Origin of the sequence: Xenorhabdus santafensis, assembly GCF_033949405.1 — a bacterium.
GTDB lineage: Bacteria > Pseudomonadota > Gammaproteobacteria > Enterobacterales > Enterobacteriaceae > Xenorhabdus > Xenorhabdus santafensis.
The window spans coordinates 1-56100 of sequence record NZ_VCDN01000018.1; the positions used below are offsets into that span (position 1 = coordinate 1).

General features: G+C 44.2%; 59 protein-coding genes and 1 pseudogene. 31 read left to right on the plus strand and 29 right to left on the minus strand.

The window, feature by feature from the left end:
• Positions 1-135: 135 nt before the first annotated feature.
• The 3 genes from mltC to mutY form a co-directional block, all read right to left on the minus strand.
• Positions 136-1209, minus strand: coding sequence for a membrane-bound lytic murein transglycosylase MltC (gene mltC / locus FE392_RS05080; protein WP_319929153.1), 1074 nt, complete (start codon positions 1207-1209; stop codon positions 136-138).
• Between the two features lie 257 nt (positions 1210-1466).
• Positions 1467-1739: an oxidative damage protection protein gene (locus FE392_RS05085; RefSeq protein WP_319929154.1), complete on the minus strand. Its 273-nt coding sequence runs from the start codon at positions 1737-1739 to the stop codon at positions 1467-1469.
• A 28-nt stretch (positions 1740-1767) separates the two neighbouring features.
• The gene (mutY, locus tag FE392_RS05090; RefSeq protein ID WP_319929155.1) at positions 1768-2808 is read right to left on the minus strand and encodes an A/G-specific adenine glycosylase; all 1041 of its coding nucleotides are present in this window, start codon (positions 2806-2808) and stop codon (positions 1768-1770) included.
• Positions 2809-3051: 243 nt separating this feature from the next.
• On the opposite strand from mutY, the gene trmB reads away from it, so the two are divergent.
• The 11 genes from trmB (at position 3052) to FE392_RS05145 (ending at position 14491) form a co-directional block, all read left to right on the plus strand.
• Complete coding sequence (gene trmB / locus FE392_RS05095; protein WP_319929156.1) at positions 3052-3771, plus strand: tRNA (guanosine(46)-N7)-methyltransferase TrmB; 720 nt, start codon at positions 3052-3054, stop codon at positions 3769-3771.
• The gene (locus FE392_RS05100; RefSeq protein WP_319929157.1) at positions 3771-4097 is read left to right on the plus strand and encodes a YggL family protein; all 327 of its coding nucleotides are present in this window, start codon (positions 3771-3773) and stop codon (positions 4095-4097) included. Before trmB ends, FE392_RS05100 begins: the two co-directional genes overlap by 1 nt.
• 139 nt (positions 4098-4236) lie before the next feature.
• Entirely contained in the window at positions 4237-5163 is a 927-nt protein-coding gene (glsB, locus tag FE392_RS05105) for a glutaminase B (RefSeq protein ID WP_319929228.1), read from the plus strand.
• Between the two features lie 51 nt (positions 5164-5214).
• Complete coding sequence (locus FE392_RS05110; protein ID WP_319929158.1) at positions 5215-5952, plus strand: DUF2884 family protein; 738 nt, start codon at positions 5215-5217, stop codon at positions 5950-5952.
• Between the two features lie 833 nt (positions 5953-6785).
• Positions 6786-8540 carry an ABC transporter ATP-binding protein gene (locus FE392_RS05115; RefSeq protein WP_319929159.1) on the plus strand — a complete coding sequence of 585 codons (1755 nt, stop codon included), beginning with the start codon at positions 6786-6788 and terminating at the stop codon, positions 8538-8540.
• The gene (locus tag FE392_RS05120) at positions 8537-10201 is read left to right on the plus strand and encodes an ATP-binding cassette domain-containing protein (RefSeq protein WP_319929160.1); all 1665 of its coding nucleotides are present in this window, start codon (positions 8537-8539) and stop codon (positions 10199-10201) included. The genes FE392_RS05115 and FE392_RS05120 overlap by 4 nt, the downstream gene beginning before the upstream one ends.
• Positions 10179-10376 (plus strand): hypothetical protein, encoded by a 198-nt coding sequence (locus FE392_RS05125; protein ID WP_319929161.1) that lies wholly within the window; start codon positions 10179-10181, stop codon positions 10374-10376. Before FE392_RS05120 ends, FE392_RS05125 begins: the two co-directional genes overlap by 23 nt.
• A 127-nt stretch (positions 10377-10503) precedes the next feature.
• Entirely contained in the window at positions 10504-11739 is a 1236-nt protein-coding gene (locus FE392_RS05130) for a cytochrome P450 (RefSeq protein ID WP_319929162.1), read from the plus strand.
• 231 nt (positions 11740-11970) lie between these two features.
• The gene (locus FE392_RS05135; protein WP_319929163.1) at positions 11971-12918 is read left to right on the plus strand and encodes a siderophore ABC transporter substrate-binding protein; all 948 of its coding nucleotides are present in this window, start codon (positions 11971-11973) and stop codon (positions 12916-12918) included.
• Positions 12919-13186: 268 nt separating this feature from the next.
• Entirely contained in the window at positions 13187-13672 is a 486-nt protein-coding gene (locus tag FE392_RS05140; RefSeq protein WP_319929164.1) for a YbhB/YbcL family Raf kinase inhibitor-like protein, read from the plus strand.
• Positions 13673-13711: 39 nt separating this feature from the next.
• The gene (locus tag FE392_RS05145) at positions 13712-14491 is read left to right on the plus strand and encodes an L-threonylcarbamoyladenylate synthase (RefSeq protein ID WP_319929165.1); all 780 of its coding nucleotides are present in this window, start codon (positions 13712-13714) and stop codon (positions 14489-14491) included.
• Positions 14492-14530: 39 nt separating this feature from the next.
• Here FE392_RS05145 and FE392_RS05150 read toward each other — a convergent pair whose 3' ends face one another.
• The gene (locus tag FE392_RS05150) at positions 14531-15451 is read right to left on the minus strand and encodes a LysR family transcriptional regulator (RefSeq protein ID WP_319929166.1); all 921 of its coding nucleotides are present in this window, start codon (positions 15449-15451) and stop codon (positions 14531-14533) included.
• Positions 15452-15771: 320 nt separating this feature from the next.
• On the opposite strand from FE392_RS05150, the gene FE392_RS05155 reads away from it, so the two are divergent.
• A complete protein-coding gene (locus tag FE392_RS05155) occupies positions 15772-17070 on the plus strand; it encodes a 3-isopropylmalate dehydratase large subunit (protein WP_319929167.1) in 1299 nt (432 codons plus the stop codon).
• Complete coding sequence (locus FE392_RS05160; RefSeq protein WP_319929168.1) at positions 17067-17618, plus strand: LeuD/DmdB family oxidoreductase small subunit; 552 nt, start codon at positions 17067-17069, stop codon at positions 17616-17618. Before FE392_RS05155 ends, FE392_RS05160 begins: the two co-directional genes overlap by 4 nt.
• Before the next feature lie 83 nt (positions 17619-17701).
• Here FE392_RS05160 and hemW read toward each other — a convergent pair whose 3' ends face one another.
• The 5 genes from hemW to FE392_RS05185 form a co-directional block, all read right to left on the minus strand.
• On the minus strand, positions 17702-18832 hold the full coding sequence (gene hemW / locus FE392_RS05165; RefSeq protein WP_319929169.1) for a radical SAM family heme chaperone HemW: 1131 nt from the start codon (positions 18830-18832) through the stop codon (positions 17702-17704).
• Positions 18825-19418, minus strand: coding sequence for an XTP/dITP diphosphatase (locus FE392_RS05170; RefSeq protein WP_319929170.1), 594 nt, complete (start codon positions 19416-19418; stop codon positions 18825-18827). The genes hemW and FE392_RS05170 overlap by 8 nt, the downstream gene beginning before the upstream one ends.
• A 63-nt stretch (positions 19419-19481) precedes the next feature.
• A complete protein-coding gene (locus FE392_RS05175; RefSeq protein WP_319929171.1) occupies positions 19482-20045 on the minus strand; it encodes a YggT family protein in 564 nt (187 codons plus the stop codon).
• Between the two features lie 22 nt (positions 20046-20067).
• Positions 20068-20889 (minus strand): pyrroline-5-carboxylate reductase, encoded by an 822-nt coding sequence (gene proC / locus FE392_RS05180; protein ID WP_319929172.1) that lies wholly within the window; start codon positions 20887-20889, stop codon positions 20068-20070.
• Between the two features lie 58 nt (positions 20890-20947).
• Positions 20948-21655: a YggS family pyridoxal phosphate-dependent enzyme gene (locus FE392_RS05185; protein WP_319929173.1), complete on the minus strand. Its 708-nt coding sequence runs from the start codon at positions 21653-21655 to the stop codon at positions 20948-20950.
• A 22-nt stretch (positions 21656-21677) separates the two neighbouring features.
• Here FE392_RS05185 and FE392_RS05190 point away from each other — a divergent pair, with 22 nt between their 5' ends.
• Positions 21678-22703, plus strand: coding sequence for a type IV pilus twitching motility protein PilT (locus tag FE392_RS05190; RefSeq protein WP_319929174.1), 1026 nt, complete (start codon positions 21678-21680; stop codon positions 22701-22703).
• A 48-nt stretch (positions 22704-22751) separates the two neighbouring features.
• On the opposite strand, the gene ruvX is transcribed toward FE392_RS05190, so the two are convergent.
• The 3 genes and pseudogenes from ruvX to FE392_RS22120 form a co-directional block, all read right to left on the minus strand.
• Positions 22752-23174, minus strand: a complete 423-nt coding sequence (ruvX, locus tag FE392_RS05195; RefSeq protein ID WP_319929175.1) for a Holliday junction resolvase RuvX — start codon at positions 23172-23174, stop codon at positions 22752-22754.
• Positions 23174-23737 (minus strand): YqgE/AlgH family protein, encoded by a 564-nt coding sequence (locus FE392_RS05200; protein ID WP_319929176.1) that lies wholly within the window; start codon positions 23735-23737, stop codon positions 23174-23176. Before FE392_RS05200 ends, ruvX begins: the two co-directional genes overlap by 1 nt.
• A 123-nt stretch (positions 23738-23860) precedes the next feature.
• Positions 23861-24034, minus strand: a pseudogene (locus FE392_RS22120) (phage integrase); the annotation flags it as partial.
• Here FE392_RS22120 and FE392_RS05205 point away from each other — a divergent pair.
• Positions 24000-24197 carry a hypothetical protein gene (locus FE392_RS05205; RefSeq protein ID WP_319929232.1) on the plus strand — a complete coding sequence of 66 codons (198 nt, stop codon included), beginning with the start codon at positions 24000-24002 and terminating at the stop codon, positions 24195-24197. The pseudogene FE392_RS22120 and the gene FE392_RS05205 sit on opposite strands and share 35 nt — an antisense overlap.
• 139 nt (positions 24198-24336) lie before the next feature.
• Here the strand turns inward: FE392_RS05205 and FE392_RS05210 are convergent, their stop codons facing one another.
• The 7 genes from FE392_RS05210 to rsmE form a co-directional block, all read right to left on the minus strand.
• Entirely contained in the window at positions 24337-24669 is a 333-nt protein-coding gene (locus FE392_RS05210; protein WP_319929177.1) for a hypothetical protein, read from the minus strand.
• A 41-nt stretch (positions 24670-24710) separates the two neighbouring features.
• Positions 24711-25076, minus strand: a complete 366-nt coding sequence (locus FE392_RS05215) for a hypothetical protein (protein WP_319929178.1) — start codon at positions 25074-25076, stop codon at positions 24711-24713.
• Positions 25077-25673: 597 nt separating this feature from the next.
• Positions 25674-26021 (minus strand): hypothetical protein, encoded by a 348-nt coding sequence (locus FE392_RS05220; protein WP_319929179.1) that lies wholly within the window; start codon positions 26019-26021, stop codon positions 25674-25676.
• Between the two features lie 10 nt (positions 26022-26031).
• The gene (locus tag FE392_RS05225; protein WP_319929180.1) at positions 26032-26220 is read right to left on the minus strand and encodes a hypothetical protein; all 189 of its coding nucleotides are present in this window, start codon (positions 26218-26220) and stop codon (positions 26032-26034) included.
• 134 nt (positions 26221-26354) lie between these two features.
• Complete coding sequence (locus tag FE392_RS05230; protein ID WP_319929181.1) at positions 26355-27047, minus strand: hypothetical protein; 693 nt, start codon at positions 27045-27047, stop codon at positions 26355-26357.
• A gap of 327 nt (positions 27048-27374) precedes the next feature.
• A complete protein-coding gene (gene gshB / locus FE392_RS05235) occupies positions 27375-28334 on the minus strand; it encodes a glutathione synthase (RefSeq protein WP_319929182.1) in 960 nt (319 codons plus the stop codon).
• Positions 28335-28343: 9 nt separating this feature from the next.
• Positions 28344-29075, minus strand: coding sequence for a 16S rRNA (uracil(1498)-N(3))-methyltransferase (gene rsmE, locus FE392_RS05240; protein WP_319929183.1), 732 nt, complete (start codon positions 29073-29075; stop codon positions 28344-28346).
• Positions 29076-29150: 75 nt separating this feature from the next.
• On the opposite strand from rsmE, the gene FE392_RS05245 reads away from it, so the two are divergent.
• The gene (locus FE392_RS05245) at positions 29151-29405 is read left to right on the plus strand and encodes a hypothetical protein (RefSeq protein WP_319929184.1); all 255 of its coding nucleotides are present in this window, start codon (positions 29151-29153) and stop codon (positions 29403-29405) included.
• A gap of 157 nt (positions 29406-29562) precedes the next feature.
• Positions 29563-30021: a prepilin peptidase gene (locus tag FE392_RS05250; protein WP_319929185.1), complete on the plus strand. Its 459-nt coding sequence runs from the start codon at positions 29563-29565 to the stop codon at positions 30019-30021.
• Between the two features lie 250 nt (positions 30022-30271).
• Here FE392_RS05250 and FE392_RS05255 read toward each other — a convergent pair whose 3' ends face one another.
• Entirely contained in the window at positions 30272-31813 is a 1542-nt protein-coding gene (locus FE392_RS05255) for an MFS transporter (protein ID WP_319929186.1), read from the minus strand.
• A gap of 17 nt (positions 31814-31830) precedes the next feature.
• Positions 31831-32571, minus strand: a complete 741-nt coding sequence (locus FE392_RS05260) for an SDR family NAD(P)-dependent oxidoreductase (protein WP_319929187.1) — start codon at positions 32569-32571, stop codon at positions 31831-31833.
• A 276-nt stretch (positions 32572-32847) separates the two neighbouring features.
• On the opposite strand from FE392_RS05260, the gene FE392_RS05265 reads away from it, so the two are divergent.
• Positions 32848-33468 (plus strand): TetR/AcrR family transcriptional regulator, encoded by a 621-nt coding sequence (locus FE392_RS05265; RefSeq protein WP_319929229.1) that lies wholly within the window; start codon positions 32848-32850, stop codon positions 33466-33468.
• 104 nt (positions 33469-33572) lie between these two features.
• Here the strand turns inward: FE392_RS05265 and FE392_RS05270 are convergent, their stop codons facing one another.
• Positions 33573-34457, minus strand: a complete 885-nt coding sequence (locus FE392_RS05270) for an MBL fold metallo-hydrolase (RefSeq protein WP_319929230.1) — start codon at positions 34455-34457, stop codon at positions 33573-33575.
• Positions 34458-34583: 126 nt separating this feature from the next.
• Between FE392_RS05270 and FE392_RS05275 the strand changes: the two genes are divergently transcribed.
• Positions 34584-35498, plus strand: coding sequence for a LysR family transcriptional regulator (locus tag FE392_RS05275; RefSeq protein WP_319929188.1), 915 nt, complete (start codon positions 34584-34586; stop codon positions 35496-35498).
• Here the strand turns inward: FE392_RS05275 and FE392_RS05280 are convergent.
• On the minus strand, positions 35481-36410 hold the full coding sequence (locus FE392_RS05280) for a LysR family transcriptional regulator (RefSeq protein WP_319929189.1): 930 nt from the start codon (positions 36408-36410) through the stop codon (positions 35481-35483). The genes FE392_RS05275 and FE392_RS05280 overlap by 18 nt on opposite strands.
• Positions 36411-36623: 213 nt before the next feature.
• On the opposite strand from FE392_RS05280, the gene lysA reads away from it, so the two are divergent.
• Complete coding sequence (lysA, locus tag FE392_RS05285; RefSeq protein ID WP_319929190.1) at positions 36624-37904, plus strand: diaminopimelate decarboxylase; 1281 nt, start codon at positions 36624-36626, stop codon at positions 37902-37904.
• Positions 37905-37965: 61 nt separating this feature from the next.
• Here lysA and fadE read toward each other — a convergent pair whose 3' ends face one another.
• Complete coding sequence (gene fadE / locus FE392_RS05290; protein ID WP_319929191.1) at positions 37966-40413, minus strand: acyl-CoA dehydrogenase FadE; 2448 nt, start codon at positions 40411-40413, stop codon at positions 37966-37968.
• 253 nt (positions 40414-40666) lie between these two features.
• On the opposite strand from fadE, the gene lpcA reads away from it, so the two are divergent.
• Both lpcA and FE392_RS05300 read left to right on the plus strand, forming a co-directional pair.
• On the plus strand, positions 40667-41248 hold the full coding sequence (gene lpcA / locus FE392_RS05295; protein WP_092511555.1) for a D-sedoheptulose 7-phosphate isomerase: 582 nt from the start codon (positions 40667-40669) through the stop codon (positions 41246-41248).
• A gap of 48 nt (positions 41249-41296) precedes the next feature.
• Positions 41297-42064 (plus strand): class II glutamine amidotransferase, encoded by a 768-nt coding sequence (locus FE392_RS05300; RefSeq protein ID WP_319929192.1) that lies wholly within the window; start codon positions 41297-41299, stop codon positions 42062-42064.
• On the opposite strand, the gene FE392_RS05305 is transcribed toward FE392_RS05300, so the two are convergent.
• Positions 42035-42799, minus strand: coding sequence for a L,D-transpeptidase family protein (locus FE392_RS05305; RefSeq protein ID WP_319929193.1), 765 nt, complete (start codon positions 42797-42799; stop codon positions 42035-42037). The two genes, FE392_RS05300 and FE392_RS05305, sit on opposite strands and share 30 nt — an antisense overlap.
• Before the next feature lie 421 nt (positions 42800-43220).
• On the opposite strand from FE392_RS05305, the gene FE392_RS05310 reads away from it, so the two are divergent.
• From FE392_RS05310 to FE392_RS05350, 9 genes are all read left to right on the plus strand, one after another.
• Positions 43221-44564: a Na(+)-translocating NADH-quinone reductase subunit A gene (locus tag FE392_RS05310; protein ID WP_319929194.1), complete on the plus strand. Its 1344-nt coding sequence runs from the start codon at positions 43221-43223 to the stop codon at positions 44562-44564.
• Positions 44565-44567: 3 nt separating this feature from the next.
• Entirely contained in the window at positions 44568-45806 is a 1239-nt protein-coding gene (locus tag FE392_RS05315; protein WP_319929195.1) for an NADH:ubiquinone reductase (Na(+)-transporting) subunit B, read from the plus strand.
• The gene (locus FE392_RS05320) at positions 45799-46593 is read left to right on the plus strand and encodes a Na(+)-translocating NADH-quinone reductase subunit C (protein WP_319929196.1); all 795 of its coding nucleotides are present in this window, start codon (positions 45799-45801) and stop codon (positions 46591-46593) included. The genes FE392_RS05315 and FE392_RS05320 overlap by 8 nt, the downstream gene beginning before the upstream one ends.
• A complete protein-coding gene (locus FE392_RS05325) occupies positions 46586-47215 on the plus strand; it encodes an NADH:ubiquinone reductase (Na(+)-transporting) subunit D (protein WP_319929197.1) in 630 nt (209 codons plus the stop codon). Before FE392_RS05320 ends, FE392_RS05325 begins: the two co-directional genes overlap by 8 nt.
• 8 nt (positions 47216-47223) lie before the next feature.
• Positions 47224-47820, plus strand: coding sequence for an NADH:ubiquinone reductase (Na(+)-transporting) subunit E (nqrE, locus tag FE392_RS05330; RefSeq protein ID WP_038235359.1), 597 nt, complete (start codon positions 47224-47226; stop codon positions 47818-47820).
• 15 nt (positions 47821-47835) lie between these two features.
• Positions 47836-49062, plus strand: coding sequence for an NADH:ubiquinone reductase (Na(+)-transporting) subunit F (gene nqrF, locus FE392_RS05335; protein WP_319929198.1), 1227 nt, complete (start codon positions 47836-47838; stop codon positions 49060-49062).
• A gap of 170 nt (positions 49063-49232) precedes the next feature.
• Positions 49233-50261, plus strand: coding sequence for an FAD:protein FMN transferase (locus FE392_RS05340; protein WP_319929199.1), 1029 nt, complete (start codon positions 49233-49235; stop codon positions 50259-50261).
• Positions 50262-50276: 15 nt separating this feature from the next.
• Positions 50277-50501, plus strand: coding sequence for a (Na+)-NQR maturation NqrM (nqrM, locus tag FE392_RS05345; protein WP_086953944.1), 225 nt, complete (start codon positions 50277-50279; stop codon positions 50499-50501).
• Between the two features lie 276 nt (positions 50502-50777).
• Positions 50778-51254, plus strand: coding sequence for a DUF6882 domain-containing protein (locus FE392_RS05350; RefSeq protein ID WP_319929200.1), 477 nt, complete (start codon positions 50778-50780; stop codon positions 51252-51254).
• Positions 51255-51397: 143 nt separating this feature from the next.
• Here FE392_RS05350 and cbrC read toward each other — a convergent pair whose 3' ends face one another.
• The 4 genes from cbrC to FE392_RS05370 all read right to left on the minus strand — a co-directional run bounded on the left by cbrC (position 51398) and on the right by FE392_RS05370 (position 55940).
• Positions 51398-51985, minus strand: coding sequence for a PF03691 family colicin E2 tolerance protein CbrC (cbrC, locus tag FE392_RS05355; RefSeq protein WP_319929201.1), 588 nt, complete (start codon positions 51983-51985; stop codon positions 51398-51400).
• A 101-nt stretch (positions 51986-52086) separates the two neighbouring features.
• A complete protein-coding gene (locus tag FE392_RS05360; protein WP_439153465.1) occupies positions 52087-52899 on the minus strand; it encodes a DUF817 domain-containing protein in 813 nt (270 codons plus the stop codon).
• A 77-nt stretch (positions 52900-52976) separates the two neighbouring features.
• Positions 52977-53492: a sigma-70 family RNA polymerase sigma factor gene (locus tag FE392_RS05365; protein ID WP_319929203.1), complete on the minus strand. Its 516-nt coding sequence runs from the start codon at positions 53490-53492 to the stop codon at positions 52977-52979.
• Positions 53493-53630: 138 nt separating this feature from the next.
• On the minus strand, positions 53631-55940 hold the full coding sequence (locus FE392_RS05370; RefSeq protein ID WP_319929204.1) for a TonB-dependent hemoglobin/transferrin/lactoferrin family receptor: 2310 nt from the start codon (positions 55938-55940) through the stop codon (positions 53631-53633).
• Positions 55941-56100 lie beyond the last annotated feature (160 nt).

Genomic DNA, 56100 nt, shown 5'->3' on the forward strand with positions numbered 1-56100 from the left:
GGGGCGCATTAAACCGTATTCCCCCGAATCCGTCAAACTATTTCTGCATAATTTTATCTATGTGCTTTTAAATTGCCCAATAAGCTATAATTACAAGCAAAGTGGAGAGATAATGACCTCTCCACTTCTCCTAAATTATCTGCGATAACCTTTCTGTGCATTGTTTACTTTCAACAAGTAACGACGCGATTCAGCGGAAGGGTGCTTGTTTGTCAATGTTTCATAAACATCACCCGGCTCCATTGAGTTGATAATTTGAGCTGCTTTCTTTTTATCGCTTGAAAATACGCGCAATACACTGCCGGCACCGCCATTGTAGGCTGTGATAACTGCGTAGCGACGCGAAGTCGCATTCTTGATTTCACCTAAATAGATATTTTGCAATATCGATAGATAGGCTGTTCCTGCATCAATGTTGTTTTCAGGATCAAAAAGATAATTGCGGCTAGGCTGGCCTGATTTTCCTTGCATCTTGAATACGTCTTTTCCGGCAGTATGTTGCATGACTTGCATCAACCCTAACGCATCAGAACGGCTGACAGCATAAGGGTTAAAGCTGGATTCAGTCTGCATGATGGCAAGGATGAGTGATTCATCAATGCCATATTTCACTGCGGCTTTGCGAACGATCGGGAGATATTTGTGAGCACGTTTGTCTAAGTGGTTAGGAACTAATTGGATGGTGACCGACCAAATGACTCGTAGCCCTGATTGTCGTTTTTGTAATTTATTTTGAATCAGGTAATCCGCAAAATGGCGGGCGCGCCATTCCCAACGAATGGGTTCTCCACTGTTATCCAAAACCTGCCCGTAAAGGAACGGCTCTTTGCTTATCTGAATATCATTCGAATCGGAATAAAGATCAATTGAACCCGGATCATCACCCATTAATAATGTGGTGACGATGGCTTTGTGCAACCGCTCAGTCGGTTCGATCGGGGAGATCGTTTCAATCGTAATATTCCCTGCATCAAAATTGATATGGCTGCGGGTTTGGTATTGATCCGTGTATTTCACATAATCTTTTGGGCCTGCAATTAATACTTCCTGTAATCCCCAAATATTTTCAATGTTGTGGGCGAATTGCCCCATCAAAATATCGAAACCATTCGTGTCTTTTACGTATTTTTCGTTGAATTCAACATCTTTTTTGCTGGAACAGGAAATCAGGAGTGGCGTGAGAAGAATAAGGGGCAGCAATTTTTTCATTTTTCAGAGCCGTTGGATATATAAGATGTCATCAGTGGTTAGAGCCATAAAAAATGGCTCTCATTATACCTGTCGTTTTTCAAGTTGCAGTCTTGGAGGCGTACTCACTTATCCCGGCCACATAGCGATTAATGCCTTATCTGTGTAACCAAGGAAAACTGGAAGGCTCCAGCCTTTGGCTGAGTACATACCACTCCCTTGCCATCGTGCTGAATCTTGAAATCCGATGGGTATATGTAATTAATTGAGCAGTAATATTATTGTTCTGGCGGTGTATAACCGTCGATTTGAATGTCATGCCCTTCAAATAAGAATTTCACCATTTCTTGTTCAAGCAACTTGCGATCATCCGGATTCATCGTGTTTAATTTTTTTTCATTAATTAGCATGGTTTGCTTGCTCATCCATTGTTGCCATGCTGCTTTGGAAATTTCATTGAAAATACGCTTGCCCAATTCTCCCGGATAGAGTTGAAAATCCAAGCCCTCGGCGTCTTGCTGCAAAAAAGTACAGAAAATCGTTCTGCTCATAATTAATCCTCAAAATAAAATGGGCGAATTAACCCAATTGTTGCAAAAGGTATTCAACGGGAGCTGCTAACCCAATTGTTGCTGGTTGGCGTAAGTTATACCAAAGTCCCTTATTTTCATCCATGCAGGAATCAAAAGATAAGATGTCTATCCTGATGGGAACGATATCTAAATGAAAATGACTGAATGTGTGGCGAAATGCAGTCAATTGTTCAAGTTTACTATGGGAAATACCCGAATCTTTCAGCCATTCCTCCAATGATGCCTGATCAGCAAATTGCGGGAAAGCAAATAATCCCCCCCAAATGCCTGAAAGTGGCCGCTGTTCGAGCCAAACGGTATCGCCATGTTGCATTAATAAAAAGTAGGCGGTTCTTTCCGGAATGCTCTGTTTTGGTTTTTTACCCGGATAGTCGGCCCAATTAAGATTGGCATAAGCAATACAACCCGTATTAAGCGGGCAAATTTCACATTTAGGCTTGCTGCGGGTGCAGACCATCGCACCTAAATCCATCATTGCCTGATTAAAATATTCAACGCCTTGTGCAGGCGTGACTCGCGTGCTGATATCCCATAGTTGGTTTTCAACTTCTTTTTTTCCCGGCCAGCCTTCAATAGCGTAGCAGCGGGCCAGCACACGTTTTACGTTTCCATCCAGAATGGGAAAGTGCTTGCCTTGTGATAAAGAGAGAATGGCACCCGCAGTCGAACGCCCCACGCCGGGAAGGGCAACCACATCGTCGAATGTCGTTGGAAACACGCCGTTATGTAAGGTCACAATCTGTTGTGCCGCTTTATGCAGATTACGGGCACGTGCGTAATATCCCAGACCTGTCCATAAATGCAGAACTTCATCCAATGGTGCGGCTGCCAAAGAAGCAACATCAGGAAAACGTGAAATAAATTTTTGGAAATAAGGAATGACTGTCGCAACCTGCGTTTGTTGCAGCATCACTTCTGAAAGCCAGACGTGATAAGATGTTTTTTCCAATTGCCATGGCAAACTTTTTCGACCATAGCGGTGATACCATTCAAGTACCAGTTGTGAAAATTGCTCGGCTTCCATCATTAGAATAATTGTCTTTATATCGGATAATAGTTTCGTGGACAGAATTGCAACATAGTGTAACCTCGGTGTAAACCCGAACTTTGTTTCGAAGTACTCCGCAAATTGGCATTAAAGTTGTGCTTATGGACACTGAACTTGATAAACTCAGCCATCTTTGCATAATTGCGCTCTCTTTGGGCAATCCTGCGGTGCATAAAGTCCCGTACGCCTGAGCAAATGGCTTTAATATTGACAGAAAGTACCATGATAAATAACGTAATTTCACCGGAATATAATGAAGATGGCAGGGCGCTACGCCGTGTCCGCAGTTTTGTACGTCGGCAGGGGCGGTTGACAAGTCGTCAGCAGCAAGCACTTGATAATGTGTGGCCAGAAATGGGTGTGGATTATCAGCCAGAGCAAATTAACCTGGAAGAACTTTTCGGGCGTGAAGCGCCGGTCGTATTGGAAATTGGCTTCGGTATGGGAGCATCGCTGGTGGCGATGGCGAGCCAGAATCCAGAGAAAAACTTTTTTGGAATTGAAGTTCATGCTCCGGGAGTAGGGGCGTGTCTGGCTTCGGCAGACGAAGAAAAGATCAGTAACTTGCGTGTCATGTGCCATGACGCCATTGAAGTACTGAATAATATGATCCCTGCCCAGAGTTTGGAAATGGTTCAGCTTTTCTTCCCTGATCCGTGGCACAAAGCCCGTCATAACAAGCGTCGGATTGTCCAGCCTGAATTCGCTCAGCTCATTAAAAGCAAACTGAAAATGGGCGGAGTTTTCCATATGGCGACTGATTGGCAGCCATATGCAGAACATATGCTGGAGGTAATGAGCGAAGCTGAAGGGTATCGAAATTTATCGGAAAGCGATGATTATGCACCACGCCCTGATTCACGTCCGGTCACTAAATTCGAAATGCGTGGTCATCGATTAGGGCATGGTGTGTGGGATCTTATGTTTGAGAGGGTTAAATAATGGCTAAAAACCGTAGTCGCCGTCTGCGTAAAAAAATGCGTATTGATGAGTTTCAGGAATTAGGTTTTTCAGTAAAGTGGAACTTTCCGGCCAATACAGCCGTTGATGTTATTGACAACACTGTTGATACTTTGATTGAAGAAGTGATTGAGCCGAACGGCTTGGCTTTGGATGCCAGCGGTTATATGCAGTGGGAAGGCATTATTTGCCTGCAACAAATTGGTAAATGTACTGAAGATCATCGCCAATTGGTTGAGAAGTGGTTGAAAGATCGCGGAATGGAAGAAGTTATCACATCAGATCTGTTCGATGTGTGGTGGGATTGATTCACTGTTGTGTGAGAAATAGTGCCTTAAGTAATACTTTTATTACGCAATAATCGCGCTGTATGTACATGCTGTATGTAATCGTAGCGCTGTATGCAGGGGCTCCTTTGGAGTCCCTGTTTTGTCTGGAGAGAAAGTGGTGAAGGTAAGGTTCTCTAATTCGTTATTGGCAGATATCTTAGATGAAGTACGCCCTTTGATTGGCCAAGGAAAAGTAGCCGATTATATTCCTGCTCTGGCGGGAGTCCCGGCCCATAATCTGGCAATGGCTATTTGTACGGTAGATGGTCAGGTTTTTAAAGCGGGGGATGCAGATAAACGTTTTTCGATTCAATCCATCTCTAAAGTTTTGAGTCTGACGCTGGCGATGACACGTTATAAGGAAGAGGATATCTGGCAACGAGTGGGTACTGAACCATCAGGGCAGCCATTTAATTCATTGGTTCAGTTAGAGCTGGAAAAGGGAATACCCCGGAATCCTTTTATTAATGCAGGGGCGTTGGTGATTTGTGACATGTTGCAATCACGCTTGAGTGCGCCTAAGCATAGAATGCTGGAGTTTGTCCGCAGCCTCACGGGGCAAAAAGATATTTGCTATGATGATGTTGTTGCCCGCTCTGAGATGGAGCATTCCAGCCGTAATGCTGCAATCGCTTACTTGATGAAATCATTTGGTAATTTCGAAAACGATGTCATTACGGTTTTGCAAACTTATTTTCAATATTGTGCTTTGAGAATGAATTGTGTTGAACTGGCCCAGTGCTTTATTTACTTAGCTAACAAAGGGCGCATGATTGGCTCAGGTCAGCAAATTTTGAGTCTTCGGCAAACAAGGCAGATCAATGCATTGATGCTGACTTGTGGAATGTATGATGGTTCGGGGGAGTTTGCTTTTAGAATTGGCATGCCAGGCAAATCCGGCGTAGGCGGCGGGATTGTGTGTGTGGTTCCGGGAGAATTTACTGCTGCGGTATGGTCTCCTGAATTGGATAAATCAGGCAACTCTCTGGCGGGTTGTGCAGCATTGGAAAAATTATCTGGGCGTATAGGACGCTCTATTTTTTAATCTGGTCTGTGCTGATGCGGAGTCACCAGACAAAAGATATCAGGAGAGTGTATGTTACGCAAAATCACGATTGCTGCATCATTTTTATTTGCATCTCAGTTCATTGCAGCCCAAGCACAGGCTGATTCTGGCTGTCAGGTGACATTAAATGATGACATTATTGTCACACCAAAATCAGTTCAAATTGTTGGCGCCAACGGAAACCTGGTAATAATGTCAGATGGTTCCATAACCCGTGATGGTAATTTGTTGTCTTTGAATGGAGCTCAACGTAGTAAAGCACAGCAATATCAACAAACTATTCGCCAAGATTTGCCGTGGGTGAAAAAAGAGGCTTTGAGCCACTTGGCAAATGCGCGCTTATCTCTGGATAAAGTGATTACTGATACGATGGGTAAAGAAAGCAATATTCGTAATCGCTTATCTCAATTGGAATCTGGCCTTAACCAGCAAATTGACAAAGTCATTGAAACTCGCGTGAATGGTTTTACATTTCATGCTCAGGCCGTCAAGCAGATGGAGTCAGCAGGGCAAAAACTTATCGAACAAAGCCTTGGCGGTATCTTGCAGGATAGTATCAATGAAATGAGCCGTAAAACAAGCGAGCAGAATGACGGCGGCAAACAATTGTTGATGTCTATTCTTGGTGGATTGGGCGGCATGCAAAATGGTTTTGATACTGAATGGAAAAAACAGGAACAAGAGTTGAATCGTTTGAAAGACGAAGTTTGTAGTAAAGCGAGTCGATTAGAACAACAACGTATTAGTTTGATGAATTCGATTAAGTAAATAATAATATATGTCCAGTATAAACTATTGGGCATAATTTAATTCCTTACCTACAGAAAATAATTTCCTCATTTTAAGGTAACTAACACTGGCTCGTACATTATTTGGCAATTTTGGTGGTTTGGTTAAATTTAACCATATGATTTTAGAGCCAGTATCACTAAATTTGCTTATGGTATGGACATAAATGAGTTAATCATCAGTCAAATCAATAGCTGCTTTTAGCCTAAGCAACCCATCAGGTTAAATATATAAATCCAAGGAAAATAATTAATTAGATAATTATTTTTGAGGCTATATTCTGCTGGATTTATTTTTGCTTTATTTATACATTAATTCCTAGGTCGTTTTTATTATAATTATCTTAGCCAAGATTATATTGATTGAATCAATCGAGAAAGGGCTATTGCTCCTTTTGTGTTACCAATCAACAGCGCAGTTACTGTACTCGAAGTTACGACGGTAATGACAGAAGCTAGCCCTTATATCAAAACCCATTTACAACAATCCTATGTTATGCCAGAAAGCTCCAAAGTTGGATTCAATTATTTAGGGCGTTTCCACAATTAAGGTTGGATTTTGAAGGCGAACTTTTATTTCTGAATACTCATGATGAAAGTGTAACCAATCCGCTTTTTATTGATATCACTACAGATGGAACCGGCGACTGGAAGCCTCTATCAACGCCTACGGATTATTTTCTCTCTTTTAACATTAGTGTGAATGATGGGGTGATGGAGAGTCGTGTTCAATTTGCGCTGACGTTGTGCCGACAGCGCAAATAAAAACTGTTTTAGCTGAATTCAATGAACAGATAATCCATAACAATCAATATGAAAATACAAACGAATATGCAAGAGATGAATTCGCCTAACCTATTAGCAGGCTTTAAATTGCTTTGGCAGAGTGCCCGGCCGATGAAAAAAGCCATTATCGGTGCTTTCTTGGCGTTATCAATCACACTTGCTTGTGATTTAGCGGGGCCATTTGTTATCCGTCATTATATTGATAAAGCGACGGCAGGTACTTTCGTTTATGAACTTATCTTTTTGGCTTTGGGATATGCAATTATCTCTTGCTTTGGGGTCATAGCTGGATTGGTTACCAGTTATTGGAGCACCAATGCGGGTTGGGGCATTGCGGATACGCTTAGACGTCAGTTATTTCATCATGTTGTACACAACCGGTCGATCCTGCAAATTGAAAGTGAAGCTCAGGGCAAACTGCTTGAAAAGATTGAGGGTAATGCGGATATCATTGGGAAAACTATTGCAGAATCCGGGTTCAAGATTATAGGAAATATCGCATTAGTATTAGGCACCTTAATAATTTTGTTTTCTATCATACCGGAAGTAGGCGTTGCGATTACTGTGCTGGTTCTTGTTGTCGCTTATATTCTGGTGAAGCTGACCCAGCTTGCAGTAGTACGGTGGCAAAAAGCGCGTGAAGAGAAAGCCCACATATTTGGTTTTATCGGTGATGTTTTTGTCGCAAAGGACGATCTTCATTTATTAGGAAGGAGCCGCTGGCCTGCTTTGCAACTACAGAAAATGCTTTCTGTCCTCTTAAAAATGGAGCGCAAAGCCTATGTTAGCGGGCGCATATTCTGGCCGATTACCCAGTTATTCTTTGCGTTGAGTTTTGGTCTGGGTTTTGGATTTGGACTGCAATTACTCGGCCATAACAGTATCAGTATTGGCACGTTAACCATGATTTACCTTTATGTTGATCGACTTAGAGAGCCGATGGAAGACATGTCTTCGGAGGTGGATCAGGTTCAACGATTGATGGCGACTTTATCCCTTGTCGTGAAGATGTTACGAGATGAGGAAAAAGTGAGTCACAACAGTGTGGAAGTTCAACTACCTGAAGACCCCCTACCAATTAAATTTGAGCAAGTTTATTTTCGTTATGAAAGTCAGGGTAGACAAGTTTTACATAACGTCAGCTTTAGTGTGGATGCTGGAAGCAAAGTGGGCATTGTTGGCCGAACGGGAGCAGGAAAAAGCACACTACTCAATCTTATGTGTGGATTGGCTCAGCCTGATAGCGGACGAGTTACCATTGCCGATGTTGAGGTCACATCTATCCATCCTGATGAATTTGCCAAGCGTGTGGCCGTGTTAAGCCAAAAGGCCCATTTATTCTCATCAACGCTACGTGAAAATTTAACCTTATTTGATAGCAACATTTCAGACAACGCAATCTGGTGTGTACTCGAAGAATTAAATATTCACAGATGGGTGAAGGCTTTACCTGAAGGGCTGGATACTTTGATGGGGAACGGGGGGCGCTCATTATCGGAAGGTGAAGTCCAAATGATTGCTGGAGCAAGAACCATGCTTCAAGACGCACAATTGATCATTATTGATGAAGGCACTTCGTTATTAGATCCCAATACGGAGAAAAGCTGGCTGGGGTTACTGGAAAAAATTAGTGCTAATCGCACGGTAATCATCGTTGCCCATCGCTTGCATACATTATCCACTGCTGATCAAGTCATCATCATGAGTGAAGGCTGCGTTAAGGAGATCGTTCATGGCGAAGGGATCAAAACGTTAACAGAAAATATGGAATTTATATCATGACGGTATTAACCCATTTTTTCCCATCAAAAATGTTGTCTGCTTTACGGGGCTTAGTGTGCAAGTTTTTCTTTCTTTACCTTATTAGCATGGTTGTATGGACGCTGATCCACGGCTTGCCTCTGGTTGTTGGTTTTGCCATTAGCCGGCTTCTTGATAGTGCTGTTATAGACCCTGTAGGTTCAGAATCTTGGTGGCTATTGGGGTTGGCTGTCAGCACGATGGTATTACGCTCTGCAATATTGATTTTGGGTTTACATATTGATTTCACATTGATTTTTAAAGTCAGTGCATATCTTAAAAAACGTATTTTGGAAGGGATAAACGGTAACTTCTCTGCTAACGGCTTGCATCTTCCTCAGGGAGATATGCTCAATCGCATTCGTAATGACAGCGATGAAGTGGCCTCTTTCCTCGGTTGGACAGCGGATTTCTTCTACCGAGCCGTATTATTGTTGATTGCACTCGTCGTGCTGTTAAGTACTGATGTTGTTACGACGCTGGCACTTTTGCCAATGGTTGGGGGGTTATGGCTGGGCGTAATTCTCAAAAACAAGGTCGGGACATTGCAGGAAGAGAAGCGTCAATATCAAGGCCAAATTGCCAGTCGTATTACCGACATACTGACAGGAATTCGTGACCTTCGCCTTAGTGGAAAGTTGGATTTGCACATTGAGCGGCTTTCAACAAATTTTGAACGTCGCCGTATGGTGCAGGCAAAACATCAAATGTTCACTGATCTGCTGTCTGGGTTATTTCGCAATATAGTGATGTTAGGTACATCTATCGTTTTGATTGTTGTTAGTGCCCGCATCATTAGTGGCGATTTTACCATTGGTAAATTAGCGCTGTTTTTAACTTATATCGGTTGGGTAAGTGAGCAGATTTTCTTTTTTGGCCGCGCATTAGCTAACTATAAAAATGCTGATGTTTGCTATGAGCGAATTAAGCCACTGTTGCAGATAGAACAACCCGACGGTCAAGCCCCTATTGCTGATGATGCGCTGAAATCACTGGCAGTGAGAGGACTTTGTTGCAATAGAGATACGCAACCTATTTCATTCACTGCAATACCAAATCAACTCATTGTAGTTAATGGCGAAGTCGGTTCAGGTAAAAGTCGTATGCTCCGCGGCTTACTAGCTTTGGAACAACGTTTATCTGGGAGCGTGCTTTGGAATGATAAAGAGGTTTGTGGCAATGATCATTGGTGGCAAAGCCCTAAGGTTGCTTATGCCCGCCAAGGTGCAGGTTTTATTGGCGGTACTGTCCGGGATAATTTGGCGTTGGGTAACAACGCTATCAGCGATGAAACGATGGAGCGAGCGTTAACGGCAGTATATCTGAAATCAGGGTCACCCGATCTTCCTGAAGGACTTGATACTGTGCTGGGTTCTGGTGGTGCCAGACAGTTATCTGGTGGTCAGCGCCAACGTTTGACACTGGCTCGTATGTTATGCCACCCAGCAGAAGTTTATGTTGTTGATGATTGCGATTCATCATTGGATGCGGATACAGCCCGAGCAATATGGTTATTACTGCCTAAACAGTGGCCAGGGATCTGGATTGTAGCATCGCAGAATATTGATCTGCTTGCTCAGGCGGATCAAGTCTTGACTATCAAACGGTGGAGCGAGAAACATGAATTATGCGGTGGTATCTAACTTAAATGATAATGAACAGAACCAAATTTATGCCTTAACAGAAAGCGCCATCAAAGAATTAGGTGTAAATCAGGGTATCACCCATACCGAACTGAAGTTGACCGAACAGGGAGCCAGAATCATTGAAGTGAATGGCCGGGAGGCTCACAAATCTATGAAATTAACACGGTGCTAGGAAAAGCTGATAATCACGAGTTGTTTTTGGATATTTATCAGCGTATGGGGCAGTGCCTGCATTTCCATGTCCGATTTACGGACAATAACGAAATTAAAACTCTTGATGCTCATGGGATGGGGGAAATATGAACCTAATTTCAAGTATAGCTAAAGTACCCGATAATCTAGACCTCACTGATCCTCTTACTCATCTACGCCCTGATATCGATAATATTTGGCGACAATTACGCCGGGATTCCCCTGTTGCCTGGCATGCTGCGGTTAATGGGCTGCCGGGATTTTGGGTGGTTAGCACCCATGAATTAGTTATGCAAGTTTACCGTGATAGCCAAACTTTTACCTCTGTTCATGGCAATGTTATGGCGACTTTGCTATATGGCGGAGATTCAGCTGGTGGCCGGATGCTTGCCGTGTCAGATGGAGACAGACACCGTCAAATTCGTAAGGAGTTGTTAAAGTCTTTTAGCCCGAAGAATTTGATGTCAGTACAGAAAAGAATCAAGCATGCAATGCATGAACTTGTGCGCAATGCAGTAAGATCTGAGCAATGTGATTTTGCTACTGATGTAGCACCACATATTCCGCTTGCAGCCATCTGTGACATTTTGAAAATTCCAGAATCAGATCGGGCAAAATTATTTGCCAATGCGAGTACAGCACTCGCTTCTAACTCTTTATCAGTAGATGAGTTAGATACCCGCCTCGCTCGAAATGAATTGTTGATGTATTTCTATAAATGTATTCAGACTCGCGAAATCGAACCGTTGGAAGATGATCTAATCAGTAATCTGATCGCACTAACTCAAGGCTCCTTGGCCTTGACACAAGAAGAATTGGTTTTTAATTGCTATAGCATACTCCTTGGCGGAGATGAAACAACTCGGCTGGCATTAATAGGGATCGTAAAAACATTCGCTGAAAATCCAGAATGCTGGGCTCAGTTACAACGAGGGGAAGCCGAAGTTAGCAAGGCGGTAGAAGAGTTATTACGATGGACTACGCCTGCTTTACATGGTGGTAGGACAGCAACCGTAGATATTGAATTAGGGGGGCAACAGATTAGGGCTGGTGATGTTGTGACTGTCTGGAATCGATCAGCTAATTTTGATGAAACCATTTTTACTAAGCCTGAAGTGCTTGATTTGAACCGAACTGATAATCGGCATCTTTCTTTTGCATATGGCGCTCATTTTTGCCTTGGAGCCGCACTTGCCAGAATAGAAATTACTGCATTGTTGGAAGCATTATTGGCACTCGTCGATGAGATCTCTTTGAGTGGGGAACCGAGTCCTATCTATTCGACTTTTCTATCTGGTTACCATCACTTGCCCGTCAAATTGGTTGCTGCAAATTGCTCATAGGAATCAATGTGATGAAAGAATTCATAGTGTTGCATGAGCAATTCGATGCGATGGTTGAAAGTGATCCGCACAAAGTTGCCATTAGTGAAAATCACAAGGGCTAAATCAATCCTAACCCAACGAAATCAAATAAGAATCAATTTGATATTGATTCTTATTTGGTTGACAAAACAACGCTGCCACCTAGAATGCAAACCACCTCTTACTTATGGGCACAATTTAGGTGTAACAATGAAAAAAATCCTGCCAATTGTTATTGCATCATTGCTTTCTGTCACCAGCTATTCTGCATTTAGTCAATCATCAACTGAATTCACGCCAAACACGGTGATCGCACAGTCTGGTGATGAAGTCACAGTAAAACATCTTTCAGGTGAAACTAAGGTCAAAAAAAATCCTGACAGGGTTGTCCTGTTTGACTTCGGCACTTATGACTCCATGGTAAAACTAGGCTTATCTGAGAGAGTGATTGCACTGCCTATCGAGAGCCTGCCTGAATATGCGCGCAGCAGTGTATCTGCGAATATGCAGGATGCAGGTGGAATGAAAAAACCAGATTTGGAAAAATTAGCAGAAATAAAACCCGATTTGATTGTGATAACCGGCCGTCAGGGGAGTTTTTATGATCGCTTGTCACAAATTGCACCGACTGTTGATTTAAGCACGGATAATAAAAATTACCTGTCATCCGTTGATAGTAATTTGAAACTGCTAGGTGAGTTATTCAATAAACAGGATGCAGTTAAAACACAGATGGCTGATTTGGAAAAAACCATCGTATCAGCCCAGGAAAAAGCCAAGGCGACAAACAGCAAGGTATTGGTGCTTTTGCATAATGCGGGTGAGTTATATCCCAATAACCAAGCCATTGTTTACAATGTGATCCAAGCGCCAAAAGCAGTATTGCCGGCTCAGCCAGAGAAAGAAAAAAGCCGGGGTGTTACTGCGGATATGATCGCGCAGGCAAATCCTGATGTGATTTTGATCATCGATCGCAGTGAGGCAATTGGGGCAGGTAAGTTGACCAAAGAAAAGTTTGAAATCGATGAGCACATCAAATCAACCAATGCTTATAAGAATGGCAAAATTGTCTTTTTACAATCTGACCTCTGGTATCTGTCCGGCGGTGGCTTGGACAGCCTGAAACAGCAGGTTAAAGCAGTGTCTGATGCGCTGTAGTCTGATGAATAGCAACCCCGCCAATTAATCGCTCTCTTCTTTGAGTTCATCCCGAAATCTGCCTACTCAGGTTTCGGGATTAGTTAATTTATTGATTTTTATTCCCTGTTCTTATTTTTAAATTCCCTCAATTTACGTCATAAAAATATCTCTCGACTCACATATTGTTCCCAAATTGAAACAATCAAGCAAAATGATAACCTCGTCTTGCAGTATAGAATGTCTGCGTTAAGATGTTTCAAAAGGCACTTAATTGGGAGACATAATCATGATTATCAATTCAACTGAATTTAAGAATAATGATTTCTTGCAGAAAGAACATGAATTTAATGAATTTGGTGCTAATGGTGATAATCGTTCGCCCGAGCTTTCCTGGGCAGACGCACCAGCTGAAACTAAAAGCTTTGCTATTACTGTCTATGATCCTGATGCCCCGACTGGCAGTGGCTTTTGGCACTGGGTTGCTTTTGATATCCCGGTTGTAACACAAGCCTTGCCGGCAAATGCCGGGCAAAGTGATGGCAACTTGTTACCAGCAGGAACAATTCAAAGCAAAAATGATTATGGTCTGTCCGGTTTTGGTGGCCCTTGTCCGCCTGAGGGTGATAAAGCGCATCGCTATTTTTTCACCTTGCATGCCTTGGCGGTAGAAAAATTAGGGGTTGATGCTGAAACAACAAATGCGGTTGCGCGTTTTATGATCCAAGCAAATACGCTGGCAACAGCCTCTATAACCGCTTACTACCAACGTTAATTGATGAATAACTCTTCCGTTTCCAGTAGAGGATACAATATGAGCAGCAAAAAAATTGAATGGAATAATGGGTTACAGCAGGAAGCGGTAGAGATCCTGTCTAATGATGGCGGAATGATCGTCTGCCCAACCAAAGTTGGCTACATTATTATGACATCCGACGCAAAAGGTCTGGAGCGCAAATTTGAAGCTAAACAGCGCAATCGCAATAAACCAGGTGTTGTTTTGTGTGGATCTCTGGAGCAGTTGAAAGAGCTGGCTCAGCTGAACGCGGAAATTGAAGAGCTTTATCAAAAACATTGGGATAAAGATGTATTGCTGGGCTGTATCCTGCCGTGGAAAGAAGAAGCTGTCGCCAAGATCCCAGATGATGGTTCTAAAGAATTGATGATGGATCAGCGTGGCACAAGTTGTTTCGTGATTAAGTTTGGTAAACCAGGCGAAATTTTGGCGAAAGAACTGTGGGAGAAATACGGCAAGTTCTCCTTTGCCAGCTCTGCTAATCCATCGGGCAAAGGCAACCGCGGTCTGGTTGAATGTATCGGTGAGCGGATAGAAGAGCGAGCTGACCTGATTATCTCAGCTAATGACTATGTTAAATCTATCCAGCCAAATGAAACTGAGCAAACCCGCTATGAACAAGGCGTCATGGTTTCAATGGTGGATGATTCAGGCAACTTAGTACCTCTGCAAAACGGCCAGCGCGATATCACGCCATGCCCTGTGCTGATCCGTAAGGGGTTGGATGTCCATAAAATCATGCCAATCATGTCGGATATCTTTACTACTTGGGATTATCGCCACGGAAATTATTACTGATATCTCTTGCGGGTGCTGCGGCACCCGCATTGATTTCCCTTATTTATGCAGCTTCCCATTTTCTAAATTTTGCTTCAGCTTGTGCTGCAAGGAAGTCGCAAAGTACTGCACACGTGAAGAGAGAGTACTTTCCGATTTAAACAGCATCCAAGCTTGATAAATGTCCATATTCCATTCTGGAAGAAGCCTGACCAGTTTCCCTTCTGCGACCGATTCATGGGTGACATAGTCTGGCAGATAAGCGATGCCGGCTCCGCTTAACGCTGAACTCATCAATGCCACGCTGTTATTGATACGAAACCGGCTCCGCACTTCAATGTGCTGTTTATGCCTCTCTTTGCGAAACGGCAGAGAGATAGTATGGGCAGGGCCACGGAAGAGCAGATAATCATAGCGAGGAAGATCTTCTGGCTTTTCTATTGGGGCAAACTGGTTCAGATAGTCTGGTGTGGCATAAAGACCCCAGGTAATATCAATCAGAGGCATAACCAGTGGGTGATTAGGCGCTTCACGGCCGATAATGATTGCTATATCACATTGGTCTTCGTCCATATTCACTATTCTGTCAGTGAGTTCCAGATCAACGCTAAGATGTATATTTCCGGCAAGAAAATTATTCAGGGCAGGGACAATGCACTGGCTGCCGAATGATACTGGCGCAATCAGGCGCAGGCTGCCTATCGGCTCTTCATGAAAATTGCGGATGAAATGTTCGGCATTTTGGAATTCGGTAAAAATGCGTTGGCAGTATTGGTAGTAACTCATCCCAACTTCAGTGACTTGGATTTTGCGTGTAGTGCGATTAAGTAACTGAGTGCCTAACCTTACCTCTAATTGGGCAATTTCACGACTGACTGAAGATTTGGATAGCCGTAACGATTTTGCCGCCTCAGTAAAGCTCAGAGTCTCTACAACACGGGCAAAAACCACCATTGAGGTAAGATTCTCAATATTATTCATAAAATAACCTGATGATTTGCGCGAAGGAATCGCCGCATAAGATATCACATTTCCTATGGGTATCGGTGACTATTCTTGAGTTAAGCAGGAAAATCAGTAGCAAATTTAAACAGCGGAATTTCCCATTTTTAGAACTACTGTCCCATAATGGAAACAGTGAGCCATAAGATGCTATTTCCCTACTATTAGGCGCGGTTATCTTGCTAGGATTAGAGCTATCGTATTTCAAGTTGCTGCTTTGTTGACTGCTCTCGCTTATCTTGAATTTCAATGGGCATGCGATCAACTTAGTCTGTTTTAATCTTTGGGGGTAATGTGAGATGAACCAAACTATCACACAAAAAATTCTTGCCCGTGCAAGTGGGCGCGAACACGTCACTCCGGGTGAAGTGGTTTGGGCGAAAGTGGATATTCTAATGTCTCACGATCCCTGCACACCGGGTGTTGCCAGTGTATTTAAAAAAGAGTTCGGTCAGGATGCACGGATATGGGATCCTGAACGTTTTATTTTGATCCCTGATCATTTCGTCTATTCAGCAGACTCACAAGCCAATCAAAATATTCGCGTTATGCGGGAGTTTGCGGCTGAACAGAACATTAAATATTTCTATGATGTCGGGACACCCAATTATAAAGGTGTCTGCCATATCGGGCTTGCTGAAGGCGGCCATACCCGTCCCGGAGAAGTGTTATTGGGGACGGATTCTCATACGGTAACCGCTGGTGCTTTTGGCGCGTTCGCCATCGGGCTGGGGATTACGGATGCAGCTTATGCGTTGGGCACGGGTGAAATTCCTCTCAAAGTACCAACAACAATTCGAGTCAATTTTACCGGAACCAAACCTGCCCACGTTTTGGCCAAAGATATGATCCTGTCCGTGCTGTCAGAATTAACGGTTGATGGCGCCACTTATCAGGCCATAGAGTTCGGTGGCAATGTCGTGGATGAATTATCAGTAGAAGAGCGCATGACCATTTGTAATATGGTTGTAGAATGTGGCGCGAAAAATGGCATCATGGTGCCAAATCAGGCAACTTTGGACTATTTGGCAGAGCGAAACAGCCTTCCTTTTGACATTGTCTATCCTGACGAAGGTGCCCAGTATAGCCGTGTGTTAGATATAGATGTTTCTGCCATGCAGCCGAAAATTGCCAAACCTCACTCTCCAGATAATGTGGTTTCCATTGAAAAAGTTGCCAATGTTGCCATTTCCCAAGCCTATATTGGTTCTTGTACTGGCGGGAAACTGGAAGATTTCGTTGCGGCAGCCCGTGTCATCAAAGGCCATAAAGTTAAAATTCCAACTTATGCAGTGCCCGCGACAAAAGAGGTTTTCCACAAGACGATAACAACCCAAATTGATGGTGTTTCTGTTTATCAGATTTTGAGTGATGCAGGAGTAAAACTCTCCTCTGAATCAGGATGTGCTGCTTGCTGTGGTGGCCCGCCGGATACCTTTGGGCGTGTCAATGACCCGATATCCGTGATATCGACCACCAATCGTAATTTCGTTGGTCGAATGGGGCACAAACGCGCCAATATTTACCTTGCTTCCCCTTATTCCGTTGCCGCCGCAGCGATTACTGGACAGATTACAAATCCTGAGGAGTTTTTATGAGTGGTTCAAAGGAAAATATTATTCGGGGCGAGGTCTATGTATTAACGGATAATATTGATACTGACCAGATCCTTTCAGCAGAATATCTCAAAGTCAATCCTTCGACTCCTGAGGGATATGCCCAACTGGCTTCATTGGCGATGTGCGGATTACCGGAAGGTTCGCTGCCTTTCATTGATGAAGAGCAAGGTAAAGCAAAATACCCGATTATTGTGGCAGGGCAGAATTTTGGCTGTGGATCATCACGTGAACATGCGGTTGCAGCTCTGGGAGCATCTGGGGTGCAAGTTGTTCTGGCACAGTCTTATGCCCGTATATTTTTCCGAAATTGTGTATCAACCGGGGAGTTGTTGCCAATCGCAGCACAAGAACGCTTGTGCGAAAAATTAGTTACGGGCGATAGCATTGAAATTGATGTTGAAAACCAGACTGTGACTTTATTAAAAGAGGGCGAAAAATATCAAACTGATCCCATTGGGGAATTAGCCAATATCGTTTCTGCTGGTGGATTGTTTTCTTATGCTCGTGCGACGGGCAGAATTAAATAATTTAAATTTGATTGATTATAAACTGCACCTTTAAATTTCAGGTGCAGTTTTTTATCAAATAGCCGTTATTGAAAGAACTGTGATTAAAGAAACAGTTCCAATAATGAGTTCAAAAACAGTTTCCCGTGCTTCGTGATTTGCCAGTGGGTATCGTTTTCGGTGATATAGCCCTTAGCCAGTGCTTCATCAATTTGTGGGCGAATGGCACTTTCCGGCAATCCGGTAAACTGACTGAAATCCTGACGCGGCATAGATTCTAACAAACGAAAACGGTTCATAAAAAATTCAAATGGACGATCTTCATTATCCACTTGATTCTGTTGATCTAAATAACGTCCCTGCATATAACCGCGTGGGTGCTTGGTTTTCACGGTGCGAAGGATACGGCCATCTTCAAATGAAATTTTACCGTGTGCCCCGCAACCAATGCCCAAATAGTCACCAAAACGCCAGTAATTAAGATTATGCTGGCATTGATAACCCGGTTTGGCATATGCCGAGGTTTCGTATTGTTGGTAGCCTGCCTCTGTCAGTAATTGATGGCCTTGGGAAAAAATATCCCATAACGCATCATCATCAGGCAATACCGGAGGACGGGAGCCGAAACTGGTATTGGGTTCAATCGTTAATTGATACCAAGACAAGTGCGGTGGAGACAGCTCAATGGCCTGACGTAAATCATTCAGTGCTTCGTTGAGTGTTTGATTGGGCAAACCGTGCATTAAATCCAGATTGAAGCTGCGTAAACCAAGCCCGTCAGCTAATTTTGCCGCTCGCTTGGCCTCTTCCGGGCCATGAATGCGCCCCAGGCGGATCAGTTTATCTGAGCCGAAACTCTGTATGCCGATGGAAATCCGATTGACTCCGGCTCGTTGGTAAGCACTGAAACGATCCGCTTCAACAGTGCCCGGATTGGCTTCCATCGTGATTTCTGCTTGTGGAGAAAGCTGGAGTGAGCCCCTTACTCCATCAAGCAATCGCTGCATTCCTTCTGCACTTAACAGGCTGGGAGTACCGCCGCCGATAAAAATCGTTGATACTTCACGATCACCAATCATCGGCAGATCCGCGCGTAAATCTGCCAATAGATGATCAACATACTCTTGATGCGGCACGTCTCCTTTTAATGCATGTGAATTGAAATCACAGTAAGGACATTTTTGGACACACCAAGGAATATGTATATACAGGCTAAGAGGAGGCAGCTTAAGCATTACGCAAGGCTTCCAGTAACATTTCCAATGCCTTTCCACGGTGTGAAACTGCATTTTTTTGCTCACGGCTTAGTTGTGCTGCTGTGCAGCCAAACTCAGGGACATAGAAAATAGGATCATAACCGAAACCGCCTTCTCCTGCGGCTTCACGGGCGATAATGCCAGGCCAGCGACCGTGAAATACCAGCGGAGTAGGATCTTCCGCGTGGCGCAAATAAACCAGAACACAATTGAATTGAGCCTGGCGTTGTTCATCTGGAACATCACGCATGGCTTCCAGTAATTTTTCCAGATTCGCCTGATCTGAAGCATTATTGCCTGCATAGCGGGCAGAATAAATGCCGGGTACGCCGCCCAAAGCATCAACAGACAGCCCTGAATCATCCGCAATAGCGGGCAGCCCAGTGACTGCTGCGGCATGGCGAGCTTTGATGATCGCGTTTTCGATGAAGGTCAGGCCTGTTTCATCGGCTGAATCCACACCCAATTCAGTTTGAGCCACGATATCTAAGCCAAAATCAGCTAATAAATCAGCCAGCTCACGAACTTTGCCAGCATTTCCCGTGGCGAGAACAACTTTCTGCATTGTTATATATCCAATTAACCTGTTTACCAATTAACGTGTTTAGCAATTAATGTATGTACTCAATTAAGAAGCGAGCATTGAAACTAACCAGACGATGACGTCAGAACGCAGGGCATTCAAGGCGTAGAGAATTAAAATCACAATCATGGCGGAAAAATCAAGGCCACCCATAGAAGGCAGAATCCGGCGGATAGGTGCCATTAATGGTTCGGTCAATTGGAGCAAAACATAGTCGACAGGATTGCGGCCTTGGCTGATCCAACTGAGCAAGGCTCTGGCAATCACCAACCAGAAGACCAGTTTCCCGGCCGCAGTCAGCAGCTCAACGATTCCCAGCAGGAATACGATAGCGGAAGGCATGATAGCTTGCCCGGCGGCTATCCATATGGGCAACATTATCTTGATCAGCACAAGTGGATAGGCAATAACGACAGAGGCTGTGTCGATGGGGCCAATCGAAGGGATAATCCGGCGTAGCGGGTGGACTATCGGTTGAGTGATCTTAACAATAAATTGCGCAAATGGATTATAAAAATCACAGCGTGCCCATTGCATCCAGACACGCAGTAGTAAAACGGCAATATATAAATCCAGAATTGTGAGAACGACAAAATTTAAGAATTGCATGTAGCAGCCCTGATTAAACGAATTAAATTAATTTTTCCATTTCCTGTGCACGGCGAATCGCAGCTTGCATGGCACGGGATACAGTTTCAGGCAGATTGCCCTCATAAAAAACGCGCAATGCTTCCGCGGTTGTGCCTCCTTTAGATGTTACCTGTTCACGCAGGATAGAAAAAGGAAGATCTTTTTGCGTTTCGGCAAGTTTGGCTGAGCCTATTGCCGTTTGCAAAACGAGTTCTCTGGCGGTTTCGCTATCGAATCCCAGCCTTTCGGCTTCTTGCTGCATCGATTCCATGAACAGGAAAAAATAGGCCGGAGCGCTGGCGGAAATGGCAATAATATCGTTAATACCGTCTTCATTATTGAGCCAGCAGGTTTTGCCGACACTGCTCATCAATGATTCAGCGAATTCGCGATCAGATTTCTCAACCTGTTCTGGTGCAAACAGCCCACTGATGCCTTGCCCAATAAGTGAAGGGGTATTAGGCATGATGCGGACAATATTGAGATTATCTTGCAAAAGTGCATAAAAACGGGAAACGGTAATTCCGGAAGCAATAGAAAGAACCAGCTTCTGATTGAAATCAACGTGTGAATGCAGTGGTTCACATACCTCTGCCATCATTTGAGGTTTAACCGCCAGTACAATGACATCGGCTTCCTGAGAATAGCGAATGTTGTCGCTTTGGCTGTTAATGCCATATTCTTTTGCCAACACATCACGGCGAATTGTGTTTGGGGAACAGACAGTAATAAGCTCGGCGGGATAACCTTTTTTGACCAATCCGGCGATGATAGCGTGAGCCATATTCCCTGCGCCAATAAAGGTGATTTTACGATTCTTCATTAAAAAACCTTGCATATTAATCAGTTAACTTTAGATATCAAATCAGATATTTTTACATTTAGGATTTAAAGTCAGAACGGTACTGACGGGCACCAAATATAGCAGTTCCAATTCTAACCAGTGTAGAACCACAGGTAATTGCAGCTTCCATATCATCCGTCATCCCCATAGAAAGGGTATCGATTTGCGGATATTGTGCCTTTAGATCTAGGAATGCTTGTTCCATCAGGCGAAAAACAGCGAGTTGGCGCTCATGATTGTTTTCTGGCGCGGGGATAGCCATTAATCCACGCAATACCAGATTTGGCAAGGCGTTAATATTTGCTGCCAACCCGGTTAAATCTTCCAGCAAAATGCCTGATTTGCTTTCTTCGCCACTGATATTAATTTGAATCAATACATTGAGAGGTGACATATTCTCAGGGCGCTGTTCGCTTAAGCGCTGGGCGATTTTTTCCCTATCAATGGTATGGCACCAATCAAAGTTCTCTGCAACCAAGCGGCTCTTATTGGACTGCAATGGGCCAATAAAGTGCCATACCAGATCATTTCGGTTGCTGAAGTGTTGAATTTTTTCAACACCTTCCTGGACATAATTCTCACCAAATTCCCGTTGACCTACTGCGATGGCTTTTGCGATGTCCTCCACAGGTTTGGTTTTACTGACTGCAAGTAAAGTAACTTGTTCTGGAATACGCCCGCATTTCTGAGCTGCAAGAGCAATGTGGTTCCTGACATCTTGAAGATTTTGTTCGATATTGTTCATAAGTAACTCAGGAGATTAAAAAATGAATATGGAAAAATGGGTGTCTCTTAGTGTAAAGCATAATGCTTCTGATCTGCATCTTTGTGTCGGACAAGTTCCTGTTTTGCGCATCAATGGTGTGCTGTATCCACAGATGCAATTGGAAAAAGTTCAGACAGATACCCTTGTTGCATGGAGTGAAGACGTGTTATCGGATATCCAGAGGCAGCAATTAAAAGAGCATGGGCATGTTGATTTTGCGTTGGAGATGAAAGATAAACAACGGCTAAGGGGAAATTTGTTTTGCCAACAATCACGTTTGTCATTGGTATTGCGGTTAATTTCGGATAAATGCCCGACACTGGAACAGCTCCACGCACCGGATATCATCCAGCAGCTTATTTTACAGGAAGCGAGCGGCCTGATATTAGTGACAGGTGCAACGGGAAGCGGGAAATCTACAACGTTGTCGTCCATGATTGACACGCTTAACAGCCACAGCAGCAAGCATATCATTACGCTGGAAGATCCCATCGAATTTGTTCATCAAAGCCGGAATTGCCTGATACAGCAACGGCAGATAGGCAGGGATGCCCCCGATTATCAGACAGCATTGAAAGGTGCATTGCGCCAAGATCCGGATGTGATCTTACTGGGAGAATTGCGTGATAAGGAGACAATTAGATTGGCCTTGACTGCGGCTGAGACGGGGCATTTGGTTTTGTCTACATTACATACCCGGGGAGCCATTCAAACGATAGATCGTCTGGTTGATGTATTTTCCGCAGAAGAAAAAGGCTGGATTGGTAGTCAACTGGCAGGGAGTTTAAAAGCAGTTATTTCTCAACAACTACTTCCGGCCAGAGAAGGAGGAAGGGTGGCTATCCATGAAATTTTGGTGGTTAATCAAGCCATCAGCCATTTAATCCGGGAAGGTAAAAACCATCAAATAGCCTCTTTAATGCAGACAGGAGCCGCTTGCGGTATGCAAACCTATGAGCAAAGCCGGCAGCAGCGCAATTCGTCAGGGCTATTGGCTGAGCCAGGGAGAGCTGCTATTGCAAGATAACAGCCATTTTCCTTGAGTATATTTTCTTGCGCATCATTTTCTTACGCATTATGAATGTTGCTGTTCAAACCAGCTTTCCAGAATAATAACAGCAGAAGCGGCATCTACTTTGCCTTTATCCAAGGCCTTATAGCCGCCGTGACTGAACAAATGAGAGCGGGCTTCCACAGTGCTTAACCGTTCATCGTGCAGTTCAACCTGAACGCCAAAACGGCCATGCAGACGATTGGCAAATTTTCGGGCTTGGGCGGTAACGAGTTGTTCTGTTCCATCCATATTGAGTGGCAGGCCAACAATAACCAAATCGGGTTGCCATTCTTTGAGTAATTTTCCGATGAGCTCCCAATTTGGAGATCCTTCGTTGGCCTTAAAGGAAGAGAGTGCTCTGGCTGTGCCTGTAATTTCTTGTCCGATAGCAGCACCGATACTGCGGGTACCAAAATCAAAAGCAATAATAGTGCGGTTTTTCATCAGGCATGCCCTGCTTGTGGTGCGAGATTGTGAATATTTACCCCCAGCAAAGAAGCGGCTTCACGCCAGCGATCAGCAATGGGCGTATTAAAAATGATGGAAGGTTCTGCCCCAACGGTAAGCCAATCGTTTTCCATTATTTCTTTTTCCAACTGGCCAGTTTCCCAGCTTGAATACCCGAGGGTCATTAAAACATCTTTTGGTTGGCGCGGTGTACCGAGTGCTTCCAGCATATCTTTGGATGTGGTGATCATCGTTTGATCAGAAATTTGAATGCTGGAACTGAAACCTGACTGTGGTGTATGCAAAATAAAGCCGTGCTCTTGAGACAGGGGGCCTCCTGCAATCACAGGTTTATTGAGGCTGATGGTATCGTCTCTATCTTTCGGGGCGATATTCAGTTTTTGCAAGATGCCTTGGATGGTTATCTGAGCTATCGGCTTATTGATAACTAACCCCATTGCCCCATTTTGATCATGTTCGCAGATATAGACTACAGAACGGTTGAAATAAGGAGCAGAGAGTGAAGGCATGGCAATAAGAAAATGGTGCTGTAGGTTCATGTGTTTTCTGATAATTATTTTGGCAATGTAAGAGTAGTTTGGCCCACCAGTATGGGGGAAAAGAGTAGCCCTTTATACTAGGACTACACTGGATTTTCAATGGATTAAAGAGCGATTAAGGTATTATGCAACCTCGTTTCCACCCACAAAAGTGGATGGAATGTGTATGTTTTCTCTCAATGGATTGAATTTAATGGCATCCTGTAAATAGTCAGGGGTGAAGTGGGCGTATGCCATAGTTTGCCGAATACTTGCATGCCTCATGATTTTTTGTAAGGTCAAAATATTTCCTCCATTGAAAGGCATGAGTATCAGTTTTGACGATCAGATTATGCGGTTTGCTAATGGTGAAGTCCGGTTGATGGAAACAGAGGACGGGCGGATGCAACGATTACGCGAGTTTGATGCCCGGAAAGAGGCGCGCCGCGATGTTTCGGTAGCCACTGGTATTCTAAGTTAAACCCACACCCGACCTTAAACCAAAACTATAACATGGACGGGATTGGGATGAGTAATCAAGGACTACTTTCCCAGCGCGGCAACGAGTTGGTATTATGATTAACAGTTTCTTGAAAAGACTAATCAGAATTTAATTAAATTCATATTCCTTTCATATTACGCCCATACATTTTAATGGTAAATGGAGATTCGCCGAATTTATCGAAATACAATGTATTGTTATCGTTAAATACGTGATCAATTCCTTGTCCAACAACGTTTACTTCATATGTAATTACAGTGTTTTCTCCAGTCCAAGGTTCTGAATAACTAAGTATCAATTTATGTAATGGGTCATTTTCTCCTTCACCAAAATATACCGGCGTTTTCCTCGCGCCGCGATCTATTGTCGCTATTGCGCTTGCGCCACTAGCAGATATCAAAGTGACAGTTATGCGTTGTGCTACACTATTATATATAACTCTATAGCTCATATTATAAAACCTATCAATTATGTTTATTGAGAAGGGAGCCTCTATAGCAACTGGCCGCCTTCCTTAGAAGCGCACTTCTCAGGCATATTCGGGTTTCTTATGTATATGGTAAATTCATAAAAATTAGGGTCAAAGCAAAGATTAAGTTGTCCCTCGCTTTTATTGAAAATATCATAAAGATACCCGCCAGATTTAGCATATAAGTCTTGGCTAAAGACGACCGAATATTTCACATCAATATGTATAGTTACGTTAACCATTATCGACAAAAGCTCATTGCCATCAAAAACGGCCCACGAAGTACTTTCTGGAGGTAGAGAAGTTTTATAAATTTTAGTTCCAACGCTTCCTTGAGAATAAATATCTACACGATATTTTGATTCGTTATATAAACGTCTTCCGAGCATATTATTCATCTCCATGATTAGTTCTGTGTTTTTTAATTATAATGAAAATGCCAATTAGTTATATTTCATTAAAAAATTTTTAAATTTTTTTTATATTGGTATTAAAGCATGTGTTGCTATTTAATTAATTTTAGAAATCAACTAAACTGAGAGCTTTTGGATTTAATATTCGCTAAGAAAACTCTCTAGCTAATTAAAATATTTGAATTTTATTATTTATGATGGGTAGTGCTAGTTTTGCATAATAAGATAATTTCTTTATGTTGTTAAAGTTCAGGATGGATGGAGCTAAAGAGCGAATTCATGAATGAGTTTTATGAATAATCTTTTCCACAAATTAATATATTTCTGGTTATTTTTAGTTGGGGGGTTGTCGAGTGAAATAAGTACATATTGAAACAAATTAAAAAAATAAGAAATAAATCATATAATTGATTCATTACTACAAGATAATAGTTTCCTAAAGCATTATCCTAATGTGATTCAATTGATTAAAAAACATATTAACATCCCCAGAAAAAATAGAAGTGTTTTGCCCGTAATAATTGATTCTTTGACTGGCAAGATGCTGGTTGCTGTAATAATTAAAATGTACAATCAATAGGAAAAATGACATCGCAATTCTTCACAAGTTTGCACAGTTTTTCTTGACATTCCAATCCCACGAAAGCCCAGTACTGACAAGGTTTCCCCTCCCCTGCATAACTGCACAAAAACGCCCCCCTTTTTGAGTTCATTGATGGAAAACACTTTCGCGGCTTTCTCAACATCCCCGTAGTTGCCATTGTCCGATGGCAATTCGCTCATCAGTTGCGGCGGCACTCGGTGTATGGCCAGCAGGTCGTCGCGGGCCTCTTCCTTGACATTGCTGAATTCCTCCTTGGCACTGATTTGGCTGAACGGCAGGATTTGCAAACCGCCTTTCTTGCCTTTAGCCGCATACATAAACAGATTCTTAAACGCCCCATCCGGCGGGATTTTTGCAGGGCGTTTTCAGGTTTTCCACGCCTTGGGTGTCCATGAGCGGGTCGGTCAGGTAGACAATGACCGCGGCATGGCTGCCGTTATCGTAGTAGTTCATGCGAAACGCCGTCGCGGAGCGGTTCAGGTTGGCCGACAGCAGCCCCGCCAGATATTCCGGCAAGCCGTAAATTTCCTGATGGATTTCGGGGTTGATCAGATGAAAGATACTGTTTGGCCGAATCTCAAACTCCTTGAGTCAGCTTTCAACAAACCAGTATTCGGGGCTTGTTCGATTGTTATTGTGCCGATAACGTATTAATAATTATGCAGTGTTTCCGAGATAACCACTCCGATATCTGCCACGGTCACTTTCGGTATTGTCGCTATAATTTCCCCTGTTTTTAGATCAACTTTCACTGCATAAGAATCTTCAGCAATCCTTTCGAATACGCTTTTACCTTTGATTACTGTTTGTACTATTGCGTAAGGCTGTTGCTGATTGAGAACTAATTGGTAGGTTGTTTCAACATGTTGGTAGCTTGAAACATCGAACATATTGCGTTTAATTGCTATTTCTAACGGCCTGTAGGAATTATTCTCGTGGTTAAAGTTTGATATAAAGTTATCCAGATTGATTAACTTGGAAGGTGTATGTGAATCTTTTCTAAGATCATCATCACACGCAAGAATTTCATCCAGTTTTAGCTGCCCCAATTTTGCTGAATATTTTTGAGTTAAGCAGTTGTAGAAAGGACTTGTCACCATCTCACGTGCTTTCTTAAAAGAAAGGTGGCTTTCACCAGTGTAAGATGCTTGCTTGCCATCGCTGTTAAACAAGTCAGCACTGCTGACAATATAGAGGATAGCGGCACAAGCCAGAACACCGACTGTGATTGCTATTGTGGTTTTCGGTTTTAATCCACGTGATCTTTTTGTTCCACAATGTGGGCAGGTTTGCTCGTTCTGTGCCATTTCCCCCTGACACTGTTTGCAATTTGCTGACTTCATCAAAATTAATCCTTATCCAATGTTGTTTGGTTATCCATTTCAATCCAATTAAATATTTTGCAAAAATATTACAAATACTAATCATTGCGCAAGATTTACCTAGTCTAGGTGTGAAACTGATCTGATAGTCTGATGGTGATAAACGAAAAAGCCCCTCAAAAATGAGGGGCTTTGGCTGAAGATTTAGTTATAAAGTGGATGAGACGTGGATGGCTTCTTACAAAATTCCTTTATAATCAATGCATAATATCTTAATAAGTCCCACCAGTATGTGGGCTCTTATTATAAATGGCAAATATTGCCAGGAAACGGATATCGTTCGAGCGATTATGCGACCTGTTTTTCCAATCGTTTCTCTATAGCATCCATAAGCATGCCTGTAACCGAAATATCAGGGAAGGCGGCTTCTATTTCGCGGGCGCAAGTTGGGCTGGTGACGTTAATTTCAGTTAAACGATCGCCAATGATGTCTAGCCCAACAAAGATTAATCCTTTTTCTTTTAATACCGGGGCGACAGCACGGGCAATGGCCCAATCACTTTCTGACAATGGGCGGGCTTCTCCGCGTCCACCGGCTGCAAGGTTGCCACGTGTCTCCCCTTGGGCAGGAATGCGGGCAAGGCAATATGGTACAGGCTCACCATCCACAACGAGTACGCGCTTGTCGCCATCTTTAATGGCCGGAAGGAAGTTTTGTGCCATGCAATAACGGCTGCCGTGTTCAGTGAGGGTTTCAATAATAACCCCGACATTGGCATCATCTTGCTTCAAACGGAAGATGGAAGCGCCTCCCATGCCATCCAGCGGTTTGAAGATAACATCGCCATGTTTTTGGTGGAATTCGCGCAAATGTTTATCACTGCGGGTAACCAGCGTATCAGGTGTCAGTTCCGGGAACCAAGCGGTGAATAGTTTTTCGTTGCAATCGCGCAGGCTTTGGGGCTTATTGACTATCAAGCTACCCTTGGCTTCGGCTCTTTCCAGAATATAGGTAGCATAGATGTACTCAGTATCAAACGGCGGATCTTTACGCATCAAGATGACTTGCAAGGTATCGAGTGCAATCTCTTGTTCACTGCCAAACTGATACCATTGCTGTGGGTTTTCTTCTACCGTGAGTAAACGGGTGCGGGCGCGGGCTTCGCCCTGATGCAGATAGAGGTCATTCATCTCCATGTAATGAATTTCCCAGCCGCGTTTCTGTGCCTCCAACAGCATGGCAAAACTAGTGTCTTTCTTGATTTTGATGGATGAAATAGGATCCATCACTATACCGAGCTTGATCATTTCTTCTCCTTAACCCAAATCACCAAAACGTACTTGCAAGGCGGTAATTGCGGTGAGTGCCGTAGTTTCTGTCCTCAAAATGCGAGGCCCCAACAGGATATCAGTAAATTGATATTTTGCTGTCATTTCAATTTCCTCCGCAGATAATCCCCCTTCAGGCCCAATCAGCAGGCGTACTTTTTCCACGGGGAGTGGGAGGGTATTAATACTCTGGCTGGCACGAGGATGTAGATTCAATTTTAGGCTGCCATCATTTTCTTCGCACCATGCCTCCAGTTGCATCACCGGGCGGATTTCAGGAATGCGGTTACGGCCACATTGTTCACAGGCTGAAATGGCAATTTTTTTCCATTGCTGTAATTTTTTCTCCAGCCTTTCCGCATCCAGTTTTACACCACATCGCTCAGAAAGTAATGGGGTGATAGTGCTGACACCCAACTCTACGGATTTTTGGATGGTGAATTCCATCTTTTCACCACGGGACATGACTTGCCCCAGATGTAAATCCAGTGGAGATTCATGATCAGCCAATTGATTGTTAAGGATACGTACCTTGACGGATTTTTTACTGGCTTCGGTAATTTCTGCATCAAATACCTGATTGCTGCCATCAAAAAGCTGTAATGCCTGACCATGGTTCATTCTGAGCACTCGGCCAACATGGTTGGCTGCATCATCACTCAGGTAGATTTCAATCCCTATTGAGAGAGGTTCAGGGTGATAGATGCGGGGAATTCGCATATTTCTTTTTTCCTTCTTTTTTCCCGGATAATTCCGGTATGGCGCAAACAGTCATATGACAAAGTGGTTCCTGTCATGATAAAGGAGCGCTGTTTACGCGATCAAGTGATACAGACTTTCTTTCAAATTACAGTTTATTTGCTGGCGCTTTTCATGGGAGGAAAGCCTTGGGGGCGAACAATTCATTCTGATAAATATGCCACTCCTTTGCTGTTCTTTGCCGTCGTATTGTACCTTGAAATCCATTGGGTATACCGCTTTGTTTCGAAGGGGCAGATTGCTCTTGCGAGCCGACTCGCAAATTTATTTTACAATCGTGTTTTCCGCTAATTTATTATTGTCAAAGTCAGGAACAAAATATTAGTATCCATCCCGTTCTGATTAATCTCAGAAAATAAGGGAATAATAGAGTGACAAGGAAGTCATTTATAAATTTTTTTAAAAATAAAACAAAGGATGGTTTGTTATCTTAATTAACTTGGATTATATGATAGTCATGTTTTTTTGCAGCACGTTGCTATTATTATCTATTATTGATATTAAAACATATTACTTGCCGGATATTATCACTTTCCCTTTATTATGGCTTGGGATTTTATTTAATATCGATGGCAACTTGGTAACCATTAGGAGTGCAGTCTATGGCGCCATATCAGGGTATTTATTTTTGTGGTTTTTATATTGGTCATGTTTTTATCTCTTTAAAAAAGAAGGAATTGGTCAAGGCGATCTCAAATTAACCGCAGCGATAGGAGCATGGTTAGGTGTAGAAATGATACCAATTCTGATATTAATGGCCTCATTGTCTGGATTATTTGGATTTATATTATTAAGGTTAAAAAGAAAATCTTACCCTGACTTTATCGCTTTTGGGCCTTATTTATGTTTTTCGGCGATAATATTGTTGGGGTTTCACCTGAGCGATATTAATATCATGGATGGCTAATGTAATTCACTTTTAATGATTTTTATTTCTGATAGATTTTGTTTTTAATGTATATTATTTTTAATATGCTGTTCTTTGATAACCCGCGGCAGCAGCGATGGTTTAATATGCAATCGCTTGGCTGCGCGGGATAGGTGGAGCATATTTTCTGCGTCAGGTAGCAGTGAAAATAATAAAGCTCCCTTTTTATGGTAATTGACCTTGTGGCAATTAGCCTTGTGCTGATTGATCTTATGATACTTGACAGCATCTAAGAACGAGACGGTTTAAACTCATTTTCCGTATTAACTGCTTTTTCGTCGTGTGCATGCACGTGTCCAAGCAATGCGAAGATGACCAACGCTGTGAGAACAGCGGCACTCGACAAAATAAACAGCGTGGTCTGAAACGCAGTGTCGTAGCTATGCAGTACGGCATCGCCCAAACCCGGCAATAAGGCACTGGCACCTGCGACGTCGCCAATGGCGGCTCGGCTGGCGATTTGCCCGAGTGATGAATCAGAAACGATGTCCGAAAGACCGGCATGGATACGTGCTGCCAGCAGTGCGCCCAATACTGCCAATGCCACGCCATCGGCGGACACACGCACAGCATTGAAGATACCGGTTGCCATGCCTGCGCGTTCTTTCTCTACGACACTGACTGCCAGGCTGTCCATCAGGCCCCAAGGTAAACCGATGCCAATGCCAATCAACAACATTGGCCATAATAAAGTGCCATCGACAGCGCCTCCTGCAAGGGTCTTCCCGAGCAAAAACAACCCCAGAGCCAGAATCAGCAAGCCAATGCTAGAGAGCACGCCCGCTGACAGCCAACGTGCAAATATCCCAGCCAAGAAAGGCACTACCAGTAATGGTGCAGAAAGGGTAATCATTAACTGCCCGGCCTCCAGCGCACTGTAGCCATCCACGCTAATGAAACGCGCCGGTAGGATTACTATCAGAGCAATGTAGAAAAATGCGGGTGAAGCGCCGAGTATCTGTACGCCTACGAAGCGGGCGCTACGGAACAGAGACAGATCGAGCATCGGCCGAGCCTTATATCGTTCGATGATGACGAAAGTAATAAAAAGAACGACAGTAGCTACCAACGATATGATGACTCCGGTATTCCCCCAGCCATGCTCAGGTACAAGCAGCAGCCCGTAAGTCAACAGGGTAAGGAACCCCGTGAAGCTAATGGCTCCAGGCCAGTCCAGCCCTATCGCTTGTGGATCGCGTGACTCGTCGGCAGTAAAGAATGCCAAAACCAAGCTGATAATACTGAGTAGCCCGGTTGCCAAAAATACCCAGCGCCAGCCCGCAGTATCTGTCAACCAGCCAGCTACCAGTGGCCCAAAGGCCAGCGCCACACCGAAACAGGTTCCCAGAATACTGAACGCACGCGTGCGCAATGACCCGTGAAATACTTGTGCCAGAGTAGAAACACCACCGGCGAAGGCTACCGCGCCACCAGCGCCTTGCAGCAAGCGCAATGCATCCACCCACAGTATCGAAGGGGCGTAGGGAATGGCGAATGTGACTACGATGAATAATATTAAACCGAGTAACCAGACGCGCTTACGCCCATAGGTATCAGCCAGACTGCCGGCAGCCATCATCAGGCTGCCATAAGTGAGGATGTAACCATTCATTACCCAATTGAGTTGACCGGGTGTGCCTCCCAGTACCTGATGGATGGACGGCAACACGACCGCTGGGCCGGTGAAGCACAATGGCGTCAGGATGCCGGTCAGGCAAACGGTCAGTAACAGCAACCAGCGGCGTGCACCGGCATCATGTGTAGTCATCATGGGCTCCTTTTTAGAGACTAAGCGCTGAAACCGCCGTCCACGTCAAATACCGAACCAGTGATGAAATTCCCACCGTCGCCTGCCAGATGCAACACTGTGGCGGCAATGTCTTCGGGATGACCGAAAGCTGGCAGCACCAGCCCAGCGAGTGTCGAAGGCGCACGCGGGCCATCGGCTGGATTCATGTCAGTGTTCGTTGGGCCTGGCTGTACGAGATTGACCGTGATACGACGCGCACCCAAATCGCGTGCAACACCTTTGGTAAAACCAACCAAGGCTGCCTTGCTGGTGGCATATAAACTGAGACCAGATTTCCCTGTACGTGTGGCGAGGCAGCTGCCGATGGAAATAATGCGCCCGCCGTCGGGGAGGTATTTGGTCGCCTGCATGGTAGCGGCGAACACCGCTCGCAGATTGACAGAGATCGTGCGTTCAAAGTCGTCAAGCGTGAGTTGGTCGATAGTCCCTGTCAGGAAATTGCCGGCGTTGTTGACCAAAATATCCAATTGTCCGAGTTTGGCGACGATGGTATCTACTGCCGCGATGACTTGGTTGGCATCAGTGGCATCGGCAGCGATAATTTCGGCACGGCGACCGAGTGAGCGGATCTCGGCGGCCACTTCTTGTGCCTTGTCCTGAGATGTGCTGTAGGTGATAGCAATGTCCGCACCTTGTGCGGCCAAGGTGCGCGCGATAGCTGCACCAATTCCACGACTGCCTCCGGTAACGAGGGCGACTTTTCCTGCAAGTGAACTCATGTTGTGAACTCCTAGGTATAGTCAAAAATAAATGCCGTTCTTTCCCAGCCCCTGCCTGATGGCTGTCCTGTTTGTTGTACATATCTGGTTACCACAACAGACGGCGCACAGGCCAAGCTGGGTTTGCATATTATGTACCGATCGATATAAATATAGGGAGACGGTCTGACGTTGTCAATAACTTTTATATCGATTAGTATTTATGTGCATCTGTATCTATATAGAGTCATATTTATGCAGAACAGTATTTATGTTGTTGCACCAGAGGAGTCAGTTATGGCAAAAATGGGTCGTCCCCGTACTTTCAATCGTGATGAAGCTATCCAGCAGGCAATGAACTTGTTTTGGGAACACGGTTACGAATCCACATCCTTGTCGCTACTCAAAGCGGGCATCGGTGGCGGTATAACCGCCCCCAGTTTCTATGCTGCCTTCGGCTCCAAGGAAGCGCTGTTTCGAGAGGTCGTGGAACGGTATATCGCCACGCACGGCCAAGTCGTCGCCAGTTTATGGGATGAAAGCCTTTCACCACGCCAAGCTATTGAACTTTCTTTGCGTCGCTCTGCAAAGATGCAAACTGAATCAGGCCACCCTAAAGGGTGTTTGCTGGTGCTGTCGACCAGCGCTTGTTCGCCGGAACATGAGCATGTACAGAAGTTGCTTGCCAAACAGCGTGAACGCACGAATGAAGGGTTTCGACAGTGTGTACAGCGTGCCGTCAATTCTGGGGAATTGCCTGCTGATATCGATATACAGGCTTTTGCTGCTGTTTTTTATTGTTTTCTCGGTGGGTTGTCCATACTGGCGCGTGATGGCGTATCTGGTGCTGTGCTGGATGCAGCGGTGACGGAAATTATGCGCAATTGGGATGTGCGTGCTGCTTCTATGGCAGGGTAGATGCTGTTAGCTCTTGCCGGAATGCTTCTATCAGTGTTATTGCCCTGCGGGAAAAAAGCAGTATCGGACGCTGCTTTTTACAGCGTCCGGTATGCATTATCAGATTATTGAGGCCACTTCATTTCGCCTTTCAACACCTTGGCACCCATCTCCAGACTGGATTCATCAGCAAGGTTTGGATAGTGTTTTTTCATCGCGGCAATCAACGCTTCGGAATCTTTTGCTTTTGGCAACTCTTTTTCCAGGGTCGTCAGATAGTTTTGCGTGAAACTCACGGATTCCAATGACATTGATGAATTCCCCAGATAATGGCTTGGTACAACCGTATCTGGTTTTAATTTTTTAATGCGATCTAAAGTTTGTACCCAATGTTGGCGTGATTCTTTAGTTTGAGTATCAGCAGTCCAAACATGAATGTTGTCTGAAACGATAACACCACCGACAACGGCTTTCAGTTTCGGTATCCAGATAAATGTACGATCTGCGGCTGGGCCGTCCAAACCTTCAACAATCAGTTTCTCACCATCAACCATAAAAGTGTTGCCTTTCAATGGCTCAGGTACAACGATTTTTTTAGGCGCCTGATCTGCCAGAATTTCACCCCAATAGGCCAATTTACCTTCTTTGGTTTCATTGATGGCTTTAATGGTTTCAGGTGATGCAATGATTTTGGCGTCAGGGAACGCATCCGTTATCACATCAAGACCAAAGTAAAAATCGGGATCAGAATGGCTGATGTAAATCGTTGTTAATTTTTTGCCTGTCTGCTGGATCATTTTTACCAGCTTTTGTGCATCGTTTTTCTTAAACTGAGCGTCGATCAGGACAACTTCACGGTCACCACTGATAATTTCTGAAGAAACAGGGAAAATGCCTTTTTCACCCGGATTGTAGATATCCATCTTGAGTTCGGCAGCTTGAGCCAGTGCTGTCATTCCCAAAGAAAGGGTCGCCGCCAGAGCGATAGTTGATGTTGTTTTGCGAGCCATCATTGAATTCCTATATCAAAATGCGTGTTTGCTTGAATGACACGTATGATAAGTTGCATGTTTCGATTTAAAAACACCATAATCAGCAATTATTTGTTGCGTATATCGATCTAATGGGTGGTTGAAATGGACAGGATCACAGCAGCACAAGTATTTGTGACGATTGTTGAGCAAGGAAGTTTAATTGCAGCGGCAGAACGGTTGGATATGTCGAGGGCAATGGTGTCACGTTATTTGGCTGAAATGGAAAAATGGGCGGGAATCCGTTTATTGCATCGCACAACGCGTAAAATTAGCCTGACGTCGGCAGGGGAGAGTGTTTATCCGCGCTGTCTTAAATTAATAGAATTGGCGGAAGCCATGCCTGTGCAACAATCATTGGAAGCACAGACATTGCGGGGATCGTTGCGTGTCAGTTGTTCTCAATCATTGGGCATGAGTGCACTGGCGGTTGCCATTCCAGAATTTATGCGGATATATCCACAAATTGCGGTCAATCTGCAAATGAATAATAAAGTTGTTAATTTGATAGAAGAGCGGGTTGATTTGGCGATACGCATTACTAACAATCTGGAGCCAAATCTGATTGCTCGTCCATTATCGACCTGCCATTCCATTATTTGCGCAGCCCCATCTTATCTGGCGAAGCAAGCGTCTCCTAAAAACCCTGAAGATTTAGCATCACATAATTGCCTGACTTATAATTTTTTCGGCAAGAGTTTGTGGGTATTTGAAAAACAGGATGAATACTATTCCGTTCCAGTCAGTGGCACATTAAGTGCCAATGAGTCCACGGTATTAATGGAAGCTGCGTTGCAAGGGGCAGGGATTGCAATGCAACCTTATTATTCTGTTGCTTCTTATTTAATGTCGGGGCAGTTAGTGGAGCTGCTGCCGGATTATCAACCTCAGGCAATGGGAATTTATGGTATTTATGCCAGCCGGCAAAATATGCCGGCGACTTTGCGTGTATTGTTGGATTTTTTGGTGAACTGGTTTGCTACTTCAGAGTATTGGCAGAAATTAATGCTGAAACGCTGAGGATAATTTTTCAGGAAATAAAAGGATTTGCTGTTTTAAGTGAGTGATAAAAGCCTCAACGGGCTCTGAGGTAGGGCGATGTATTGGCTTGATTAGGCTTACGGTAAAAGGAATGTTGATACTGAATGGACGAATGCAAATATCGGCATTCCTATCCAAGTAGTCCAAGGCCGTGAGTGGGTTGACGATTGATATACCGATGCCCTCGCTGATCATGGCACAAATTGAGGCTGTACTGTGGGTTTCCATCACCATTTTTCGGTTGACATGATGCTCAGTGAATATTGCATCAATGAGCTGTCGATAACTGTCTGTTATCGACAGGCTGATAAAGTTCTGCCCGTGAAAATCTTCTGGTGTCAGGTGTGATTTTTGACTAAGTGGGTGATTGGCGGGTAGAACGCAAACCTCATTTAAAGTCATCAAGGTTTCTTGCACAGTGCCTGCGGGAGTCTGCAAATGCTCGGTTAAACCGAAATCGTGACGTTGCGCTGAAAGCCATTCTTCCAACAAAGGAGACTCCTGCGGAATGATAGTCAATTTCGCCTCAGGATAACGCTGGATAAAGTTACTGCAAACTTTGGGAAGCAGAGATTGCGAGAACATTGGCAAACAGGCGATGGACAACTGGGCATCTTCAAATTGGCGGATACTGTCTGCCGCATTGATTATTCTCTCCAAGCCATAGTAAGAACGTTGAACCTCTTCAAATAACCGCAACCCCTGTACTGTAGGAAACAAGCGCCCTTTGATGCGATCAAATAATTTTAGTTTCAGTAATTTTTCAAGCCGGGCAAGTTCACGACTGACTGTCGGTTGAGACGTTTTCAACAAGATCGCAGCATCTGTCAGATTATTAGTGGTCATGACTGCGTGAAAAATCTCAATATGTCGCCATGAACAGGGATGCATATATTTTCCTTTTGTTGTGTATGTCCGCTGGAATGGTACGTTCACGATAGGCAGGCACGATATTGTCATACCACGTAAATATTATACCAAAAAATGGCTCTAAAAATAGCCAGATTTATATCATGGATGAATAGAGTGTTAATAAATGGATATTTTTTTCCTGTTTTGTTGTTGCCCATAATGAAGCCTCTGCTGATTCTGTAAGGTACTTCAATGACAACTGCAACTTTTGCCCCCAATTTTGGGAAATATTTTACCCAAGAGCACCTTTCTCAATTACCTCATCAATATGGAACTCCGCTATGGGTTTACGATGGGGATAGCATCATTCAGCAAATCGAGAAATTAAAACAGTTTGATGTTATTCGATTTGCGCAGAAAGCGTGCTCCAATACTCATATTCTGCGTCTGATAAGAGAGCAGGGCGTTAAAGTTGATGCGGTATCATTGGGCGAAATTGAACGGGCGCTGTATGCGGGTTTTCAGCCGGGAAGGGAAAAATCAGAAATTGTATTTACTGCTGATGTGATTGATGAAGCAACACTAGCCCGTGTTATTGAACTGGATATTCCTGTCAACGTTGGTTCCATTGATATGCTGGATCAGATTGGTGAACGACAGGCCGGTCATCCTGTCTGGCTACGCATCAATCCCGGATTTGGGCACGGGCATAGCCAAAAAACGAATACAGGTGGCGAAAACAGTAAACATGGAATTTGGTATCAGGAAATTACTTCTGCGATTGAAAAAATTCGCCACAACGGTTTGAAATTGATGGGCTTGCATATGCACATTGGCTCAGGCGTAGACTATCAGCATCTCGCCAACGTATGTAATGCGATGGTGGAACAGGTCATATTGTGTGGGGAAGATATTCAGGCTATTTCAGCCGGAGGGGGATTATCGATTCCTTACAATACCGGCGAAGAAGCCGTGGATACGGAACACTATTATAGTTTGTGGCATGAAGCCCGTGAGCGCATCGAGCAACATTTGGGGCATCATGTTGAGTTGGAAATCGAACCGGGGCGTTTCTTGGTTGCTCAATCCGGTATTTTAATGGCAGAAGTACGGGCAGTGAAATCAATGGGAAGCCGCCATTATGTGCTGGCAGATGCGGGATTCAATGATTTGATGCGCCCGGCAATGTATGGCTGTTATCACCATATTTCAGTCTTGCCTGCAACTGCTCGCGACAATAGCCATCATTTACAGGAAAGCGATTTGCAGGAAACTTTGGTCGCCGGGCCATTGTGTGAATCAGGTGACGTTTTTACCCAGCTGGAGGGAGGCGAAGTTATACCGCGTATGCTGCCTCGCGTTCAGGTCGGTGATTATCTGATTTTTCATGATACTGGAGCTTACGGCGCTTCCATGTCTTCTAATTATAATAGCCGCCCTTTGATCCCTGAGGTTTTATTCACCAAAGGTCAGGCTCGTTTGATTCGCCGCCGCCAGACGATAGAAGAGCTGTTATTGCTGGAGTCTGTTTAAAATAAAATACGGGGCGCTTTATGTCCCCGTATTTGTCTTATTTACCTTTCTTTAATCAGAGTCAGGCTATTTTGATTTGACGCTCACTTTCAGGCTTTTTTATTGCGTGTGGAACAGCAAAAGCATCCGCCTCAAACTCATCGACATTGATTGAACGCAACCGGCTGTTTTCAGCACGTTTCAGAACATTCGCCTCTTCCTGAGTGATTTTATTTTCTGCCAACGCTTTTTCAGCCAGTTTATCCAAGCGGGTAAAACTCAGATTTTTGCCTGCTTCACGACTTAAACGGGCATGGATTGGCTCTGCTGCGAGGATATCGAGCAATGCTTCTTCCAATAATCCGTGAGGGTTGTGCTCGCTCGGTGTCAGGTATTGACCGCGCCCGATACGGCTACGGGTTGCAGAAGGTGTCTGTAATATCTGAGCCAGCTTGTGATCCAGCCTATCGGATGGCGCAGTATGTACACGGCCTAATGGGAAGACGATGGCACGCATCAAGCCAGCAACCAGACGGTTCGGGAAATTGCGCAGTAAGTCATTCATCGCCAGCTCTGCTTGATTCAGGCTATCTTCTACAGCCCATTGAACCAATGGCAAATCTTCTTTCTGGCGGCCTTCATCTTCATAGCGTTTCAATGCAGCGGAAGCCAGGAAAATTTGGCTCAGAATATCACCCAAGCGTGCTGAAACGCGTTCACGACGTTTCAGGCTGCCGCCCAATACGCCCATAGAGACATCAGAAAGCAGGGCAAGGTTGGCACTTAATCTATTGATCTGCTGGTAATAACGACGAGTTGCGTCATTCACAGGCGATTTACTGGTTCTGCCCTTGGTAAGGCCGAGCCACAGGCTGCGCAGCGTGTTGCTGGCAACATGACCGAGATGACCAAACAGCGCCTTATCAAAGGCTTTCACGTTGTTATTTTCTGCCGCAGCGATTTCAGCCAAGACATAAGGATGGCAGCGAATTGCACCCTGACCGAAGATTATCAGACTGCGGGTCAAGATGTTCGCGCCTTCTACTGTAATGGCAATTGGTGCGCCCTGATAACTGCGGGCAAGGAAGTTGGATGGCCCAAGGCAAATGCCTTTACCGCCAGCGATATCCATTGCATCGATGAAGGCGCGTTGCCCTCTGTGAGTACAGTGGTACTTCACGATAGCCGAAAGAACGGCAGGTTTTTCACCCAGCATAATGCCAGTGGTAATCATGGTTGCTGCTGCATCCATGACGTAAGAGTTACCGGCGATACGCGCCAATGGCTCTTCAATGCCTTCCATTTTACCGATGGATACTTTGAACTGGCGGCGGATATGGGAGTAAGCCCCGATCGCCATGGCAGCACTTTTCAACCCACCTGTAGCATTGGATGGCAGGGTAATGCCACGGCCAACAGACAGACATTCAACCAGCATTCTCCAGCCTTGGCCTGCCATTTTTGGCCCACCGATGATGTAATCGATAGGAACAAAAATATCTTTACCGCGGGTTGGGCCATTTTGGAATGGAATATTCAGCGGGAAGTGGCGCTTGCCAATTTCAACACCCGGAGTGTTGGTTGGGATCAAGGCACAGGTGATGCCCAGAGATTCAGTATCACCCAGCAGATGATCAGGATCGTACAGTTTGAACGCTAAACCCAGTACGGTAGCGATAGGAGCCAACGTAATATAGCGTTTATTCCAGTTCAGGCGCATACCAAGAACTTGCTTACCTTCCCATTCGCCCATACAGACGATGCCTGTATCCGGAATAGAGCCAGCATCAGAGCCAGCTTCAGGGCTGGTTAAAGCAAAACAAGGGATCTCTTCACCACGGGCCAGACCTGGCAGGTAGTGTTTTTTCTGCTCGTCTGTACCGTAGTGTTGCAGTAATTCACCTGGGCCCAAAGAGTTAGGTACACCAACAGTAATTGCCAGAATACCGGATACCCCAGACAGTTTTTGCAGTACCTGAGATTGAGCGTAAGCGGAAAATTCCAGACCACCGAATTCTTTCTTGATGATCATGGCGAAGAAACGGTGTTCTTTCAGATAATTCCAAAGCTCTGGCGGTAAGTCAGCCAATTCATGGGAAATTTGAAAATCATTTGCCATGCGGCAGGCTTCTTCTACCGGGCCATCAATAAAGGCTTGCTCTTCAGCAGTCAATTGTGGCTTGGGGTAGTTATGCATTTTTTGCCAGTCAGGATTACCGCTGAACAGATCGCCTTCCCACCAAGTTGTGCCTGCATCAATGGCTTCTTTCTCTGTTGTGGACATGCTTGGCATGACTTTGCGGAAAGTTTTCAGGCCAGGGGCAGAGAATAGAGAAATACGTGTCGGTGTGAAGATAAGCGGTAAAAGAACAATCGCTAAGGGTAACAGCAGCCAGTAACTCCAAAGGCCAGCCATACTCATGACAATGGTATAGGCAGCAAGCAGTAAGCTACTGACAACCAAGCTGACTTTGTGGTAGCAAAGCCCGCCGATCAAGACTAAAAATAAGATAATGCTGAGAGCGGTCATAGTAAAACTCCTGTAAATCTCAGGTTGAGTTGTCAGAGGTCTGACCTGTTGTGATGTCCTTCTTTTTTAGATGAGGAAAAGGCAATTATCAATATATTTACATCTTAATTACAATCCAGCTCACAAAGTCACTCAAGTTTTGTACGCAATAATTTCACTGGGAGGCAATGGCATCTTCATTCAAAGGGGGGAATCCGTTACACTGAGCGGCTGATGTTATTAATCCCGAAGACCTTTCAGGAGTATGAGTCCCATGTATCAAGATCTGATCCGCAGTGAATTATCTGAAGCCGCAGACACGCTGGCTAAATTCCTCAATGATGATGCAAATATTAATGCTATCCAAGAAGCAGCGGTTTTGCTGGCTGATTCATTCAAGGCAGGAGGAAAAGTGCTTTCCTGTGGTAATGGCGGTTCACATTGTGACGCCATGCATTTTGCGGAAGAGTTGACTGGCCGCTACCGGGAAAACCGTCCGGGTTATCCGGGCATTGCGATTTCTGATCCAAGCCACTTGTCTTGTGTAAGCAATGACTTTGGTTACGATTATGTTTTTTCCCGTTACCTTGAAGCCGTTGGTCAAAAAGGTGATGTTTTGTTGGGGATTTCGACGTCAGGAAATTCCGGCAATATTATCAAAGCCATTGAAGCCGCTCGTGCCAAGGGCATGAAAGTGATTACTTTAACCGGTAAAGACGGTGGGAAAATGGCGGGAACGGCAGATGTTGAAATCAGAGTACCGCATTTTGGTTATGCCGATCGCATCCAGGAAATTCACATCAAGGTGATTCATATCTTGATTCAATTGATTGAAAAAGAAATGGTGAAAGCCTGATTCTTATCCGCTGGGGTAGAAGGCAGGAGCAGTTGTTAGGGGTAGGCAATGTGTGAATTACTTGGCATGAGTGCCAATGTACCAACAGATATCGTTTTCAGTCTGAGTGGGCTTATTCAACGAGGTGGGCACACCGGCCCTCACAAGGATGGTTGGGGGGTTACTTTTTATGAAGGGTTGGGATGCCGGACGTTTAAAGACCACGAATCCAGCTGTCGCTCCCCCGTGGCGCAATTTGTGCAGGGCTGCCCGATTAAATCGGAAGTGATTGTCGCCCATATTCGCCAAGCAAACCGCGGTAATGTTTCTCTGGTAAATACCCATCCATTTACCCGTGAGCTTTGGGGTAAATATTGGACTTATGCCCACAATGGACAATTGAAAGGGTTTCGTAGTCTGAAAACGGGGCATTTCCGCCCGGTTGGTGAAACGGATAGTGAGTGGGCATTTTGCTGGATATTGCATCAATTGTCCCTAAAGTATCCTAAGCGGCCTTCTAACTGGAAGCCTGTATTTAAATTCATTGCATCATTGGCCGATGAGTTGAGAAAGAAAGGGGTTTTCAATATGCTGTTGTCAGACGGGCAGTTTGTGATGGCCTACTGTTCAACTCAATTACATTGGATTACCCGTCGCGCTCCTTTTGGCAGGGCAAAGTTGCTTGATCAGGATGTGGAGATTGATTTTCAGCAGCATACCCAACCCGGGGATGTCGTATCAGTCATCGCGACTCAACCTTTAACCGGCAATGAAAGTTGGCATCGGATTGAACCAGGGAGCTATGTGCTATTCCATTTTGGTGAGCGTATGGTTTGATTCAGTGTTTCCGGTGAGAGGTTGCTTTTCGGGATCTGCATTAACGATGTATTGCCCGCCTATTATGCTGACATTGGCAGGAACACCATGTTTGGCAAAGTACTCATAGGCGGGCTGCAACTGTTCCCAAAAAGGGTAATTGTCGTTGTTTTTATGCCTCATCATATTCTGTGATGTCATCCTGAAGGGATAAATATTGATCTTGATTTCATGTTGTCCGTGATACAGTGCACTTTCCGTATATTGATATATTTCATCCATATAGCGATTGGTCATGGCATAGCAGCCAATAGACTTGCATTCACCATGAATCATTAAGTTACTGCCGGAATAACCTCTGGATTTATCAAACTCATTGGGGAAACCCAGATTAATGGCTCGATAGTAGCGGCTATTCGGCTTTAACTGTTTAAGCCTGACGTGATAAAACCCTTCGGGGCTTTTAAAGTCTCCTGGCAATATTTTGGGGCCAAGCCCACCAGAATAACTACAGATCGGGTAACTTTGAGCCAACTGGTAACGGCCTTCGCTATTTTTTGTGTAAATTTCAAGAAGTTTCTCTTCTTTGAGTATTTGGATGAAAACTTCAGCACCAAGCTGTTTTAAGAGTGTCTTTTGGCGCGGCAAATTGAGCCACGATGAAGGCGGCGGTTGTATGGTTGCCTGTGCGATAGCCGAAAGTGGAATATGAAACAGTAATAGGTTTACTGAAAGAGAAAAAATGATTTTTTTCATAAAGTAACCGAATGCAAGGGTGTGAAGATATTAAAATCCAGAATGCAAAATGACTAAATTTTAGTGAAAGGTTGAGTAAAAGATAGCAGTGATAACTGACCTATGTGAAGATACTTTTTGGTTAAAAAGTATTCTGGTGTAGGTAAAGATGAGCGTTTAACTCGTCTTTCTCGAGTAGTCAACGGTTCAGCAGAGAAATTATTCTTATTTGCTTGAACTAAGTCACTTGATTATTCAGACAGCCAGTGGGGGAAATGTTAGAATTACCGCCGGCGAAAATTAAGAGAAAATTGTAACAATTATCGGAGTGAATAACTTGAGCCATGTATCGCTCAAGCTGTTTTTAATTTACTGAAGTCGCTGCTTTACCCCAAGGGTAATTGGTAGCATATGATTTAATTGATAAACTTGTGCAAATCTTATGATTAAAATTAAAAAAGGACTCGACCTCCCGATAGCAGGAGCGCCTGCCCAAGTTATAGAAGACGGTCCGACAATTCGCCATGTTGCTTTACTTGGCGAAGAATATGTTGGAATGCGTCCTTCTATGCTGGTGAAGGAAGGTGAGCATGTCAAAAAAGGGCAAATTCTTTTTGAAGATAAAAAGAATCCAGGGGTTGTTTTCACTAGTCCCGCAAGCGGAAAAATTGTAACCATCGCTCGCGGCGAACGCCGTATCCTGCAATCTGTTGTGATTGAAGTGAATGGCGATGAGAAGGTGATGTTTGATTGTTATGATCGTGCAGAACTTGCTGGCCTGAGCCGTGAACAAGTAGAAAAAAATCTGCTTGCATCAGGGTTGTGGACAGCACTGCGTACACGTCCTTTCAGTCGTTCTCCTGTTCCCGGTTCCACACCAAAGGCTATCTTCGTCACAGCAATGGATACCCAGCCACTGGCTGCTGATCCATTGGTTGTCATTGCGGCACAGGAAGAGGCCTTTGTTGATGGCCTGAATATTCTGTCAAAATTGACAGATGGAAAAATCCATGTCTGTCATGGCGCTGGAAATCTTCCAAACGCAGGAAACAATACTCAAATTACCTATAACCAATTTGCCGGGCCACACCCAGCAGGTCTGGTTGGTACTCATATTCATTTTCTTGAACCTGTCAGTATCCAAAAAACGGTGTGGCATCTAGGTTATCAGGATGTTATTGCCATCGGTAAGCTGTTCACGTCAGGTGAGCTTTACGTTGAGCGTGTGGTATCTTTGGGCGGCCCTCAGGTTAAAACGCCACGTTTAGTGCGTACCCGTCTGGGCGCTGACTTACTGGAACTGACACAAAATCAACTGAAAGAAGGTGAAAACCGCATTATTTCTGGTTCTGTGCTGTGCGGTACAAAATCGGATGATGTCCATCATTACCTTGGTCGTTTCCACTCTCTGGTTTCTGTACTGGCCGAAGGCCGTGAAAAAGAGCTGTTTGGCTGGATTGCGCCAGGAATTAATAAGTTCTCCATTACCCGTACCACAATTGGTCACTTCCTGAAAAAGAAACGCTTTGCTTTCTCGACCTCCACGAATGGTGGTGAGCGCTCCATGGTGCCAATTGGTAACTACGAACGTGTGATGCCGTTGGACATCATGGCAACACATCTGCTGCGTGACTTGCTTGCAGGCGATACTGACAGTTCTCAGGCACTGGGTTGTCTGGAGCTGGATGAAGAAGATTTGGCATTGTGTACCTATGTTTGCCCCGGCAAATATGAGTACGGTCCGGTATTGCGTGACATGCTGACTAAGATTGAGCTGGAAGGGTAATTCATGGGCCTGAAAAATTTATTTGAAAAAGTAGAACACCACTTTGAGGCCGGTGGCAAACTGGAAAAATATTATCCTCTTTATGAGGCAGTTAGCACCGTTTTCTATACTCCGGGTACAGTGACAAAAGGGCGTGCCCACGTCCGTGATGCCATCGATCTCAAGCGTATGATGATCTTGGTATGGATGTCTGTTTTTCCGGCTATGTTCTGGGGCATGTATAACGTTGGTAATCAGGCCATTCCGGCACTGACCCATTTATACAGCGGAGATGCGTTACAGCAGGTTTTGGCTTCTGACTGGCACTACGTGCTTGCCCAGTATCTTGGTGCTTCATTGACACCTGATGCAGGCTGGGGCAGCAAAATGTTGCTGGGAGCGACCTACTTCCTGCCAATTTATGCCGTGGTTTTTGTGGTGGGTGGTTTCTGGGAAGTGCTGTTCGCCATTATCCGCAAACATGAAATTAATGAAGGTTTCTTCGTCAGTTCAATTCTGTTTGCGTTGATTGTTCCGCCAACCTTGCCATTATGGCAAGCAGCCATCGGGATTACCTTCGGTATTGTGGTTGCCAAGGAGATCTTCGGTGGTACAGGGCGTAACTTCCTGAACCCTGCTCTGGCTGGTCGTGCTTTCTTGTTCTTTGCTTATCCGGCTCAGATTTCAGGTGATTTGGTTTGGACGGCAGCTGATGGTTTTTCTGGTGCGACTCCTCTGTCTCAATGGGCAACTTCAGGTAGCCACGGCCTGTTAAATACCATTACTGGGCAGCCAGTCACATGGATGGACGCTTTCATTGGTAATATCCCTGGTTCAATCGGTGAAGTTTCCACGCTGATGATCTTTATCGGTGGTGCCATCATTCTGTTTGCCCGTATCGCTTCATGGCGCATTGTCGCTGGTGTGATGCTCGGTATGATTGCGACTTCTTACCTGTTTAATCTGATTGGCTCTACCACTAATCCAATGTTTGCTATGGAGTGGTATTGGCATATGGTTCTGGGTGGCTTTGCTTTCGGTATGATCTTTATGGCGACTGATCCGGTATCCGCTGCATTTACGGACAAAGGTAAATGGGCATACGGTATTCTGATTGGTGCCATGTGTGTTCTTATCCGAGTAGTAAACCCAGCTTACCCGGAAGGAATGATGTTGGCGATTCTGTTCGCTAACCTGTTCGCGCCACTGTTCGATTATCTGGTCGTACAGGCCAATATTAAGCGGAGAAAAGCCCGTGGCTAATGATAAACCAAAAAATAATGACAGCATTGGTAGAACGTTTCTCGTTGTTTTTGTGCTGTGCCTTGTCTGTTCGATTGTGGTTGCTGGATCAGCCGTAGGCCTGAAAGCACAGCAGCAAGAACAAAAGCAGCTGGATAAACAGCGTAATATTTTGGATGTAGCCGGTTTATTGAAACCCGGTATGACAACTGCGGAAATTAAAGAGATTTATAACAGCCGTATCCAGCCTGAATTGCTTGATTTGAAAACAGCAACGCTGGAAAAAAGTCATGGCGATTTTGATCTGAATAATGCATTACGCAGTGATGAAAACAGTATTGCTTTGCCGCCAGGACAGGATTTGGCAAAAATCCGCCGTCGCGCCAATATGGCAGAAATCTATTTGGTGAAAGATGAAGCCGGTAAAACGACTGAACTGGTTCTGCCTATCTACGGATCTGGTTTGTGGTCAATGATGTACGCCTTTATTTCCATTGATGTAGACGGTGTGACATCTCGTGGTATCAGTTATTACTCTCATGGTGAAACCCCGGGCTTGGGTGGAGAAGTTGATAACCCTCAGTGGCGCAAGCAATGGATAGGTAAAAAACTCTATAACCCGCAAGGTGTTCCAGCACTTAAGATCGTTCGTGGTGGTGCAGGTGATAATCCTTACGGTGTAGATGGTTTATCCGGAGCAACCCTGACCTCCAACGGTGTTCAGCATATGTTTGATTTCTGGTTGGGTGATGATGGTTTTGGCCCGTTCCTGAAAAAAGTACGTGAGGGAGCCTTGAAAGATGGCTGATAGTAAAGAGATAAAACGCGTCCTTCTTGGGCCGCTGTTTGACAATAACCCAATTGCATTGCAGGTCTTGGGGGTGTGTTCGGCGCTGGCTGTGACCACCAAGCTGGAAACTGCATTGGTTATGACGATTGCTGTGACACTGGTTACAGCGTTTTCTAACTTTTTCATTTCATTGATCCGCAACTACATTCCGGGCAGTGTGCGCATTATTGTACAGATGGCAATTATTGCATCACTGGTTATCGTGGTAGACCAAGTCTTGCGGGCTTATGCTTACGAAATTTCCAAACAATTATCGGTGTTTGTCGGTCTTATTATTACGAACTGTATCGTAATGGGACGTGCTGAAGCCTACGCGATGAAATCACCGCCTGTTGAAAGTTTCATGGACGGTATCGGTAACGGCTTAGGCTACGGCGTGATTTTGTTACTGGTTGGCTTCCTGCGTGAATTGTTTGGTTCAGGGAAATTGTTAGGTATTACGGTGTTGGAATCTGTCAAAAATGGCGGTTGGTATCAGCCAAATGGCCTGTTCCTGCTGGCACCGAGTGCGTTCTTCATTATTGGTATGCTGATTTGGGGTCTGCGGACTCTGAAACCTGCGCAGGTTGAGAAGGAGTAACAAACAAAATGGAACACTATATTAGTTTGTTTGTCCGCGCAGTCTTTATCGAGAACATGGCGTTATCTTTCTTCCTCGGTATGTGTACGTTTCTGGCGGTATCAAAGAACGTGAAGACGGCTTTTGGCCTTGGTGTTGCCGTAACGGTTGTATTGGGTATTTCTGTTCCTGCCAACAACCTTGTCTACAATCTGGTACTCCGTGACGGAGCCTTGATGGATGGGGTTGACCTCAGCTTCTTGAACTTCATCACCTTTATCGGGGTGATTGCTGCACTGGTACAGATTCTGGAAATGATCCTGGATCGCTATGTTCCGGCACTTTACAACGCGTTGGGCATTTTCCTGCCGTTGATTACCGTAAACTGTGCGATTTTCGGTGGCGTTTCTTTCATGGCACAGCGTGACTACAATTTCAGTGAATCCATCGTATATGGCTTCGGCTCAGGTATGGGCTGGATGCTGGCGATTGTCCTGATGGCTGCTATCCGTGAAAAAATGAAATACGCGGACGTTCCGGCGGGCCTGAAAGGGTTGGGGATCACCTTTGTCACTACTGGCTTGATGGCATTGGGCTTTATGTCCTTCTCCGGTGTGCAGCTCTAAAGGCGAGAAGAATTCATGGATATAATCATTTTAGGCGTAGTAATGTTTACCCTGATTGTGTTGGTACTGACGGCAATGATTTTGTTCGCAAAATCTAAGTTAGTGAACACCGGGGATATTAAGGTTGAAGTTAACAGTGATGCAGAGAAAAGCTTTTCTGCTCCCGCTGGTGACAAGTTGATTAATGTGCTTTCCAATCAGGGGATTTTTGTATCTTCTGCTTGTGGCGGTGGTGGCTCTTGTGGTCAGTGTCGTGTGACAATCAAAGAAGGCGGCGGTGATATCCTGCCGACCGAACTGTCTCACATTAATAAGCGTGAAGCGAAAGAAGGTTGTCGTTTGGCATGTCAGGTCAATGTTAAACAAGACTTGAAAATCGAGTTGCCAGAGGAAATTTTCGGCGTCAAGAAATGGGAATGTGAAGTTATCTCCAACGATAACAAAGCGACTTTCATTAAAGAATTGAAACTGAAAATTCCTGAGGGTGAAGTCGTGCCATTCCGTGCCGGTGGTTACATTCAGATTGAGTGTCCGCCACACGTAGCCCGTTATGCTGACTATGACGTACCAGAGGAATACCGCGAAGATTGGGATAAATTCAATCTGTTCCGTTATGTTTCTGAAGTCAAGGAGCCGACAGTTCGTGCATACTCAATGGCGAACTATCCGGAAGAGCACGGCATTATCATGCTGAACGTGCGTATTGCGACTCCACCGCCAAGAAATCCGGATGTTACTCCGGGTATCATGTCCTCTTACATCTGGTCGTTGAAAGCCGGTGATAAGGTGACGATTTCTGGCCCATTCGGTGAGTTCTTTGCGAAAGACACTGATGCAGAAATGATCTTCATCGGTGGTGGTGCAGGTATGGCGCCAATGCGTTCTCACATCTTTGACCAGCTCAACCGTTTGAATTCCAAGCGTAAGATCACCTTCTGGTATGGTGCACGTTCTAAGCGTGAAATGTTCTATACTGAAGATTTCGACCGTTTGGCAGCAGAAAACGAGAACTTTACCTGGCATGTGGCGTTGTCTGATGCCCTGCCGGAAGATAATTGGGATGGTTACACAGGCTTTATCCATAATGTCCTGTATGAAAACTACCTGAAAGATCACCCGGCACCGGAAGACTGCGAATTCTACATGTGTGGGCCTCCGGTCATGAATGCCGCGGTAATCAAGATGTTGAAAGATCTCGGTGTAGAAGATGAAAACATCATGCTGGATGATTTTGGCGGTTGATGATGTACCCAATATATTTCAAGTCGATAGATTTCAAGTTTCAGCCATCAGGGCGATAGCTTGAAAGGCGGCGAATATAAAGGGTAGTGCATTGATTTAACGGCAGCGCCCACTCTAGGTGGGCGCTGACGATTCAGAACAAGGCAAAAATAAGTCAGAAAGAGTAAGTTATGTTGAGTAAAAAAATTATCAACTGGGGTACATTGTTTTTTGCGGTTGTGCTGTTATCGGCGTGCGGTGGCCCTGAACAGCAAGACTTGAGTGGGCAGACGATGGGGACTTATTACTCCGTTAAATACGTTTCTGACTCGTCGGCAGCTGCTCCAGAAAACCTGCAAAAAGAAATTGATCGGTTACTGGAAGAAGTCAACAATCAAATGTCCACTTATCGACCAAATTCTGAATTGAGTCGTTTTAATCAAAGCCGTGAAGTGAATAAACCTTTCCCAGTCTCTGCCGCTACAGCAAAAGTTGTCAAAGAAGCTATTAGAATTAATAAGCTGACTGAAGGCGCTCTGGATGTAACTGTTGGCCCATTGGTCAATTTGTGGGGGTTTGGGCCGGAAGGAAGAGTTACCAAAGCGCCGACGAATAATGAGTTAGAGACTCGCCGTGCTTGGACGGGAATCGATAAATTGTCCGTTGAAGGCAATAACCTGATCAAATCAATCCCTGAACTTTATGTTGATCTCTCTTCCATTGCCAAAGGCTATGGTGTTGACGTTGTCGCCGAATATCTGGAATCCCAGAACATCAAAAATTACATGGTTGATATTGGTGGTGAAGTTCGCACATTAGGCCACAATGGCAAAGGAAATCCGTGGCGGATTGCGATTGAAAAGCCATCGGACAAGGGCATGGCTCAGAGTGCCCAAGAAATAATTGCACCGGGAAACATGGCTGTTGCGACATCCGGTGACTATCGTAATTATTTTGAACAAAATGGCGTGCGTTATTCCCACACGATTAATCCTAAAACCGGAAAACCGATCAGGCATAATCTGGTTTCAATTACTGTGATAGCACCAACGTGCATGAGCGCAGATGGTTTTTCTACGGGCTTGGATGTATTGGGGCCTGAGGAGGGAATGAAAGTGGCTGAGAAACTGAATATCCCGGTCTTTATGATTGTCAAAACTAAAGATGGCTTTGAAGAGCGCTATAGTGCTGCTTTTAAAGCATACTTACAGAAGAAATAAGAAGGGGGAAAGGTTATGGAAGTCTTTATCGCCGCTTTTATCTTCTTCCTGCTCGCTTTTGCAGGAATGGCTCTGGGCTATATCGTCAAGCGCAAGAGTATTCAGGGAAGTTGTGGTGGTTTGGGTAGCATTGGTGTAGAAAAAGTATGTGATTGCCCATCGCCTTGCGATGCCCGCAAAAAACGTGAAGCGAGGGAAGCTGCCCGTCTTGCCCAGCTGGAGAAAAACCGCATTCTGTAATAACAGGCTTGTGATTAGCAACTGAGAAATTGCATTAGAATATAACCCGCTGTTAAAAATAGCGGGTTTTTTTATCTGGAATCAGCCTTATATCTCTGTCTTTCAGAAGGTGCCAAGCAACTAAAATATATAGGCATCAAGGATAGTGCATAGTCTGAAATTGAGTGCTGAGTCCAGCTATCAATGTCGGCTGATTATATTTTTCGCTAACAATATGTAATCAGCTGATTTACCTAAGATAATATTGGGGATTTCACACTGTAAGGAATAAATTTAATGAATAATAAATTTGAACAAATACCCTATGATGTGCTGATTGAACGCAGCATGAACGCACTGCAATATAAAAATCAGTTCCACTGTGATACTTGGAAACTAGAGGAAGCGAGCTGGTCTGTCGATCAAGATGAGGGCATCATCATTTTTCATGCCCCAGATAATATTGTGGCAGTGGCATCAGTTCAGATAGTGGGCACTTACGACCAAAATCAGGGAAGTTGGATGTGGGGCTGGGCAAATAGTTCGGTTAAAGAATCTCTGACACAGGATGCATTAACTTTGCAAGCTTATGGTGAGTGCCATGGTAATGCTTTATTGACTGAGCGTGTCAGCGAAATAGGTGAAAGTGAAGCATGGCAGTTAGCGGCGTTAGCCTGTGAGCTTAATAATCAGCAGGGTGTTTATCGTGGTGTTGCCGGAAGTACATTGATTTTTATGACATTTGGTAAAATTTCTCTCCAGCAAGAAAATTAATAAAACAGAGCCTTACTCTTTGCTAGGTAAGGCATTATTCCTTTTGTTTTTTTGACGTCAAATTGTGCGATTGCCGCATAATTAGGTTGTTATACAATGCAGTTGCTACACAAGCGGTACAGCCTACTGAATTATTTTAACTATTAGCTGAAATCAAAACACAAACGCAGTTTGCCGCAGTGGAGGCATTGGAATAGATATCCCTGACAATCACCGTTATTACACAGGCTGCGGGATAGATCATCAATTGAAAATCCATACTCTGCGATATCGTTTTCTAGAGACACGAATTCGTCGAGCCTATCTTTTATTTCATCCCAACCTACATAACCGATAAACGCACAAGGTTCATTGCAGTGCGCTAGCCAAATTTCTTGCTGCCAGCCGGAGTAACCCGGTGTTCTTGCAACAAGTTCATTCACCATTTCTGTCGAATAAAGGGTCTTTGTTCCTGAAACCTCATCATCTTCATCATATTCAAAGTCGACACCTTCTATACCTGCACCATCTTGAAATTCACCATCAAACTTTTTGCTGGCAGAACCATCCGCAATACACCAAGGGCATAAGGCATCGATATCGTCAACAGAATAAAATGGATTTTCATAGTAAATATCGGTCGGCTGATGGCAGCAGTCACAGTTAACGGTTTTATCGGTAGAAAATGCCCCTGTTCCAATCGGATCTGGATGATATTTGAAAACAGGCAATGCTTTTTTATTGAGTTCCATATTTGCTCCTTTGCATACATTTAGATCCTTACACTTCTTATGACGATCTTATTTCATGTTGCTGAATGTCAAAAAAAGTATGGAAAATAGACATGATTAAATTAGCGGGAAATGGCAACACTCGCTTTGATATGTTTAAGGTGAACGACAATCGTAAAGGTCACAATCACCAATAATGACCAAGCTCCCCATTTTCCGGCATGGACAACAGACCAAGCGCCTAATTGATGCGGGTATTGCCAGATGCCGAAGAAAGTCCCGAAGTTTTCCGCCAGCCAAATAAAAAAACCAATCAGCATAAAAGCAAGCAATAGTGGCATCCTGCGTTCTTTATCCAACGGTGTATAAAAAACTGTGCCACGGGCATATAACCCGAAAATAAAGGCAGTTAAATACCAGCGATAATCATCAATATAATGGTGGCTAAAGAAGTTGATATAAATAGCCAGTGCCACCAAGGTTGCCATCCAATACGGAGGGTAATGTTCAATACGTACCTTAAAAAAGCGCCATGATTGTATAATGTAGCTCCCTACAGCTGCATACATAAAACCGGTAAACAGAGGGACTCCCCAAAGTTTGGTCAACGCAGCATCAGGATATTGCCATGAGCCAATGGATGCTGATGTTTTAAATAGCTCCATGATGAAACCGACTAAATGGAAAACACAGATCGCTTTCAGCTCATCCCATGTTTCGAGTTTTGACCATAGCAGAAATGCCTGAAAGGCGACGGCAAATACGAGCAATGCATCATAACGTGGTATACCTGCGATGCCTTTTGCTGGGATTAAAAATAAAGCCAAAAAAAAGAATCCCGCAAATAAACACGAGCGGGCATTAATTAATCCAAAGAAAAGAAATTCTAAAATAAATCGTTTAATGCCTGTGCTTTTATTTGGCTGATGGGCCATTAATAAGTTATCAACTTTACACAGAATATTCAGTTTTTGGTTCAAAATTTCCATTTAATTAACCTAACATTGCCTTATCACAGGAGATAAAGAAGAGAGCACTTCTTATGAGCTTGTTGTAAGTAATTTTTTACTGAACTCATTGAAACGCCGAGATCTTCCGCTACGTCTTTATAGCGCATTCCTTGCAGTTGTGTCAGTAAAAATGCTTGCCGGACTTTAGCAGGCAGTTCATCCAGTGTGTTATCGATTTTTTCTAATTGTTCCAGCAACACCAGTTGATGTTCAGACGAGTGCGATGTGCTTTTTGGCATTGCTTTCATATATTCCAGATAACCGTCTTCAAGCTTTTTCCTGCGGCAATAGTTAGCGAGCGTCCTACGGGCTATTGTTATCAAAAAGGCTTTGGGCTGCTGGATGTATTTAAGATCTGATGATTGCATCAGTTTGATGAATATCTCATGAGTGAGATCTTCAGCATGATTTGGGCAAGCGCTGTTTTTTCTGATCCAGTTGCATAACCAACGGTGATAGTCGAAATAGAGGTTATGGGCGATCTCATTGTGCCCAAATGTGCTTTTTTGCACCGCCATGATGATGTTACCTAAAAGGGGGTAGGATAAATCTGATAATGATTATTATTTGTATTTGTTGGGGGAAGTCAATGCGGCATTTTAGACTTAACCCTCTTAAAAATTAAGAGGGTTAAAAAGTGAGTGATTAAATATCAGTTAGAATTGCTGTGAAATACTGAATTTGAAGTTACGGCCAATGCCTGAAACTGATTCCCCTAAGTAGGGATAGTAATCGCGGTTGAACAGGTTATCGACAGTGATGCGTGCTTCAAACCCTTTTATATAAGTCGGACGCCAGCTCGCAAACAGACCGTGCAAGGAATAACCTTTAGTTTTAGGTAATGACCAATGTCCGGCCATAGGATCATCATCTACCGGTGAGCGATCTTGTTTGCGGATAAAATCGCCTTTCCATCCCATTTCCATCTGCAATTGCGGAATTTTAACGCCCAGCTTAGCGTGAGCTGAGGTCGGCGGAATTTCCTCTGTCCAAGTTTTATGGCCTATCCAAGGATCTCGCATTGAAGCATCTCGCTGACCACGCAGAGTGGAAAAAGATAATTTTCCAAATAGTGTGCTGCTGTCGTAGAAAGTTTCTATTTCCAGACCTTCGATGGTATATCCCGGCAGATTGCGATAGTTTGCCAGTGGTTTTCCGCATGATTGAGTGGAACCACTTTCAATTTGTGCTTCACAGTAGATACCACGTCTTTTAAAGATTTCATCTTTACCGCGATTGCGGAATAGAGTGGTACGGATTTGCAGACTGTCATCCTTGAGCATCAGATTATCGAAATCGAGAATTGCACCGAGGCGTAGCCCTGTCATTCTCTCAACATCAAGATTGCGGCTTGAACCCGGCAAGCTGGTTCTTGCCGATTGAACTTCATATTGCTCATCAACTGATGGCGCCCGCCATGTACGGCTGATATCAGCGAACAGAGAAAGGTTTTCACTGGTTTTCCATACCATACCGAGATGAGAACTCCAACCAGTGTAGGTTACACTGCGGTAGTCATGGTTTACTTTGGGTGATTTATCGTTAAATATCGGTGCCTTATTTTCTTCACCTGTATTTTTGATATGGTCGTAACGGACACCTGGAGTGACAGTGAAACTGCCTAGTTTCAAAGAATCCTGAACATAAAAACTGTAAATTTGCTGGCTGCCAGACGGCATATAATTAGGTTGATAATAGCCATAATTATAATCGGCTTTATTCTTATTGCCCTTATTGAACATTAAAACGTCATTATCCTTTTTATGCCAACGTGTTCCCACCAATAACTTATGTTCAATTATGCTTGTTGAAAATACACTCTCATTCTGGATTTTTGCGATATTATCAATGTAGTCAACCCAGCTTTTATTACCCATTAGCACACTGAAAGAGCTAGAGGCATTTGCTGGGCGGCTATCATTTTGTTTTGTTTTGGAATATCCATATGTCATCGTCAGATTTAGCCATGGATTATCCTCTGGTGCGATATTCCATTTAGCAGTGTAGTTTTGATCAATCTGATCACGAAAAACTAATTTTCTTTTCCATGCCATATCCCTACCATACTTTTCTACTTCTGTAGCAGATGGAACGACCATTTTACCTCGTTTAGCCGCCCATGGTTGCCATCCCGCTGATTCAGAACGCATGGCAGACAGATTTATAGTATGGGTGTCATTCGGATAGAAATTGGTTTTTAATAAATAAGATGTTTGATTGTTTTGTGAAAATTCAAAATGTGTGCCATCAGGGAGTTTAATATTATGCCCATTGCGTTTATTTACATAGAGTAACCCATCAGCAAAGCCGTTGGGATCTCTGCCGTATATTGTTCCAGTATTGATCCATTGTCTGTCATTGGTATGGTAGCTTTGTTTGATCAATCCCCCCCAATTTTCATCGTGGCGAAGAAAATCATTGGCATCTTTGGTGGTAACTTTAACAGATCCACCAAACCCACCATGTCCATTCAGTATGTTGTGGGGCCCTTTATCAACATCTATACGCTTAATTAATTCAGGTTCAAGAAAGATAGAACCTTGACGATATTTCTGAAAACTTTTTGGAGCCCCATCCAGAGTAACCTTTACATCTTCATTTGATCCCATTCCCCAAATGTTCAGCGTTTGCCCGCCGGGGCGCGGAGATCCCGACATCGAAACACCCGGAAGTTGATCGAGCAATTGAGCAACGTTATCGGCCTGAGTTCGGTCAATATCCGCCTTTTTAAGGACAGAACTGCCTGCATTGGTGCTGTTGTGTAAACTTCCTACCACGGAAAGAGCGGGTAATGTCATCACCTCATTTTTCTTTTCTGTTTTCTGTTCCACAAGATCCCCGCTTGCATAAACAGAGCTGGAAAACACCGTACTCAGAACCACAGTACCAGAAATTGTGCTGCTTAAAATTGTTTGAATTATGGTCACGAGTGGGCGTTTTTCTAATTTTTGACTATTATTTGCCATAAATTTCCTGAAATTTTATCAAGTAAAATATTTTCATTGTTATAAGTCACCTGAGATAGGAAATCGGGCAAATCAAAATGAGAATTATTTTTGTTTTTGCCTATCTCGTTACGTCTTCTCTGCTGCCGATGCTGTCGGCAATGAGATCAAAGTGCTTATG

Excerpts from the sequence above, each read along its gene's own strand:
- mltC (WP_319929153.1), bottom strand. The coding sequence starts at position 1,209 with ATGAAAAAATTGCTGCCCCTTATTCTTCTCACGCCACTCCTGATTTCC.
- FE392_RS05085 (WP_319929154.1), bottom strand. The coding sequence starts at position 1,739 with ATGAGCAGAACGATTTTCTGTACTTTTTTGCAGCAAGACGCCGAGGGC.
- mutY (WP_319929155.1), bottom strand. The coding sequence starts at position 2,808 with ATGATGGAAGCCGAGCAATTTTCACAACTGGTACTTGAATGGTATCAC.
- trmB (WP_319929156.1), top strand. The coding sequence starts at position 3,052 with ATGATAAATAACGTAATTTCACCGGAATATAATGAAGATGGCAGGGCG.
- FE392_RS05100 (WP_319929157.1), top strand. The coding sequence starts at position 3,771 with ATGGCTAAAAACCGTAGTCGCCGTCTGCGTAAAAAAATGCGTATTGAT.
- FE392_RS05110 (WP_319929158.1), top strand. The coding sequence starts at position 5,215 with ATGTTACGCAAAATCACGATTGCTGCATCATTTTTATTTGCATCTCAG.
- FE392_RS05115 (WP_319929159.1), top strand. The coding sequence starts at position 6,786 with ATGAAAATACAAACGAATATGCAAGAGATGAATTCGCCTAACCTATTA.
- FE392_RS05120 (WP_319929160.1), top strand. The coding sequence starts at position 8,537 with ATGACGGTATTAACCCATTTTTTCCCATCAAAAATGTTGTCTGCTTTA.
- FE392_RS05125 (WP_319929161.1), top strand. The coding sequence starts at position 10,179 with ATGAATTATGCGGTGGTATCTAACTTAAATGATAATGAACAGAACCAA.
- FE392_RS05130 (WP_319929162.1), top strand. The coding sequence starts at position 10,504 with ATGAACCTAATTTCAAGTATAGCTAAAGTACCCGATAATCTAGACCTC.
- FE392_RS05135 (WP_319929163.1), top strand. The coding sequence starts at position 11,971 with ATGAAAAAAATCCTGCCAATTGTTATTGCATCATTGCTTTCTGTCACC.
- FE392_RS05140 (WP_319929164.1), top strand. The coding sequence starts at position 13,187 with ATGATTATCAATTCAACTGAATTTAAGAATAATGATTTCTTGCAGAAA.
- FE392_RS05145 (WP_319929165.1), top strand. The coding sequence starts at position 13,712 with ATGAGCAGCAAAAAAATTGAATGGAATAATGGGTTACAGCAGGAAGCG.
- FE392_RS05150 (WP_319929166.1), bottom strand. The coding sequence starts at position 15,451 with ATGAATAATATTGAGAATCTTACCTCAATGGTGGTTTTTGCCCGTGTT.
- FE392_RS05155 (WP_319929167.1), top strand. The coding sequence starts at position 15,772 with ATGAACCAAACTATCACACAAAAAATTCTTGCCCGTGCAAGTGGGCGC.
- FE392_RS05160 (WP_319929168.1), top strand. The coding sequence starts at position 17,067 with ATGAGTGGTTCAAAGGAAAATATTATTCGGGGCGAGGTCTATGTATTA.
- hemW (WP_319929169.1), bottom strand. The coding sequence starts at position 18,832 with ATGCTTAAGCTGCCTCCTCTTAGCCTGTATATACATATTCCTTGGTGT.
- FE392_RS05170 (WP_319929170.1), bottom strand. The coding sequence starts at position 19,418 with ATGCAGAAAGTTGTTCTCGCCACGGGAAATGCTGGCAAAGTTCGTGAG.
- FE392_RS05175 (WP_319929171.1), bottom strand. The coding sequence starts at position 20,045 with ATGCAATTCTTAAATTTTGTCGTTCTCACAATTCTGGATTTATATATT.
- proC (WP_319929172.1), bottom strand. The coding sequence starts at position 20,889 with ATGAAGAATCGTAAAATCACCTTTATTGGCGCAGGGAATATGGCTCAC.
- FE392_RS05185 (WP_319929173.1), bottom strand. The coding sequence starts at position 21,655 with ATGAACAATATCGAACAAAATCTTCAAGATGTCAGGAACCACATTGCT.
- FE392_RS05190 (WP_319929174.1), top strand. The coding sequence starts at position 21,678 with ATGAATATGGAAAAATGGGTGTCTCTTAGTGTAAAGCATAATGCTTCT.
- ruvX (WP_319929175.1), bottom strand. The coding sequence starts at position 23,174 with ATGAAAAACCGCACTATTATTGCTTTTGATTTTGGTACCCGCAGTATC.
- FE392_RS05200 (WP_319929176.1), bottom strand. The coding sequence starts at position 23,737 with ATGAACCTACAGCACCATTTTCTTATTGCCATGCCTTCACTCTCTGCT.
- FE392_RS05205 (WP_319929232.1), top strand. The coding sequence starts at position 24,000 with ATGATTTTTTGTAAGGTCAAAATATTTCCTCCATTGAAAGGCATGAGT.
- FE392_RS05210 (WP_319929177.1), bottom strand. The coding sequence starts at position 24,669 with ATGAGCTATAGAGTTATATATAATAGTGTAGCACAACGCATAACTGTC.
- FE392_RS05215 (WP_319929178.1), bottom strand. The coding sequence starts at position 25,076 with ATGCTCGGAAGACGTTTATATAACGAATCAAAATATCGTGTAGATATT.
- FE392_RS05220 (WP_319929179.1), bottom strand. The coding sequence starts at position 26,021 with ATGTATGCGGCTAAAGGCAAGAAAGGCGGTTTGCAAATCCTGCCGTTC.
- FE392_RS05230 (WP_319929181.1), bottom strand. The coding sequence starts at position 27,047 with ATGAAGTCAGCAAATTGCAAACAGTGTCAGGGGGAAATGGCACAGAAC.
- gshB (WP_319929182.1), bottom strand. The coding sequence starts at position 28,334 with ATGATCAAGCTCGGTATAGTGATGGATCCTATTTCATCCATCAAAATC.
- rsmE (WP_319929183.1), bottom strand. The coding sequence starts at position 29,075 with ATGCGAATTCCCCGCATCTATCACCCTGAACCTCTCTCAATAGGGATT.
- FE392_RS05245 (WP_319929184.1), top strand. The coding sequence starts at position 29,151 with ATGATAAAGGAGCGCTGTTTACGCGATCAAGTGATACAGACTTTCTTT.
- FE392_RS05250 (WP_319929185.1), top strand. The coding sequence starts at position 29,563 with ATGATAGTCATGTTTTTTTGCAGCACGTTGCTATTATTATCTATTATT.
- FE392_RS05255 (WP_319929186.1), bottom strand. The coding sequence starts at position 31,813 with ATGATGACTACACATGATGCCGGTGCACGCCGCTGGTTGCTGTTACTG.
- FE392_RS05260 (WP_319929187.1), bottom strand. The coding sequence starts at position 32,571 with ATGAGTTCACTTGCAGGAAAAGTCGCCCTCGTTACCGGAGGCAGTCGT.
- FE392_RS05265 (WP_319929229.1), top strand. The coding sequence starts at position 32,848 with ATGGCAAAAATGGGTCGTCCCCGTACTTTCAATCGTGATGAAGCTATC.
- FE392_RS05270 (WP_319929230.1), bottom strand. The coding sequence starts at position 34,457 with ATGGCTCGCAAAACAACATCAACTATCGCTCTGGCGGCGACCCTTTCT.
- FE392_RS05275 (WP_319929188.1), top strand. The coding sequence starts at position 34,584 with ATGGACAGGATCACAGCAGCACAAGTATTTGTGACGATTGTTGAGCAA.
- FE392_RS05280 (WP_319929189.1), bottom strand. The coding sequence starts at position 36,410 with ATGCATCCCTGTTCATGGCGACATATTGAGATTTTTCACGCAGTCATG.
- lysA (WP_319929190.1), top strand. The coding sequence starts at position 36,624 with ATGACAACTGCAACTTTTGCCCCCAATTTTGGGAAATATTTTACCCAA.
- fadE (WP_319929191.1), bottom strand. The coding sequence starts at position 40,413 with ATGACCGCTCTCAGCATTATCTTATTTTTAGTCTTGATCGGCGGGCTT.
- lpcA (WP_092511555.1), top strand. The coding sequence starts at position 40,667 with ATGTATCAAGATCTGATCCGCAGTGAATTATCTGAAGCCGCAGACACG.
- FE392_RS05300 (WP_319929192.1), top strand. The coding sequence starts at position 41,297 with ATGTGTGAATTACTTGGCATGAGTGCCAATGTACCAACAGATATCGTT.
- FE392_RS05305 (WP_319929193.1), bottom strand. The coding sequence starts at position 42,799 with ATGAAAAAAATCATTTTTTCTCTTTCAGTAAACCTATTACTGTTTCAT.
- FE392_RS05310 (WP_319929194.1), top strand. The coding sequence starts at position 43,221 with ATGATTAAAATTAAAAAAGGACTCGACCTCCCGATAGCAGGAGCGCCT.
- FE392_RS05315 (WP_319929195.1), top strand. The coding sequence starts at position 44,568 with ATGGGCCTGAAAAATTTATTTGAAAAAGTAGAACACCACTTTGAGGCC.
- FE392_RS05325 (WP_319929197.1), top strand. The coding sequence starts at position 46,586 with ATGGCTGATAGTAAAGAGATAAAACGCGTCCTTCTTGGGCCGCTGTTT.
- nqrE (WP_038235359.1), top strand. The coding sequence starts at position 47,224 with ATGGAACACTATATTAGTTTGTTTGTCCGCGCAGTCTTTATCGAGAAC.
- nqrF (WP_319929198.1), top strand. The coding sequence starts at position 47,836 with ATGGATATAATCATTTTAGGCGTAGTAATGTTTACCCTGATTGTGTTG.
- FE392_RS05340 (WP_319929199.1), top strand. The coding sequence starts at position 49,233 with ATGTTGAGTAAAAAAATTATCAACTGGGGTACATTGTTTTTTGCGGTT.
- nqrM (WP_086953944.1), top strand. The coding sequence starts at position 50,277 with ATGGAAGTCTTTATCGCCGCTTTTATCTTCTTCCTGCTCGCTTTTGCA.
- FE392_RS05350 (WP_319929200.1), top strand. The coding sequence starts at position 50,778 with ATGAATAATAAATTTGAACAAATACCCTATGATGTGCTGATTGAACGC.
- cbrC (WP_319929201.1), bottom strand. The coding sequence starts at position 51,985 with ATGGAACTCAATAAAAAAGCATTGCCTGTTTTCAAATATCATCCAGAT.
- FE392_RS05360 (WP_439153465.1), bottom strand. The coding sequence starts at position 52,899 with ATGGCCCATCAGCCAAATAAAAGCACAGGCATTAAACGATTTATTTTA.
- FE392_RS05365 (WP_319929203.1), bottom strand. The coding sequence starts at position 53,492 with ATGGCGGTGCAAAAAAGCACATTTGGGCACAATGAGATCGCCCATAAC.
- FE392_RS05370 (WP_319929204.1), bottom strand. The coding sequence starts at position 55,940 with ATGGCAAATAATAGTCAAAAATTAGAAAAACGCCCACTCGTGACCATA.